Annotated in this window: 49 protein-coding genes, 1 tRNA gene and 1 pseudogene; 16 read left to right on the plus strand and 35 right to left on the minus strand. The window is 70.7% G+C overall.

The features are described from left to right. Together KWI83_RS33890 and KWI83_RS33895 are read right to left on the minus strand one after the other, a co-directional pair. Positions 1-1,491, minus strand: a 1,491-nt coding sequence (locus KWI83_RS33890) for a cell wall metabolism sensor histidine kinase WalK (RefSeq protein WP_218518224.1), incomplete at its 3' end; no start/stop codon positions are given. After that, a complete protein-coding gene (locus tag KWI83_RS33895) occupies positions 1,488-2,153 on the minus strand; it encodes a response regulator transcription factor (RefSeq protein WP_218518225.1) in 666 nt (221 codons plus the stop codon). The genes KWI83_RS33895 and KWI83_RS33890, both read right to left, overlap by 4 nt. 117 nt (positions 2,154-2,270) lie before the next feature. On the opposite strand from KWI83_RS33895, the gene KWI83_RS33900 reads away from it, so the two are divergent. Continuing rightward, on the plus strand, positions 2,271-2,990 hold the full coding sequence (locus KWI83_RS33900; protein ID WP_218518226.1) for a PepSY domain-containing protein: 720 nt from the start codon (positions 2,271-2,273) through the stop codon (positions 2,988-2,990). 78 nt (positions 2,991-3,068) lie between these two features. Here the strand turns inward: KWI83_RS33900 and meaB are convergent, their stop codons facing one another. Next, on the minus strand, positions 3,069-4,043 hold the full coding sequence (gene meaB, locus KWI83_RS33905) for a methylmalonyl Co-A mutase-associated GTPase MeaB (protein ID WP_218518227.1): 975 nt from the start codon (positions 4,041-4,043) through the stop codon (positions 3,069-3,071). A gap of 43 nt (positions 4,044-4,086) precedes the next feature. Further along, the gene (locus tag KWI83_RS33910; RefSeq protein WP_218518228.1) at positions 4,087-5,292 is read right to left on the minus strand and encodes an acetyl-CoA C-acetyltransferase; all 1,206 of its coding nucleotides are present in this window, start codon (positions 5,290-5,292) and stop codon (positions 4,087-4,089) included. 149 nt (positions 5,293-5,441) lie between these two features. Between KWI83_RS33910 and mce the strand changes: the two genes are divergently transcribed. The 7 genes from mce (at position 5,442) to KWI83_RS33945 (ending at position 15,325) form a co-directional block, all read left to right on the plus strand. Continuing rightward, positions 5,442-5,882 carry a methylmalonyl-CoA epimerase gene (mce, locus tag KWI83_RS33915; RefSeq protein WP_218518229.1) on the plus strand — a complete coding sequence of 147 codons (441 nt, stop codon included), beginning with the start codon at positions 5,442-5,444 and terminating at the stop codon, positions 5,880-5,882. Between the two features lie 210 nt (positions 5,883-6,092). After that, on the plus strand, positions 6,093-9,941 hold the full coding sequence (gene scy, locus KWI83_RS33920) for a polarized growth protein Scy (RefSeq protein WP_218518230.1): 3,849 nt from the start codon (positions 6,093-6,095) through the stop codon (positions 9,939-9,941). A gap of 195 nt (positions 9,942-10,136) precedes the next feature. Beyond that, complete coding sequence (locus KWI83_RS33925; protein WP_218518231.1) at positions 10,137-11,072, plus strand: cellulose-binding protein; 936 nt, start codon at positions 10,137-10,139, stop codon at positions 11,070-11,072. Between the two features lie 85 nt (positions 11,073-11,157). Further along, complete coding sequence (locus KWI83_RS33930) at positions 11,158-12,108, plus strand: ABC transporter ATP-binding protein (RefSeq protein ID WP_218518232.1); 951 nt, start codon at positions 11,158-11,160, stop codon at positions 12,106-12,108. A 1-nt stretch (position 12,109) separates the two neighbouring features. Next, the gene (locus KWI83_RS33935) at positions 12,110-12,880 is read left to right on the plus strand and encodes an ABC transporter permease (RefSeq protein ID WP_218518233.1); all 771 of its coding nucleotides are present in this window, start codon (positions 12,110-12,112) and stop codon (positions 12,878-12,880) included. A gap of 124 nt (positions 12,881-13,004) precedes the next feature. Beyond that, positions 13,005-14,477: an ABC transporter ATP-binding protein gene (locus tag KWI83_RS33940; protein WP_218518234.1), complete on the plus strand. Its 1,473-nt coding sequence runs from the start codon at positions 13,005-13,007 to the stop codon at positions 14,475-14,477. Continuing rightward, positions 14,474-15,325, plus strand: coding sequence for an ABC transporter permease (locus tag KWI83_RS33945; protein WP_218518235.1), 852 nt, complete (start codon positions 14,474-14,476; stop codon positions 15,323-15,325). Before KWI83_RS33940 ends, KWI83_RS33945 begins: the two co-directional genes overlap by 4 nt. A 17-nt stretch (positions 15,326-15,342) precedes the next feature. On the opposite strand, the gene KWI83_RS33950 is transcribed toward KWI83_RS33945, so the two are convergent. Further along, entirely contained in the window at positions 15,343-15,684 is a 342-nt protein-coding gene (locus KWI83_RS33950; RefSeq protein WP_218518236.1) for an ATP/GTP-binding protein, read from the minus strand. A 220-nt stretch (positions 15,685-15,904) separates the two neighbouring features. On the opposite strand from KWI83_RS33950, the gene KWI83_RS33955 reads away from it, so the two are divergent. Further along, positions 15,905-16,933, plus strand: a complete 1,029-nt coding sequence (locus tag KWI83_RS33955) for an LLM class flavin-dependent oxidoreductase (RefSeq protein WP_218518237.1) — start codon at positions 15,905-15,907, stop codon at positions 16,931-16,933. An 84-nt stretch (positions 16,934-17,017) separates the two neighbouring features. Here KWI83_RS33955 and KWI83_RS33960 read toward each other — a convergent pair whose 3' ends face one another. Beyond that, positions 17,018-17,410, minus strand: coding sequence for an SCO5389 family protein (locus tag KWI83_RS33960; RefSeq protein ID WP_141313205.1), 393 nt, complete (start codon positions 17,408-17,410; stop codon positions 17,018-17,020). 244 nt (positions 17,411-17,654) lie between these two features. On the opposite strand from KWI83_RS33960, the gene nucS reads away from it, so the two are divergent. Beyond that, the gene (gene nucS, locus KWI83_RS33965) at positions 17,655-18,326 is read left to right on the plus strand and encodes an endonuclease NucS (protein WP_218518238.1); all 672 of its coding nucleotides are present in this window, start codon (positions 17,655-17,657) and stop codon (positions 18,324-18,326) included. A 62-nt stretch (positions 18,327-18,388) separates the two neighbouring features. Here nucS and KWI83_RS33970 read toward each other — a convergent pair whose 3' ends face one another. From KWI83_RS33970 to KWI83_RS33980, 3 genes are all read right to left on the minus strand, one after another. Further along, positions 18,389-20,947: an ATP-binding protein gene (locus KWI83_RS33970; RefSeq protein ID WP_218518239.1), complete on the minus strand. Its 2,559-nt coding sequence runs from the start codon at positions 20,945-20,947 to the stop codon at positions 18,389-18,391. A 262-nt stretch (positions 20,948-21,209) separates the two neighbouring features. Then, the gene (locus tag KWI83_RS33975; protein WP_141313208.1) at positions 21,210-21,533 is read right to left on the minus strand and encodes an STAS domain-containing protein; all 324 of its coding nucleotides are present in this window, start codon (positions 21,531-21,533) and stop codon (positions 21,210-21,212) included. Between the two features lie 180 nt (positions 21,534-21,713). Then, on the minus strand, positions 21,714-22,562 hold the full coding sequence (locus KWI83_RS33980; protein ID WP_218518240.1) for a 3-hydroxyacyl-CoA dehydrogenase family protein: 849 nt from the start codon (positions 22,560-22,562) through the stop codon (positions 21,714-21,716). Positions 22,563-22,771: 209 nt separating this feature from the next. On the opposite strand from KWI83_RS33980, the gene KWI83_RS33985 reads away from it, so the two are divergent. Beyond that, the gene (locus KWI83_RS33985; RefSeq protein WP_218518241.1) at positions 22,772-23,344 is read left to right on the plus strand and encodes a cob(I)yrinic acid a,c-diamide adenosyltransferase; all 573 of its coding nucleotides are present in this window, start codon (positions 22,772-22,774) and stop codon (positions 23,342-23,344) included. Here KWI83_RS33985 and KWI83_RS33990 read toward each other — a convergent pair. Beyond that, entirely contained in the window at positions 23,261-23,887 is a 627-nt protein-coding gene (locus KWI83_RS33990) for a hypothetical protein (RefSeq protein WP_218518242.1), read from the minus strand. The genes KWI83_RS33985 and KWI83_RS33990 overlap by 84 nt on opposite strands. 151 nt (positions 23,888-24,038) lie before the next feature. On the opposite strand from KWI83_RS33990, the gene KWI83_RS33995 reads away from it, so the two are divergent. The 3 genes from KWI83_RS33995 to KWI83_RS34005 all read left to right on the plus strand — a co-directional run bounded on the left by KWI83_RS33995 (position 24,039) and on the right by KWI83_RS34005 (position 27,814). Continuing rightward, positions 24,039-25,226, plus strand: coding sequence for a sensor histidine kinase (locus KWI83_RS33995; protein WP_218518243.1), 1,188 nt, complete (start codon positions 24,039-24,041; stop codon positions 25,224-25,226). Beyond that, a complete protein-coding gene (locus KWI83_RS34000) occupies positions 25,223-25,903 on the plus strand; it encodes a response regulator transcription factor (protein ID WP_218518244.1) in 681 nt (226 codons plus the stop codon). Before KWI83_RS33995 ends, KWI83_RS34000 begins: the two co-directional genes overlap by 4 nt. 81 nt (positions 25,904-25,984) lie before the next feature. Beyond that, on the plus strand, positions 25,985-27,814 hold the full coding sequence (locus KWI83_RS34005; RefSeq protein ID WP_218518245.1) for a glycoside hydrolase family 18 chitinase: 1,830 nt from the start codon (positions 25,985-25,987) through the stop codon (positions 27,812-27,814). Between the two features lie 16 nt (positions 27,815-27,830). On the opposite strand, the gene KWI83_RS34010 is transcribed toward KWI83_RS34005, so the two are convergent. The 25 genes and pseudogenes from KWI83_RS34010 to KWI83_RS34130 form a co-directional block, all read right to left on the minus strand. After that, a complete protein-coding gene (locus KWI83_RS34010; protein WP_180687787.1) occupies positions 27,831-28,277 on the minus strand; it encodes a DUF2550 domain-containing protein in 447 nt (148 codons plus the stop codon). A 129-nt stretch (positions 28,278-28,406) separates the two neighbouring features. Beyond that, the gene (locus KWI83_RS34015; RefSeq protein ID WP_218518246.1) at positions 28,407-28,784 is read right to left on the minus strand and encodes a F0F1 ATP synthase subunit epsilon; all 378 of its coding nucleotides are present in this window, start codon (positions 28,782-28,784) and stop codon (positions 28,407-28,409) included. Positions 28,785-28,903: 119 nt separating this feature from the next. Further along, entirely contained in the window at positions 28,904-30,340 is a 1,437-nt protein-coding gene (gene atpD, locus KWI83_RS34020) for a F0F1 ATP synthase subunit beta (protein ID WP_218518247.1), read from the minus strand. Between the two features lie 2 nt (positions 30,341-30,342). Next, positions 30,343-31,257, minus strand: coding sequence for a F0F1 ATP synthase subunit gamma (locus KWI83_RS34025; RefSeq protein WP_218518248.1), 915 nt, complete (start codon positions 31,255-31,257; stop codon positions 30,343-30,345). A 21-nt stretch (positions 31,258-31,278) separates the two neighbouring features. Further along, positions 31,279-32,871 (minus strand): F0F1 ATP synthase subunit alpha, encoded by a 1,593-nt coding sequence (gene atpA, locus KWI83_RS34030; RefSeq protein WP_218518249.1) that lies wholly within the window; start codon positions 32,869-32,871, stop codon positions 31,279-31,281. 122 nt (positions 32,872-32,993) lie between these two features. After that, positions 32,994-33,809: a F0F1 ATP synthase subunit delta gene (locus KWI83_RS34035; RefSeq protein ID WP_218518250.1), complete on the minus strand. Its 816-nt coding sequence runs from the start codon at positions 33,807-33,809 to the stop codon at positions 32,994-32,996. Beyond that, positions 33,806-34,354: a F0F1 ATP synthase subunit B gene (locus KWI83_RS34040; protein ID WP_218518251.1), complete on the minus strand. Its 549-nt coding sequence runs from the start codon at positions 34,352-34,354 to the stop codon at positions 33,806-33,808. Before KWI83_RS34040 ends, KWI83_RS34035 begins: the two co-directional genes overlap by 4 nt. A gap of 38 nt (positions 34,355-34,392) precedes the next feature. After that, positions 34,393-34,629: an ATP synthase F0 subunit C gene (gene atpE, locus KWI83_RS34045; RefSeq protein ID WP_171118085.1), complete on the minus strand. Its 237-nt coding sequence runs from the start codon at positions 34,627-34,629 to the stop codon at positions 34,393-34,395. Positions 34,630-34,704: 75 nt separating this feature from the next. Next, entirely contained in the window at positions 34,705-35,475 is a 771-nt protein-coding gene (gene atpB, locus KWI83_RS34050; RefSeq protein WP_218518264.1) for a F0F1 ATP synthase subunit A, read from the minus strand. 273 nt (positions 35,476-35,748) lie between these two features. Further along, complete coding sequence (locus KWI83_RS34055) at positions 35,749-36,186, minus strand: hypothetical protein (RefSeq protein WP_218518252.1); 438 nt, start codon at positions 36,184-36,186, stop codon at positions 35,749-35,751. Positions 36,187-36,472: 286 nt separating this feature from the next. Beyond that, a complete protein-coding gene (locus KWI83_RS34060) occupies positions 36,473-37,780 on the minus strand; it encodes an MraY family glycosyltransferase (RefSeq protein ID WP_218518253.1) in 1,308 nt (435 codons plus the stop codon). Between the two features lie 129 nt (positions 37,781-37,909). Continuing rightward, positions 37,910-39,160 (minus strand): serine hydroxymethyltransferase, encoded by a 1,251-nt coding sequence (gene glyA / locus KWI83_RS34065; protein WP_218518254.1) that lies wholly within the window; start codon positions 39,158-39,160, stop codon positions 37,910-37,912. Positions 39,161-39,246: 86 nt separating this feature from the next. Further along, positions 39,247-39,927, minus strand: coding sequence for a protein-tyrosine-phosphatase (locus KWI83_RS34070; RefSeq protein WP_218518255.1), 681 nt, complete (start codon positions 39,925-39,927; stop codon positions 39,247-39,249). Continuing rightward, a complete protein-coding gene (locus KWI83_RS34075; protein WP_196459305.1) occupies positions 39,924-40,571 on the minus strand; it encodes an L-threonylcarbamoyladenylate synthase in 648 nt (215 codons plus the stop codon). The genes KWI83_RS34070 and KWI83_RS34075 overlap by 4 nt, the downstream gene beginning before the upstream one ends. A gap of 51 nt (positions 40,572-40,622) precedes the next feature. Next, on the minus strand, positions 40,623-41,462 hold the full coding sequence (gene prmC, locus KWI83_RS34080; RefSeq protein WP_218518265.1) for a peptide chain release factor N(5)-glutamine methyltransferase: 840 nt from the start codon (positions 41,460-41,462) through the stop codon (positions 40,623-40,625). A 71-nt stretch (positions 41,463-41,533) separates the two neighbouring features. Beyond that, positions 41,534-42,601, minus strand: coding sequence for a peptide chain release factor 1 (prfA, locus tag KWI83_RS34085; RefSeq protein WP_218518256.1), 1,068 nt, complete (start codon positions 42,599-42,601; stop codon positions 41,534-41,536). A 108-nt stretch (positions 42,602-42,709) separates the two neighbouring features. Continuing rightward, complete coding sequence (rpmE, locus tag KWI83_RS34090; RefSeq protein WP_030740744.1) at positions 42,710-42,931, minus strand: 50S ribosomal protein L31; 222 nt, start codon at positions 42,929-42,931, stop codon at positions 42,710-42,712. Between the two features lie 201 nt (positions 42,932-43,132). Further along, a complete protein-coding gene (locus KWI83_RS34095) occupies positions 43,133-44,269 on the minus strand; it encodes an LCP family protein (protein ID WP_218518257.1) in 1,137 nt (378 codons plus the stop codon). A 184-nt stretch (positions 44,270-44,453) separates the two neighbouring features. Then, positions 44,454-46,469 (minus strand): transcription termination factor Rho, encoded by a 2,016-nt coding sequence (gene rho / locus KWI83_RS34100; protein ID WP_218518258.1) that lies wholly within the window; start codon positions 46,467-46,469, stop codon positions 44,454-44,456. Positions 46,470-46,873: 404 nt separating this feature from the next. Further along, positions 46,874-47,818: a homoserine kinase gene (gene thrB / locus KWI83_RS34105; RefSeq protein WP_218518259.1), complete on the minus strand. Its 945-nt coding sequence runs from the start codon at positions 47,816-47,818 to the stop codon at positions 46,874-46,876. Positions 47,819-48,095: 277 nt separating this feature from the next. Beyond that, positions 48,096-49,154, minus strand: a complete 1,059-nt coding sequence (thrC, locus tag KWI83_RS34110; RefSeq protein ID WP_218518260.1) for a threonine synthase — start codon at positions 49,152-49,154, stop codon at positions 48,096-48,098. Between the two features lie 6 nt (positions 49,155-49,160). Continuing rightward, the gene (locus KWI83_RS34115) at positions 49,161-50,459 is read right to left on the minus strand and encodes a homoserine dehydrogenase (protein ID WP_218518266.1); all 1,299 of its coding nucleotides are present in this window, start codon (positions 50,457-50,459) and stop codon (positions 49,161-49,163) included. Positions 50,460-50,627: 168 nt separating this feature from the next. Beyond that, the gene (lysA, locus tag KWI83_RS34120) at positions 50,628-52,019 is read right to left on the minus strand and encodes a diaminopimelate decarboxylase (protein ID WP_218518261.1); all 1,392 of its coding nucleotides are present in this window, start codon (positions 52,017-52,019) and stop codon (positions 50,628-50,630) included. 16 nt (positions 52,020-52,035) lie between these two features. Then, on the minus strand, positions 52,036-53,148 hold the full coding sequence (gene nrtL, locus KWI83_RS34125) for an ArgS-related anticodon-binding protein NrtL (RefSeq protein ID WP_218518262.1): 1,113 nt from the start codon (positions 53,146-53,148) through the stop codon (positions 52,036-52,038). 216 nt (positions 53,149-53,364) lie between these two features. Further along, a pseudogene (locus KWI83_RS34130) lies at positions 53,365-53,944 on the minus strand (response regulator). Between the two features lie 65 nt (positions 53,945-54,009). On the opposite strand from KWI83_RS34130, the gene KWI83_RS34135 reads away from it, so the two are divergent. Together KWI83_RS34135 and KWI83_RS34140 are read left to right on the plus strand one after the other, a co-directional pair. Next, positions 54,010-54,081 (plus strand) — tRNA-Arg (locus KWI83_RS34135). A 435-nt stretch (positions 54,082-54,516) separates the two neighbouring features. Next, the gene (locus KWI83_RS34140) at positions 54,517-54,915 is read left to right on the plus strand and encodes a hypothetical protein (RefSeq protein WP_218518263.1); all 399 of its coding nucleotides are present in this window, start codon (positions 54,517-54,519) and stop codon (positions 54,913-54,915) included. Positions 54,916-55,147 lie beyond the last annotated feature (232 nt).

Below are 55,147 nucleotides of genomic sequence, written 5' to 3' on the forward strand. Positions count from 1 at the left end.
GGCGAGCGGCAGGCGGAGTTCGAACAGGGCTCCGCCTGCCGGCGCGTCATGGACCGTGAGGGTGCCGCCGTGGCGGGCGGCCACGTCGCGGGCGATGGCGAGGCCCAGCCCGGCGCCGCCCTCGTCCCGGCTGCGGGCCGCGTCCAGCCGTACGAACCGCTCGAAGATCCGCTCCCGGTCCGCCTCGGGTACGCCGTCCCCGTCGTCCGCGACCTGGACGACCGCCCGGTCGCCGTCCCGGCGTACGGCCACGGTGACCGCCGAGCGGGCGTGCCGCTGGGCGTTGTCGAGCAGATTGGCCAGCACCCGCCCCAGTTGGCCGCGTGATCCGGCCACTTCGAGGGAGTCCGCCCCGACCGACACACCCGTGCGGCCCGCGGCCTGCTCGCGCGCCAGCTCGGCCAGGTCGACCCGTGTGTCGGTGGGCCGCTCCCCCGCGTCCAGCCGAGCGAGCAGCAGCAGATCGGCGGCGAGCCTTTGCAGTCGTACGGTGTCCTCGACCGCGCCGTCCAGGTCCAGCAGCTCCGGGTGCGCGGCGGCCACCTCCAGCTGGGTGCGCAAGGACGCGATGGGGCTGCGCAGCTCGTGCGAGGCGTCGGCGACGAAACGCCGCTGGCGTTCCACCGAGGTCTCCAGGGCGGCCAGCGTCTCGTTGGTGGTGCGGGCCAGGCGGGCGACCTCGTCGTGGGTGTCCGGTTGGGGGACCCGTCGGGAGAGGTCCTCGGAGGCGGTGATCTCCGCCATCTCGCGCCGGATGCCCTCGACCGGGTGCAGCGCGCGCCCGGTGACCAGCCAGGTCACTCCGGCGACGACGCCGAGCAGCAGCGGGAAGCCGATCAGCATGACGGTCTGCGCGGTGCTCACGGCGTTCTGCTCGGCGGCCAGCGGGCCGCCCGCGTACACGGTGAACGTGCCCTGGCCCGGGACCTCCACCGCCACCGCGGCGAAGCGGTAGTCCGCCTCCTCGCCGTCGATCGTCGCGGAGCCGTCCGTGAGGGACGCGTTCTCGGCGATCTCGCCCGGCTGGAGGGCGGTGGCTCCGGAGGAGTCGTCGTCGGAGTCGTCGGAGTCGTCGGATCCGCCGGAGTCGTCGGAGTCGTCGGAGTGGTCGGAGTCGTCTGCGTCGTCGTCGCCCGAGACGGCGCCCGGCTCGCGGGCGGGCGGCGTCCGCTTCTCGGGCCGCACGGCGTCCGTGCCCGTGCCGCTGATCCGCTCCAGGCCCTCGCTGGCCGCGACCAGCCTGCCGTCCTCGTCGACGACCTGGACGGGTCGGTCGTCGTCGTCCAGGGACAGCTGGTCGTACCGCTTGCCACCGGCCAGGTCGGCCGCGACGGTGCGCGCCGAGCGTTCCGCCTCGGTACCGGCCTGCTCGGTCAGGTTGGAGTACAGGGAGATCAGTACGGCGGCCCCCGCGGCGACCAGCGCCACGGCGACGACGAGGGTGGCGCCGAGCGTGGCCCGCGCACGCACGGAACCGAACAGGCGTCTCATCTCGGCGCCTCCAGCCGGTACCCGGCGCCGCGCACGGTCCGGATCAGCGCCGCGCCCAGCTTGCGGCGCAGCGCGCTGACGTACACCTCGACGATGTTCGGATCGCCCTCGTACGCGAAGTCCCAGACGTGCTCCAGGATCTCCGCCTTGGACACCACCTCCCCCGCCCGCACCATGAGCTGCTCCAGTACGGCGAACTCCTTGGCGGTCAGGGCGATCTCGTCGCCGTCCCGGGTGACCCTGCGGGCGGCGGTGTCGACGCGGAGGGGGCCGACCGTGAGGATCGGCGAGGCGCCGTGCTGGCCGCGGCGGCGCAGCAGGGCCCTGACGCGGGCGACCAGGACGACGTACGAGAACGGCTTGGTCAGATAGTCGTCGGCGCCCGTGTCCAGGCCCTCCGCCTCGTCGTACTCGCCGTCCTTGGCGGTGAGCATCAGGATCGGTACGTCATTGCCGGCGGCGCGCAGGGTGGAGCAGACGCGGTAGCCGTTCATGCCGGGGAGCATGATGTCGAGGACGATCAGGTCGTACGGCGACTCGGTCGCCCGGTGCAGGCCCTCCAGGCCGTCGTGGACGACGTCCACGGCGTAGCCCTCCGCCGTCAGGCCCTTGGCCAGGGACAGCGCGAGGCGTTTCTCGTCCTCCACGATCAGCAGCCGCATGCCCCAAGGGTCGCAAACGGAACCTGAAGCGATCTTCAGGTGGCTTCAGCGTGGCTTCAGGCGGCGGACGGCAGCGTGGTGGACGTCGAAGCGACAAGCCGACTCGGGGAGGAACCCATGAAGCGCAACATCGTCATCGCCGCCGTGGTCGCGACCGCCGTGATCGGCGGTGGTACGACGCTGGCGTTCGCGGGGGCCGGCGGCGAAGCGTCGGGTACGTCGTCGGCGTCGGCGTCCGCCGACGCGGTGAACGCCGGTCAGCGGGACGACGACGGTGCCGATGACCGGGACGACGACGGCACTGGCGAGCGCGGCGTGAAGGTGACGGCCGCGGAGGCCATCGAGGCGGCGCTGAAGGCGCGGCCGGGGACCGCGGTGTCGGCGGACCTGGACGGTGACGACGACCGTGACGACGGCGACGACCGGCGGGGCTGGGAGGTCGAGGTGCTCGGCCAGGGCACGACCTCGTACACGGTGCACGTGGACCCGGCGTCGGGGAAGGTGCTCGGTACGGAGACCGACCGGGACGATGACGACGACCGGGACGACCGGGCGGCGCTGAAGGGCGCGGAGGTGACGGCGGCGGAGGCCGCGAACGCCGCGTCCGCAAAGGGGTTCGTGACCTCGGTCGACCTGGATGACGACGATCGGGTTCGGTCGTGGGACGTGGAGACCCGGGGCACGGACGGCAAGGGGGGTGACTGGAACGTCGACCTGAGGTCGGGGCAGGTCGCTGGGGACCGTGACAACGAGGCCCGGGACGACCGGGCCGGCAAGGACAGCCGGGACGACCGGCACGACCGGGACGACCAGGGTGACGACCGCGGCGACGACTGACCGTGTGCGGGGGCGGGGGCCTCCTGGGGGCTGCCGCCCCCAGGAGGCCCCCGCTTCGGCCCTGAACGGGCCTCGTCCTCAAACGCCGGACGGGCTGGTTGATTCCGTCACGCCCGATACGAGTTCATCGGCCGCCCGATAAGGGTCCAGCTCCCCGGCGACTATCCGCTCCGCCAGCGCGCTCAGGCGGCGGTCGCCGTGGAGGTCGGCGATGCGTTCGCGCAGGGTCGTCACCGCGATGGTCTCGACCTCGCGGGAGGCCCGGGCCAGGCGGCGTTCCGTCAGGACGCCCCGTTCCTCCATCCAGGCGCGGTGCTTCTCCAGCGCCTCCAGGACCTCGTCGATGCCCTCGCCGCGGGCCGCTACCGTCTTGACGATCGGTGGGCGCCAGTCGCCGGGGGCGCGGGATTCGCCGAGGCCGAGCATGTGGTTCAGTTCGCGGGCCGTGGCGTCGGCGCCGTCGCGGTCGGCCTTGTTGACGACGTAGACGTCGCCGATCTCCAGGATTCCGGCCTTGGCCGCCTGGATGCCGTCGCCCATGCCGGGGGCCAGCAGGACCACCGAGGTGTCGGCCTGCGAGGCGATCTCCACCTCCGACTGGCCGACGCCCACCGTCTCGACCAGGATCACGTCACAGCCGGCCGCGTCCAGGACGCGGATCGCCTGCGGGGCGGCCCAGGCGAGGCCGCCGAGGTGGCCCCGGGTGGCCATGGAGCGGATGTAGACGCCGGGGTCGGAGGCGTGCTCCGACATACGGACCCGGTCGCCCAGCAGGGCTCCGCCGGAGAAGGGGGACGACGGGTCGACCGCCAGGACGCCGACCCGTTTGCCCTGTTTGCGGTACGCCGTCACCAGCGCCGACGTCGACGTGGACTTGCCGACGCCCGGAGAGCCCGTCAACCCCACGACATACGCCCCGCCCGTCAACGGCGCGAGCGTCCGCATGACCTCCCTGAGCTGCGGGGACGCCCCCTCGACCAGGGAGATCAGCCGGGCCACGGCACGCGGGCGGCCCTCCCTCGCCTGGGCCACCAGCGTGGAGACGTCCTGCATCACAGCTCCGTTCAGATCACCGACGTAACAGACCGACGCCTGCTCAGGACTTCGGTACCCGAACGATCAGGGCGTCACCCTGGCCGCCGCCACCGCACAGCGCCGCCGCGCCGACCCCGCCGCCGCGCCGCTTCAGCTCCAGCGCCAGGTGGAGGACGAGACGGGCGCCGGACATCCCGATCGGGTGACCCAGGGCGATGGCCCCGCCGTTGACATTCACCTTTTCGGTGGACACCCCGAGGTCCTTCATTGACTGCACGGCCACAGCGGCGAACGCCTCGTTGATCTCGATCAGGTCGAGGTCCGAGACCTCCAGGCCCTCCTTCTTCAGGGCCTGCCGGACGGCGTTGGACGGCTGGGACTGCAGGGAGTTGTCGGGGCCCGCGACATTGCCGTGCGCGCCGATCTCGGCGATCCACTCCAGGCCGAGCTCCTCGGCCTTGGCCTTGCTCATCACCACGACGGCGGCCGCGCCGTCCGAGATCTGCGAGGACGAGCCCGCGGTGATCGTGCCGTCCTTGGCGAACGCCGGGCGCAGCTTGGCCAGCGACTCGACCGTGGTGTCACCGCGGATGCCCTCGTCCTTGCTGAAGACGACCGGCTCGCCCTTGCGCTGCGGGATCTCCACGGGGGTGATCTCGGCCTCGAAGACGCCGTTCTTCTGGGCGGCGGCGGCGCGCTGGTGGGACAGGGCGGCGATCTCGTCCTGCTCCGGGCGGGCGATGCCGAGGCGGGTGTTGTGCTTCTCCGTCGACTCCCCCATGGCGATGTTCTCGAAGGAGTCGGTCAGGCCGTCGTAGGCCATCGCGTCGAGCATCTGGACCGCGCCGTACTTGAAGCCCTCGCGGGACTTCGGCAGCAGGTGGGGGGCGTTCGTCATGGACTCCTGGCCGCCCGCCACGATCACGTCGAACTCACCCGCACGGATCAGCTGGTCGGCCAGCGCGATCGCGTCGAGGCCGGAGAGGCACACCTTGTTGATGGTGAGCGCCGGGACGCTCATCGGGATACCGGCCTTGACCGCGGCCTGGCGCGCCGGGATCTGGCCCGCCCCGGCCTGGAGCACCTGGCCCATGATCACGTACTGCACCTGGTCGCCGCCGATCCCCGCACGGTCGAGGGCGGCCTTGATCGCGAAGCCGCCGAGGTCGGCTCCGGAGAAGGACTTCAGCGAGCCGAGCAGCCGTCCCATCGGGGTACGGGCGCCCGCGACGATGACGGATGTCGAGCCGTTCGTTGCAGAAGACATGAGCTGCGATCCCCTTCCGGCCTGCACTGGCCGAGGAGTGAACGAGGGTTTACTTCGAATGTACTGACCGGTACTCCACCCCGTCATCGGGCTGTCGGTGTGATCGCGCGCACGTTGCGTAACCACCTCCCAGGCGCTGCACTGAATCCATGCTGACGCGAATCGACCACATCGGGATCGCTTGCCACGACCTCGACGCGACCGTCGAGTTCTACAAGGCCACCTACGGCTTCGAGGTGTTCCACACCGAGGTCAACGAGGAGCAGGGCGTGCGCGAGGCCATGCTCAAGATCAACGATACGTCCGACGGCGGGTCCTCGTACCTGCAGCTGCTCGAACCCATTCGCGAGGACTCCACCGTCGCGAAGTGGCTCGCCAAGAACGGGGAGGGCGTCCACCACATCGCCTTCGGCACGGCGGACGTCGACGGGGAGGCGGCCGCGATCAGGGACAAGGGCGTGCGCGTGCTGTACGAGGAGCCCCGGCGCGGCTCCATGGGGTCACGGATCACCTTCCTGCACCCCAAGGACTGTCATGGCGTACTGACAGAACTGGTCACTTCGGCGCCTGTTGAGTCACCTGAGCACTGATGCTCGTACATATGGGCCGGTAGGGTTGGGTGCGGTCGCCGCTCAGCCTAGGGCGATCGCATGCCGGGGTCCGGGTTTCGGGGGACGAGCGTCGGGGCAGCAGCCCAAGCTCCGTCGTTGATCTGACACCATTCCCCGGGGGCCCCGTTCGGCGGATGGACGGAGCTCGTTTGGAGAGACTTGCGACCAGGGGACGGATGGGACCGCGCAGTGCGGGGCTACGAGAGCCAGGAGCGAGAGCCGGCGGCTGACGTCGACCACCTCACTCGGTTCGAAGCCGAGATGAAGCGGCTGAGGACCGAGCGGGAAAAGGCCATCCAGCACGCCGAGGACCTCGGCTACCAGGTCGAGGTGCTGCGCGCCAAGCTGCACGAGGCGCGGCGCACGCTCATGACCCGGCCTGCCTATGACAGCGCCGACATCGGCTATCAGGCCGAGCAGTTGCTGCGCAACGCCCAGATGCAGGCGGACCAGATCCGGGCCGACGCCGAGCGCGAGCTGAGCCAGGCCCGGGCGCAGACCCAGCGGATCCTCCAGGAGCACGCCGAGCAGGCGGCCCGCCTGCAGGCCGAGCTGCACGCCGAGGCCGTGGCCCGCCGCCAGCAGCTCGACCAGGAGCTCGCCGAGCGCCGGCAGACCGTCGAGTCGCACGTCAACGAGAACGTGGCCTGGGCCGAACAGCTGCGCGCCCGCACCGAGCAGCAGGCCCGCCGTCTGCTGGAGGAGTCGCGGGCCGAGGCGGAGCAGGCCATGGCGGCCGCGCGCGCGGAGGCCGAGCGGCTGACCACCGAGGCCCGGCAGCGGCTGCAGAGCGAGGCCGAGGCCGCCCGCGCCGAGGCCGAGCAGTTGCTGCGCCGGGCCCGCACGGACGCCGAGCGGTTGCTGAACGCCGCCTCCACCCAGGCCCAGGAGGCCACCGAGCACGCCGAGCAGCTGCGTTCGTCCACCGTCTCCGAGTCCGACGCCGCCCGCCGCCAGGCCGCCGAGCTGAGCCGGGCGGCGGAAGCGCGGATGGCCGCGGCCGAGGAGGCCCTGCGCAAGGCGCAGTCCGAGGCGGAGAAGCTGGTCACCGAGGCCAAGGAGGCCGCGACCAAGACCCTCGCCGGCGCCGAGGCGGCCAACGAGACCCGCACGCGGACCGCCAAGGAGCAGGTCGCCCGCCTGGTCAGCGAGGCCACGAAGGAGGCCGAGGCCACCAAGGCGGAGGCCGAGCAGGTCGTCGCGGACGCCCGCGCCGAGGCCGAGAAGATCGTCGCGGAGGCCGCCGAGAAGGCCCGTACGATCACCGCCGAGGAGACCGCGAGTCAGCTGTCCAAGGCGGCCAGGACCGCCGAGGACGTGCTGAACAAGGCGTCGGAGGACGCCAAGAAGACCACCAAGGCGGCCACCGAGGAGGCCGAGCGGATCCGCCGTGAGGCGGAGGCCGAGGCGGACCGGCTGCGCGCCGAGGCGCACGACATCGCCGAGCAGCTCAAGGGCGCGGCCAAGGACGACACCAAGGAGTACCGCGCCAAGACCGTCGAACTCCAGGAGGAGGCACGACGGCTGCGCGGCGAGGCCGAGCAGCTGCGCGCGGACGCGGTCGCCGAGGGCGAGAAGATCCGCGCGGAGGCCCGCAAGCAGGCCGTGGCGCAGATCGAGGAGGCCGCCAAGACCGCCGAAGAGCTGCTCGCCAAGGCCAAGGCCAACGCCGACGAGCTGCGCCAGAGTGCGACCACCGACAGCGAGAAGGTCCGCACCGAGGCCATCGAGCGGGCGACCACGCTGCGCCGGCAGGCCGAGGACACGCTGGAGCGCACCCGCAAGGAGGCCGAGCGGCACCGCGCGGAGGTCCTGGAGCAGTCCGAGGGCATCCGCGCCGACGCCGAGCGGGCCGCGCGGGAACTGCGCGAGGAGACCGAGCGGGCCATGGAGGCCCGCCGGGCGGAGGCCGCCGAGGAGCTGACGCGGCTGCACACGGAGGCGGAGGCCCGGCTCGCCGCCGCCGAGCAGGCGCTGGCCGACGCCCGCGAGGAGGCCGCCCGCATCCGCCGCGAGGCCGCCGAGGAGACCGAGCGGCTGCGCGCGGAGTCCGCCGAGCGGATCCGTACGCTCCAGGCGCAGGCCGAGGCGGAGGCCGACCGGCTGCGCACCGAGGCCGCGTCCGACGCGTCCGCCTCCCGGGCGGAGGGCGAGGCCATCGCCGTACGCCTGCGGTCGGAGGCCGCGGCGGAGGCCGAGCGGCTGAAGTCGGAGGCGCAGGACACCGCCGACCGGGTACGGGCCGAGGCGCAGGCCGCCGCCGAGCGGCTGGCGCAGGAGGCGTCCGAGACGCTGGCCGCCGCGCAGGAGGAGGCCGCCCGGCGCCGCCGCGAGGCCGAGGAACTCCTCGGCGCGGCCCGCCACGAGGCCGACCAGGAGCGCGAGCGGGCCCGGGAGCAGAGCGAGGAGCTGCTGGCGTCCGCGCGCAAGCGCGTGGAGGACGCACAGGCCGAGGCCGTGCGTCTGGTGGAGGAGGCCGACCGGCGCGCCACCGAGATGGTGTCGGCGGCCGAGCAGCACGCCCAGCAGGTACGGGACTCGGTCGCCGGGCTGCACGAGCAGGCGCAGGACGAGATCGCCGGGCTGCGCAACGCCGCCGAGCACGCGGCGGACCGCACGCGGCGTGAGGCGCAGGAGGAGGCGGACCGGGTCCGCGCCGACGCCTACGCCGAGCGGGAGCGGGCCGCCGAGGACGCGGGCCGCGTCCGGCGGGAGGCCAGCGAGGAGTCCCAGGCCGCCAAGGCGCTGGCGGAGCGCACCATGGCGGAGGCGATCGCCGAGGCCGAGCGGCTGCGCGCCGACGCCGCCGAGCACGCCCAGCGGGTGCGCACCGAGGCGTCGGACGCCATCGCCGAGGCCGACCAGGCGGCGGCACGCACACGTGCGGACGCCCGGGAGGACGCCAACCGGATCCGCTCGGACGCGGCGAGGCAGGCGGACACCCTCATCACCGAGGCGCGCAGCGAGGCCGAGCGGCTGCAGTCGGAGACCACCGCCGAGGCCGAACGGGTGCGCACCGAGGCACTCGCCAAGGCCGAGAAGCTGGTCGGGGACGCGAGCGGCGAGGCGGAGCGGCTGCGGGCCGAGGCCGCCGAGACGGTCGGGTCGGCGCAGCAGCACGCCGAGCGGATCCGCACCGAGGCCGAGCGGGTCAAGGCTCAGGCCGCCCGGGAGGCGGACCGGGTCACCACGGCCGCGCGCGAGGAGGCCGAGCGGACGCTGGACGAGGCCCGCAAGGACGCCAACAAGCGGCGTTCCGAGGCGGCCGAGCAGGTCGACAAGCTCATCACGGAGACCACCGCCGAGGCCGACAAGCTGCTCAGCGAGGCGCAGCAGCAGGCGCTGAAGACGACCGCGGACGCCGAGGCGCAGGCCGACACCATGGTGGGCGCGGCCCGCAAGGAGGCCGACCGGCTGGTGTCCGAGGCGACGGTCGAGGGCAACGCGCTGGTGGAGAAGGCCCGTACGGACGCCGACGAGCTCCTCGTCGGCGCGCGCCGGGACGCGACCGCGATCCGGGAGCGGGCGGAGGAACTGCGGGCCCGGATCACCGCGGAGATCGAGGAGCTGCACGAGCGGGCCCGCCGTGAGGCCGCCGAGACCATGAAGTCGACCGGCGACCGCTGCGACGCGCTCATCAAGGCCGCCGAGGAGCAGCTGGCCAAGGCGCAGGCGAAGGCCAAGGAGCTGGTGTCGGAGGCGAACTCCGAGGCCGGCAAGGTGCGTATCGCCGCCGTGAAGAAGGCCGAGGGTCTGCTGAAGGAGGCCGAGCAGAAGAAGGCGGCGCTCATCAAGGAGGCCGAGGAGCTCAAGGCCGAGGCGGTCCGGGAGGCCAGGCGCACGGTCGAGGAGGGCAAGCGCGAACTGGAGGTCCTGGTGCGCCGCCGCGAGGACATCAACGCCGAGATCTCCCGCGTGCAGGACGTCCTGGAGGCGCTGGAGTCCTTTGAGGCCCCGTCAGCCGCCAAGGACAACACGGTCAAGGCCGGCGCGACGGTCGGCGCTCCTCGATCGGGTGGCAAATCGTCGGAGAGCTAGCGCGGGCGCCGGATTTCGGTGTGTTCTGGGGCCTTTGACCAAGTCTTTGGCGTGGTCGTTGGCAAGCAGTCCTGCGGTGAGCCACTCAAAAGGGGTGTCATTCTCCAGATCAAACACGCATCCGCTCGATGACACACCGCTTCGGCCCCTAGGATTCCACCTATCACCTCACCGGTCTCATTCGACAGGAACCCCATGAGCGACACTTCCCCCTACGGCTTCGAGCTTGTGCGGCGTGGGTACGACCGCGCTCAGGTGGACGAACGTATCTCCAAGCTCGTCTCCGACCGTGACAGCGCTCTCGCCCGCATCACCGCTCTGGAAAAGCGCATCGAGGAGCTCCACCTCGAAACGCAGAACGCCCAGGCCGCCGTCAGCGACGCCGAGCCGTCGTACGCGGGTCTCGGCGCGCGTGTCGAGAAGATCCTCCGCCTCGCCGAGGAAGAGGCCAAGGACCTGCGCGAGGAGGCCCGACGCGCGGCCGAGCAGCACCGCGAGCTCGCCGAGTCGGCGGCCCAGCAGGTGCGCAACGACGCCGAGGCGTTCGCGGCGGAGCGCAAGGCCAAGGCCGAGGACGAGGGCGTCCGGATCGTCGAGAAGGCCAAGAGCGACGCCTCCCAGCTGCGCTCCGAGGCGCAGAAGGACGCGCAGTCCAAGCGCGAGGAGGCGGACGCACTCTTCGAGGAGACCCGCGCCAAGGCCGCGCAGGCCGCCGCCGACTTCGAGACGAACCTCGCCAAGCGCCGCGAGCAGTCCGAGCGCGACCTGGCGTCCCGTCAGGCCAAGGCCGAGAAGCGCCTCGCCGAGATCGAGCACCGCGCCGAGCAGCTGCGCCTGGAGGCCGAGAAGCTGCGCACCGACGCCGAGCGCCGCGCCCGCCAGACGGTGGAGACGGCCCAGCGTCAGGCCGAGGACATCGTGGCCGACGCCAACGCCAAGGCCGACCGCATCCGTTCGGAGTCCGAGCGCGAGCTGGCCGCCCTGACCAACCGCCGCGACTCCATCAACGCCCAGCTGACGAACGTGCGCGAGATGCTCGCCACGCTCACCGGCGCCGCGGTGGCCGCGGCCGGTTCGCCGACCGAGGACGAGCCGATCTCCCGCGGGGTGCCCGCGCAGCAGTCCCGGTAACCACCCGGCGTACAGCTGCTGAACACCTGCGGAGCCCTCTGCCACTCAGGTGGCAGAGGGCTCTGTGCCGTTTTAGCGTTGCCGCATGATCGAGCTGGCGGGGCTGACCAAGCGGTACGGCGAGAAGGTGGCGGTGAACCACCTGACGTTCACCGTCAGACCGGGCGTCGTCACGGGGTTCCTCGGTCCCAACGGCGCCGGCAAGTCGACCACCATGCGCATGATCCTGGGCCTGGACCACCCCACCGCCGGGGACGTCCGGATCGACGGCAAGCACTACGACCAGCTCAAGGACCCGATGAAGTACATCGGCGCCCTGCTGGAGGCGAAGGCCTGGCACGGCGGGCGCAGCGCCTTCAACCACCTGCTGTGCCTCGCCCAGGCCAACGGCATCCCCAAGCAGCGCGTGCACGAGGTCCTCGACACCGTGGGGCTCACGGCGGTCGCGAAGAAGAAGGCCAAGGGGTTCTCCCTCGGCATGGGCCAGCGGCTCGGCATCGCTGGCGCGCTGCTGGGCGATCCGCGGATCCTGATGTTCGACGAGCCGGTCAACGGGCTCGATCCCGAGGGCATCCACTGGATCCGCAACCTGATGAAGACGCTGGCCGCGCAGGGCCGTACGGTCTTCGTCTCGTCCCATCTGATGAGCGAGATGGCGCTGACGGCCGATCACCTCGTCGTCATCGGCCAGGGACGGCTGCTCGCGGACATGTCGATGGCGGACTTCATCGCGCAGAACTCGCGCAGTTATGTCCGGATTCGCACCCCGCAGCGCGAGCGGCTGCTCGATGTGCTGCACGGGGCCGGGGTCACGGTGGTGGAGACCGGCAGCGGGGCGTTCGAAGTGGACGGGGGCAAGCCGGAGCGGATCGGGGAGCTGGCCGCGCAGCACCAGATCGTGCTGCACGAGCTGAGCACCCAGCAGGCCTCCCTTGAGGAGGCGTTCATGAGGCTGACGGCGGAGTCGGTGGAGTACCACGCGCACACCGACCCGGCGGCCCAGCGGCAGTGGGGCAACGACTGGAGGAAGGGCTGACATGGCGGCGACCCAGGTCATCCGGTCCGAGTGGACGAAGATCCGCTCCGTCGCGTCCACGGTGTGGACGCTGTCCCTCGCCGTGGTCGTCACCATCGCGCTCGGCATGCTGATCTCGGCGCTGTCGAAGAACGAGTTCGAGAACATGGACGAGGCCCGCCGGCTCTCCTTCGACCCGACGTTCATCAGCTTCGCGGGCATGAGCCTCGGTCAGCTGGCGATGATCGTGTTCGGGGTGCTGGTCGTCTCGAACGAGTACAGCACCGGCATGATCCGCACCTCGCTGGCCGCCGTACCGCAGCGGGGCACCTTCCTGTTCAGCAAGATCGCCGTCGCCACGCTGCTCGCCCTGGCCGTCGGCATGGCCACCAGCTTCGCCGCCTTCTTCCTCGGGCAGGCCATGCTCGGCGACCTGAAGGCGGACCTCGGCGACCCGGGGGTGCTGCGGGCCGTGATCGGCGGCGGGCTCTACATGACCCTCATCGCGATGTTCTCGATGGGCGTCGCCGCGATGCTGCGCTCGCCGATGCTGTCACTGGGCATCCTGATGCCGTTCTTCTTCCTGATCTCCAACATCCTCGGCAACGTCTCCGCGACGAAGGAGGTCGGCCAGTACCTGCCCGACCAGGCCGGGAGCAAGATCATGCAGGTGGTGACCGCGGTCGACGACGACACCCCCTACGGCCCCTGGGGCGGGCTGGGGATCATGGTCCTGTGGGTGGTCGCGGCGCTCGTCGGCGGTTACGTCACGCTCAGGAAACGGGACGCCTAGGACAGGCCCCGGCCGTCGGCGTTTTTACCCGCTCTTGGAGGGAACCGTCAGCGCATCGGTATCCTCCTAACCCTTACGGGGGGCGTGTGCCCCGCTGTCCTGAACCTTTCGATGGGTGCGGAGCATGATCGAGGCAGTCGGCCTGACCAAGCGCTACGGCGACAAGACCGCTGTGTACAACCTTTCCTTCCAGGTGCGACCCGGGGCCGTCACCGGCTTCCTGGGGCCGAACGGCTCGGGCAAGTCGACGACGATGCGGATGATCCTCGGGCTGGACAATCCGACGGCGGGGCGGGTGACCATCGGCGGCTACCCCTACCGCAAGCTGCCGAACGCGCCCCGCCAGGTCGGCGCCCTGCTCGACGCCAAGGCGGTGCACGGCGGCCGGACCGCCCGCAACCACCTGCTGTCCCTGGCCCAGCTGTCCGGCATCCCGGCCCGGCGCGTCGACGAGGTGCTCGGCGTGGTGGGCCTGCAGGACGTGGCCAAGCGGCGCTCCAAGGGCTTCTCCCTCGGCATGGGCCAGCGGCTCGGCATCGCCGCCGCGCTGCTCGGCGACCCGCAGGTGCTGCTGTTCGACGAACCGGTCAACGGCCTCGACCCCGAGGGCATCCTCTGGGTGCGCAACCTGATGAAGTCGCTCGCGGCGGAGGGCCGTACCGTCTTCGTCTCCTCGCACCTGATGAGCGAGATGGCGCTGACCGCCGACCACCTCATCGTGATCGGGCGCGGGCAGCTGCTCGCCGACATGAGCGTGCAGGACTTCATCGCGGCCAACTCCGCGGGCTTCGCGCGCGTACGCACGCCCGACACCGAGCCGCAGCTGCGCGAGAAGCTGTCGACGGCGCTGGCCGAGGCGGGGGCGCACGTGCTGCCCGAGCAGGACGGTGCGCTGCGGGTGACCGGGCTGCCGCTGCCGCGCATCAGCGACATCGCGCACGAGACGGACGTACGGCTGTGGGAGCTGTCGCCGCACCAGGCCTCGCTGGAGGAGGCCTACATGCGGATGACGCAGGCCGCCGTCGACTACCGCTCGACCGTCGACCAGAAGGCCGGGCTGCAGCAGCCGCTGCCGCCGGGCGCGCAGCCGCCGCTGCCGGTGCCGGGACAGGGCCAGCCGGGCTGGTACGCCCCGCCGCCGCCCCAGCAGGGCGGGCAGCCGTTCGCGATGCCGCAGGGGCAGCCCGGGGCGGCGCCTCCGGGGCCGTACGGCGCTCCCTCCGCGCCCGGCGCGCCCGGGGCGGGCCGGGCGAACCCGTACGCCCAGCCGACCTCGCAGACAGCCGCCCAGGCCGCGCCGCAGACACCCGCCCCCCACGCCGCGCCTCAGCCCGCGCCCGCCGCCCCACAGACGCAGCACCAGGCCACCGCCCCGCAGACGCAGCACCAGGCCACCGCCCCGCAGGCGCAGCCCCATGCCACCGCCCAGGCCGCGCCTCAGCCCGCGCCCAGCGCCCCGCAGACGCAACCCCAGGCCGCCGCCCCGCAGGCACCGCCCCCGGCCGCCGCGCCCGCCGCGCAGCCGCCCGCATCCTCCCCCGCCGCATCCTCCCCCGCCGCCCCCTCCGACGAGACCAAGCCCGAGGACGCCCGATGAGCACGCCCCAGCCCCCCATGCAGCAGGCCGCGCCCGGCGCGCCGTACGCCGGTTACACCTCGCCGATCCCCGTCGTCCGCACGCATCTCGGGCACGCGCTCGCCTCGGAGTGGACGAAGATCAAGTCGGTGCGCTCCACGATGTGGACGCTGGGTGTGTTCGTCCTGCTCGTCGTCGGCATCGGACTGCTCACCGGCGCGCTGGTCGCGAACTCCTCCGCGGAGGCGGACCTCGGCGACGAGAACCCGCTGTCCCTCGGCTTCTTCGGGCTGCTGCTCGGCACCATCTGCATCATCACGCTGGGCGTGCTGACCACGGCGTCCGAGTACGGCACCGGGATGATCCGGACCACGATGACCGCCTGCCCCACGCGCGGGCGGGTGCTCGCGGCGAAGGCGATCGTGTTCTTCTCGGTCGCGTTCGTGGTCACACTGGTCGCCGCCGGCTTCGTCGCCTTCGCCCAGGTCGGCATGCTCAGCGACGCCCGGGAGCCGTCGGGCGAGGAGTGGCTGAAGGGGACGGTCGGCGTCTCGCTCTACATCGCGCTGCTCGGGCTGCTCTCGCTCGTCGTCGGCTCGATCGTCCGGCACTCCGCGGGCGCCATCACCATCATGATCGCCGCGGTGCTGGCCCCGCTGGTCATCGCGATGTTCATGTTCGCGTCCTCGCTGGAGGACCTCCGCCAGGCCCTGTTCGAGTACTCGATCCCGAACCAGCTGAGCATCTTCTACGCCAACTCGCTGTCCGAGTCCGGCCCGTCCGGCTGGGACCCGCTGTGGATCATGCTCGGCGTCACCGCCGCCGCGTTCGCCGGGGCCTACGCCCTGCTGGAGAAGCGGGACGTGTAACACGCAAGTCCGAATTCCTAGAACTTCGACGCGTTACGGGACCGCTGCACCCGCGTGGTGCGGCGGTCCCGCGCGTTCCAGCACGCCGTGTGCCAGTGCCGGCGGTCGTCGACTCCCGCGTGCTCCGGCCAGGCCACCACGTGCGGTACGGCGGACGGGATCAGCTGGTCGCAGCCGGGGCAGCGGTACGTCTTGCCCTCGGAACTGGCCCCGGCCACATGGCGCACGCTCCAGTTCTCGCCCCGCCAGTCCTCCGTGGACTGCCAGCCCCCGTAGCGGCCCGGGCGGTCGTCCTCGGCGCTCCGGCCGGACGAGCCGACGCCCTTGGGGCCCTTCGGGCGGTTGCGACGCGGGGACACGGGACACCTCACGGAGCTATACAGGAACCGGGTCGTATCCAGCCTACGCGGCCCGGAGAGGGGTACGCGGAAAGCGGCGAACCTCACAAGTCCCCCTCCCGGACCGTTCATTCTGCCGACAATCCGCAAATCCCTTCGCCAGACCGTGTCCTCGGCACGTGTCAGACGGTTGTGCCGAGTGGGGGAGCTCCGTGTCGGAGCCAAGGAAGCAGGAAGAGCAATGCGCGTTGGAACGTTCGTGTTGGCGGCCCAGTTCCCGGGTCAGGGCCAGGGGGAGGCGCTGTACCGCGCGGTCCGCTCGGCGGAGGTCACCGAGGAGGCGGGGCTCGACTCGGTATGGCTGGCCGAGCACCACTTCGTGCCGTACGGCACCTGCCCTTCGGCGATCACACTGGCCGCCTTAGTCCTCGGCCGCACCCGCCGTATCCGGGTCGGTACGGCGGTCAGCGTGCTGCCCACCACCCACCCGGTCACGCTCGGCGAGCAGGCCGCGCTGCTGCACGTGACGAGCGGCGGCCGCCTCACGCTGGGCGTCGGGCGCGGCGGCCCGTGGGTGGACCTGGAGGTGTTCGGCACCGGGCTGGAGGCGTACGAGAAGCAGTACCCGGAATCACTCGATCTGCTCATGCGCTGGCTGCGCGAACCGGCGGTGGAGGGCCCCGGCGGCCGCTTCGCCTTCCGTGAAGTCCCCGTCGTACCAAGGCCGTCGGAGTGCCTGACGGAGACCGAGGGGCCGGAGGTGCTCGTCGCGTGCACGTCCCCGGCGAGTGTGCGGATGGCCGCCGAGCGCGGGCTGCCGATGCTGCTCGGCATGCATGTCGGGGACGAGGAAAAGGCCGAGATGATCAGCCTGTGGCGGCAGCACGCGCGCGCGGTGGGGCGTCCCGCCGAGGAGGTCCTCGGCGCCGCCCATGTGTCGGCCGGCGTCTGCCAGATCGCGGACCGGCGCGCCGACGCGGCGGAGACGCTGCTGAAGGCGATGCCGGGATGGCTGAAACAGGGGCTCGACGCCCATGTCACGGTGGACGGCCGGGAGCGCCGGATGCGCGATCCGCTGGCGTACACCGAACTGCTCTGCGGGCTGCACCCGGTGGGCACCCCGCGGCTGTGCGCCGACCGGCTGGCGGCGACCAGCGAACGCACGGGAGTCTCCCGCTTCGCCCTGCTCGTCGAGGGCTCCGGAGATCTGGCGGCGACGGAGGAGAACGTACGGCGGCTGGGCGCCGAGGTACTGCCCCAGCTGACGTGAACGGCCCCGCCGCGCGGGAGGCTTGCCGCTCCGGTACAGATCGCACCTCCCGTGTACGGAGCGGCAAGCAAGCGGTTCACCGTCTCAGCAGTCCCGCAGCTCCGGGGACTGGTTCAGCAGCTGGCCCCGGATCGAGGTGAAGCGGGCCAGCCTCTCGTCCGCGGAAGCGTCCAGCGGGAACACCGCAACGCGGTGGCAGTTCTGGAAGGCCAGCCGCACACCGAAGTGCCGCTGCAGCGCACCGCGGATGGCGTCACTCGCCAGCGCACGCAGCAGCTGACCGCGTGCCTGCTCGTCCGGCGGGGGCGTCTGGTTGTCGGCGAACTCTCCGCCGTCCACCTTCAGCTGGGCCACCAGGGAGCTGATCATCTCCCATGCGTAGGGCAGGGAGGTCCGGACGCAGTCGACGAAGTCAGCTTCGTCGACCTCGCCTCGCTCGGCCTGTTCGAGTAGGGCCGGTGAGACGTCGAGCGACATGGGTTCTCCTCTCGCACCCCCAACCAGCAGGGGTTGCCGGACAGATGTGGGAGCACGCGACAGCGAACACGCTGTGTACACACACCGCGACCTCCCGTTTTCTACGGTAGGCAACCGCCGGTGACCGCACCAGGAGAATGCCCACACAGACAGATCTCAGTAGGCACACAATCGGCCACGAACGAACACGGGTCTTCCAGGGCGAATCGCGTGCACACCAGCCCGTCGAGTAGCGTTGCCGACCATGCGTCTCGTCATTGCCCGATGCTCCGTCGACTACGCGGGCCGGCTCACCGCCCACCTCCCCACCGCGCCCCGTCTGATCCTGGTGAAGGCGGACGGCAGCGTCTCCATCCACGCGGACGACCGGGCCTACAAGCCCCTGAACTGGATGTCGCCGCCCTGCACGCTGAAGGAGGGCACCGGCGACGAGGCCGGCGTCTGGACCGTCGTCAACAAGGCGGGCGAGAAGCTGATCATCACGATGGAAGAGGTCCTGCACGATTCCACGCACGAACTCGGCGTCGATCCCGGCCTGATCAAGGACGGCGTGGAAGCACACCTCCAGGAACTGCTCGCCGACCGCATCGAGACCCTCGGCGAGGGCTACACACTGATCCGCCGTGAGTACATGACGGCCATCGGGCCGGTCGACATCCTGTGCCGGGACGCCGAGGGCCGGACGGTCGCGGTCGAGATCAAGCGACGCGGCGAGATCGACGGTGTGGAGCAGCTCACGCGCTATCTGGAGCTGCTGAACCGCGATCCCCGTCTGGCGCCGGTCCGGGGCATCTTCGCCGCCCAGGAGATCAAGCCGCAGGCGCGCGTTCTGGCGACGGATCGGGGGATCGGGTGCCAGGTGCTGGATTACGACGCCCTGCGGGGTATTGAGGACGACAAGTTGCGGTTGTTCTGAGGCGTACGGCTGTGAGGGCCGGGTCCGTTGGCCGGGCCCGGCCCTCTTGTGTCGGCGCGGCCTCAGATCACCTGTTCCGAGCTGCTGGGGGTGCCTGCGGCGCTGGATTCCGGGGCGACGGCCGTGCTGCTGGTTTCGATGGGGGCGCTGGCGGTGTTGGAGGTGGAGGGTGACTCCGTCGGCGGTTCTGACGTCTCCGTCGGCGGCTGCGAGGTCTCGGTAGGCGGTTCGGAGGTCTCCGTCGGCGGCTCGGACGTCTCGGTCGGGGGCTGGGACCACGACGGCGACTTCGTGGCCGAAGGCGACGGCGACTCCACGGACCCGCCCCCACCCGGGTTGTGCGTCCCGCTCGGCTCGTCCGACGGCTCCCCCGCCCCCGAACCCCCCGCCCCCGGGTCCACCGGCGTCGGATCGTCCGTCGTCCCGGGCGTGCCGTCGGGGCCCGGATCCGTCGGCCGGCTGGTCGCCCCGCCCGTGTCGCCGTCGTCGTCCTGGTCGGCCGTGTCCGCGCCGAGGCTGTCGTCGCCGGTGCCCTGGCTGGCGGACGGGTTGACGCCGACCTGGTCGGACGGGCTGTCGGCGTCGTTGCTGGAGGTGGCGCCGAGCGTCACGACCGTACCGAGCACCGCCACGAGCAGCGCGCCCGCGCCGGACGCGACGAGGTTGCGCCGGGCGAGGCCGCGCAGGCCGCCGCCCCCGGCGCGTCCGGACACCGCTCCAGGCGTGGAGCGGTGGGTGACGAGGGCCGGGGTGGGATCGGGCCGTTGCAGCGGCGGGAACTCCGCCAGGGCCGCCGGGACTCCGCCGGGCGGCGTCGCCGACTCCTCGTGGCGGGCGTCGGGCACCTCCTCGCCCGCGGTGGCGCCGAGCGCGAGCGTCGTCGCGACGCCGGGTGCCGTGCCCTCCCGGTCGGTCACCAGGGCGAGGGCGCGGCGACCGGCCACGGTGCCGCGCTTGTCGGCGAGGGCGCCGCGCAGCCCGATGGAGGCCTCCAGTTCGGCGCGGGCCCGGTCGAGCCGTCCCTCGCAGAGCGCGAGGACGCCCAGCTCGTGGTGGAAGTAGGCCTGTTCGGCGACGTCCCCGGCGAGCCGGGCCGCCTCGGCGCCGGAGCGCAGCGCCCGTTCCCAGGCGCTCCAGTGCAGTCCGGCGGCGAACGCGGGCGCCGCGGTGCGGGCCAGCTGGACGGTTGCGCTCTCCTCGCCCTCGCCGGGCGGTGTCGTGGCCGGGACGAGGACGCCCAACGCGGTGAGGAGAGCGTCCGCCTCGGCGCACACGCGCTCGGGGGTGACCGAGGGGTGTCCGGCCCACCAGGTGTAGTGCCGGGCGGCGGTCAGGGCGTGGCCCTCGGGGTCGTCGGCGTATCCGGCGGCCTCCAGCTGGGTCTGCACCCCGGCGGCGAGCCGGTAGCGGGAGCCGACCGGTGAGATCAGCGCGGCGCTCAGCAACTCGCCCAGCGCGGCGTCCGCGTGAGTGTCGCCGACCAGGGCGGGCAGATGCGCCTGGTGGGGCACCTCGCCGCCGAGCGCCACGGCGATCCGCAGGGTGGCGCGGGCGGAGGCGCTGAGCCGGGAGGCGAGCAGCGCGGCGGGCGCGGCTCCCTCGGCGAGCGAGGGCAGGGGGACGTCGGCGCCGACGGGCGGGCCCGGCACGGCGTCGAAGGGCTCGTCGGCCGGGACGTCCTGGAAGACGCCGAACTCGTCGAGCGCCTCGGCGCCGGCGCGCAGCCGGTCACGCTGCCGCAGCAGGGCGCCGGCCTGCACGAACCGCAGTGGCAGGCCCTCGGACTCGAACCAGAGGTCGCCGGCCCAGTTGGCCTCGTCCTCGGTGAGCGGCCGGCCCACGGCGTGCTCCAGCAGCTCCAGGCCGCCGGCGCGGTCGAGGCCGTCGAGGAAGACCTCCTCGATCGCCGACTCGGCGGACGGCGCGGGCACGTCGGGGGTGGCGGAGATGAGGAAGGCGCACTCGGGGGTGGCGTCCAGCAGCTCGTCGAGCGCGGCGCCGCCGAACTCGATGTCGTCCAGGACGACGACCGCGCCGATCTCCCGGACGTATTCGAGCAGTTCGTCCCGTTCCGGGCGGTGCAGAGGCGCGCTGTGGACGGCGTGGAAGAGGTCGTGGAGGAGATCGGTCGTGGTGCGGTGGAAGCCGCTCAGGCGGACGACACCGTCGGGGGCGAGGTCCGCGCAGTCCTCGGCGACGAGGTCGAGGAGGGCGGTGCGGCCGGAGCCGCCGGGGCCGGTGAGGCGCACGGAGCGGCCGCGGGCGAGCAGCCGTACGAGGCGTTCGCGTTCGTCCTGGCGGCCGAGGAGCGGCAGGGCGGGGCGGCTCGGGCCGGGCGGGACCGGTGGGGTGGCGGCGCGTGCCACCTCGGCGCGCTGGGCGGGGGTCAGCCTGTCGGGTCTGCCGGGGCGTTCGCCGGGCGGGCAGAGTTCTATCTCGCTGCCGTCGACGGGGTTGACGGTGAGCAGGAGGTCGCCGGAGACCAGTTGCACCGTGCGGGCGAGTGCCGGCGCGTGCTGGCCGAAGTCGGATGTGAGGGAGTCCCTGGGCGGGCGCTGGCGCGGCGGGGTGCCGTCACCGTCGTGGCCGTGCTCCTCGGCTCCCCGGTTGTTCGGGTCCATAGGTTCAAGCCCCCCAAAAGCGTCGGGTGCGTCGAGTGCCCTCCCGGCCTTGCCGCACACCGCGCTGTCGCTTCTGGTCCGGGCCCGCACGAGGGTTGATCAGACGCGGGCGACCGAACCCTAAACCTTCGCTCAGTATCTACGACAGCCCGGGGGGCCACCGGGTCCGAGACGTCACGGTCTCGTGAGGATTGCGTGCGTCGGGCGTTTCGCCGTGAGCCGCCCGGTCTCCCCCGCCCCCGTGACGGCCCCGGTCGAGGGGTCATACCCGGGGCAGGGACTCCACGCCGATGCCGCCCTCGATCGCCAGGATCCGGTGCAGCCGGGTGGCCACCAGCAGGCGCTGCATCTGCGGCGGTACGCCGCGCAGCACCAGGCGCCGGCCGCAGCGGCCGGCCCGCCGGTGGGCCCCCATGATGACCCCGAGTCCGGTGGCGTCCCACGAGTCCAGTTCGGACAGGTCGAGGACGAGGTCGCCGTCTCCGTCGTCGACGGCCGAGTGCAGGACCGTACGGGCGTCCGCCGCGCTGCGGACGTCGAGGCGGCCCCCGACGACCACCTCGGCGTGGTCGCCCCTGATGTGCATATGCGCTCCCCGTGAGTGCGGTGACGTACTCCAAGACGGTGGCTGTGCACCGTCTGACTGCTTCCGTGGCGGTGCGGTTGCTGGTTGTAAGCGAACCGATACCGAATTCACCCCGAGGTGTGATGTCTCAGGGGCGTTTGGTGCTTCAGCGCTTGCTGATTCTCTTCAGCGCTTGCTGATTCAGTGCTTGTAGAAGCCCTGCCCGCTCTTGCGTCCGATGTCACCGGCGTCAACCATCCGGCGCATCAGCTCCGGCGGAGCGAACTTCTCGTCCTGGGTCTCGGTGTAGATGTTGCTGGTGGCGTGCAGCAGGATGTCGACGCCGGTGAGGTCGGCCGTGGCCAGCGGGCCCATGGCGTGACCGAAGCCCAGCTTGCAGGCGATGTCGATGTCCTCGGCGGAGGCGACGCCCGACTCGTACAGCCTGGCCGCCTCGACGACGAGCGCCGAGATGAGCCGGGTGGTGACGAAGCCGGCCACGTCGCGGTTGACGACGATGCAGGTCTTGCCGACCGACTCGGCGAACTCCCGCGCGGTGGCGAGCGTCTGGTCACTCGTCTTGTAGCCCCGTACGAGTTCGCACAGCTGCATCATCGGCACCGGCGAGAAGAAGTGCGTGCCGACGACCCGCTCGGGGCGCTCCGTCACGGCCGCGATCTTGGTGATCGGGATGGCGGAGGTGTTGGAGGCGAGCACGGTGTCCGGGCGCACGATCTTGTCGAGGGTGCGGAAGATCTCGTGCTTGACGTCCAGCTTCTCGAAGACGGCCTCGACGACGATGTCCGCGTCGGCGGCGGCGTCCAGGTCGGTGGTCGCGGTGATCCGGGCGAGAGCGGCCTCGGCGTCGTGCGCCTCCAGCTTGCCCTTGCTGACGAACTTGTCGTACGAGGCCCTGATGCCGTCGGTGCCACGCCCCAGCGCCTCGTCGGTGACGTCGCGCAGGACGACGTCCCAGCCCGCCTGGGCGGAGACCTGGGCGATGCCGGAACCCATGAGACCGGCCCCGATGACGGCGAGCTTCCGTGCCACTGTGCGACTCCCCTGGTACGCGCTGTCGTTCTTCTCTCGGGCGGACACTAGCGCTCGTGAGGGCCGGTGTGACCGGTAAGTAACGCGCGTCACGTCTCACATGACGGACATCACACCGGCACGGCTCATCGGGCGCCCCGTACGGCGTAGTTGGGCACCTGGCCGATGACGCCGGGCCCGGCGTGGCCGGACGTGACTACGCTGGCCTCATGGTCAATCTGACGCGCATCTACACCCGCACCGGCGACCAGGGCACCACCGCCCTCGGTGACATGAGCCGGGTCGCCAAGACGGATCTGCGGATCTCGGCCTACGCGGACGCCAACGAGGCCAACGCGGTGATCGGTACGGCGATCGCGCTGGGCAACCTGGACGAGGAGGTCGTCAAGGTCCTCACCCGCGTGCAGAACGACCTGTTCGACGTGGGTGCGGACCTGTCGACGCCGGTGGTGGAGAAGCCTCAGTTCCCGCCGCTGCGGGTCGAGCAGTTCTACATCGACCGTCTGGAGGCGGACTGCGACCGCTTCAACGAACGGCTGGAGAAGCTCCGCTCCTTCATCCTGCCGGGCGGCACCCCGGGCGCCGCCCTGCTCCACCAGGCCTGCACGGTCGTACGCCGGGCGGAACGCTCGACGTGGGCCGCCCTGGAGGTGCACGGGGAGACCATGAACCCTCTGACGGCCACCTACCTCAACCGGCTATCGGACCTGCTCTTCATCCTTGCGCGGACGGCCAACAAGGATGTCGGTGACGTGCTCTGGGTCCCGGGCGGGGAGCGCTGACTTCTCCTCGCGGGGCGCCTTCTTCGGCCAGATCGCGTACGACAGCGCGATCAGGCCGTGGATGCCGGCCGCACGCCAGGCGATGAAGATCCAGCTCTCCAGGGAGCCGGTGCGGCTCGGGTCGTCCACGTACCACATGGCGGTCAGCAGCAGCACGCTCGCCACCGCGGCGGCGACGACCGTACCGAGCCAGACCCTGCCCTCGTGCCGGGCACGGGCCATCCCGTGGCGCGGCGGCCGCACGGGCGGCGCGGCACCGCCGAAGCGGTGGGCGGCGTGCCCGTCGAGCCACTTCACCGTGCGGTGACCGTGACCGACGGTGTAGCCGATGTAGACGGCCGCCAGGCCGTGCTTCCAGCTCGGGTCGGCGCCGTTCTTGAGGTCGATCGCGGTGGCGACCAGCAGGACGACCTCCAGCAACGGTTCGAGCAACAGCAGCCCCAGCCCCGTACGGCGCATCCGCAGCACGTAGCGGAAGAACAGCCCCGCGGCCAGCAGCACCCAGAAGCCGACCTCGCAGACGATGATCAGCGTGACGATCACGGCACACTCCTCTCGGTCACCCTCAAGGCTCCCGTCCGGATCCGCCGGAATCGTCGTCGCCGGTGACGAACCGCCACTGCATCCTTCGATGTACGCGCGGACCGTTCGCCAGGATCAGGCGCCGGGCGCGTCCGCCGTGTTGGATGGTGCCATGGCCGTACGACTGCCCCGCCCGCACCGTTTCGACGTGTACGTCGGGCTGGTGGGCCTGCTCGGCGGGCTGCTGCTGTGGGGCATCGGCCTCGGCGTCCGTCCGGCCGGCGAGCCGATCGTGCTGTGGTCCGGGCGCTGGGCCCTGCTGGTGCCGCTGGCCGTGATGGCGGGCTGTGAGGTGCTGCGCCGGGCCGCCCCGCGCACCGCCCTGCTGACCGCCACGGCCGCGCTGACCCTGGACACCGTCACGCAGGGCAGCCTGGTGACCGTCCTGATGTACACCGACGTGATGTACGCGGCCGTTCTGTACGGCACGCCCGCCTCGGCCCGCCGCATTCCCCGGATCACCGGCCTGCTCTCGGTGGCCGGGGCGATCGTGCCGTTCGCGATGTGGCGGGTGCCGGAGGCCCTGCTGATCGGTGTGGCCATCGGCATCGTCGCGTTCGCGCCCGCGAGCACCGGCCTGATCGTGCGCAACCACCGTGAGGCCGCCGAGGCCGCCCGGCTGCGCGCCGAGCAGACCGCGCTGCTCGCCGAGATGGACCGCGTCCAGGCCGTCACCGCCGAACGCGCCCGGATGGCGCGCGAGTTGCACGACATGGTCGCCAACCATCTCTCCGCGATCGCCATCCACTCCACGGCCGCGCTCTCCCTCGACGACCCGGACACCACCAGGCAGGCCCTCGGTGTCATCCGCGACAACAGCGTCGAGGGGCTCGCGGAGATGCGCCGCCTGATCGGCATCCTGCGGGACGACAGCGGCGACACCGAACCGGCCCCGTCCCCCACCCTCGACGGCCTGGGCGCCCTCGTCGACACCGCACGCGCCAACGGCCTCGGCGTCACCCTCGCCGCCGAGCACGGCGAGGGGCTGCCCGCGCCGGTGGAGCTCGCGGCGTACCGGATCGTGCAGGAGTCCCTCACCAACGCCCTCAAGCACGCCGGCCCCGGCCGGGTCACGGTCGCGCTGCGGCAGCGGGACGGCTCGCTGGACATCACCGTGACCAGCCCGTACGGCGACCGGGACGGGCCCCGGGCGCCCGGCTCCGGCGCCGGGCTGGTGGGGATGCGGGAGCGGGCCGCCCTGCTGGACGGCCGCTTCGAGGCGGGGCCGGAGGACTCACCCGGGGGCAAGATCTGGGCCGTACGGGTCACCCTGCCCATCACCGAAGGAGGGACCGAATGATCCGCGTGCTCGTCGCCGAGGACCAGTCCGCCGTGCGCTCCGGGCTCGTGCTCATCCTGCGCAGCGTGCCCGACATCGACGTGGTCGGCGAGGCGTCCGACGGCGAGCGGGCGGTGGAGCTGGCCCGTGAACTGCGGCCGGACCTGGTGCTGATGGACATTCAGATGCCGCGGCTGGACGGGGTGTCGGCGACCCGGCAGCTGGTGGCGGAGGGGCTGGCCGATGTCCTGGTGCTGACCACCTTCGACCTCGACGAATATGTGTTCGGCGCGCTGCGCGCCGGCGCCTGCGGGTTCCTGCTGAAGAACACGGATGCGATGGATCTGCTGGAGGCGGTGCGGACGGTGGCGCGCGGGGAGGGCCTGATCTCACCGGCGGTCACGCGCCGGCTGATCGCCGAGTTCGCCGCCAAGCCGGTACGGGAGCCGAAGGCCGACCCCGCGGTGCTGGACACCCTCACCCGGCGCGAGCGCGAGGTGCTGTCCTGTCTCGGCGAGGGGCTGTCCAACGCCGATGTCGCGGCCCGCCTCGACATGGCGGAGGCGACGGTGAAGACGCACGTCAGCCGGTTGCTGGGGAAGCTGGGGCTGCACAGCCGGGTCCAAGCGGCCGTACTGGCTCAGGAGTTGGGGATCCGACACACACATGGGGACAGTGGTCCAGACCTATTGACCTAAGGTCCAGACCTTTCTATTCTCGCGGCACTGTGGGCCTGATGGCTCAGTCATGCCCCCGACAACCCCATAAGGAGGCGCAGCATGCGCTTCAGACACCGAGCCGCGGCAGGGTTCGCGACCCTGCTGCTCCCGCTGGCCGGTCTGGTCGGTCTCGCCAGTCCCGCCCAGGCCGCCACCGAAGCCACCGCCACCTACGCCAAGACCCAGGACTGGGGCACCGGCTTCGAGGGCAAGTGGACCGTCAAGAACACCGGCACCACCACCATCAGCTCCTGGACCGTGGAGTGGGACTTCCCCTCCGGGACGTCCGTCACCTCCGCCTGGGACGCCGACGTCACCTCCTCCGGCACCCACTGGACCGCCAAGAACAAGTCCTGGAACGGCACCCTCGCCCCCGGCGCCTCCGTCTCCTTCGGCTTCAACGGCACCGGCTCCGGCGCCCCCGCCAACTGCAAGCTGAACGGCGGCAGCTGTGACGGCGGCGGCTCGGTGCCCGGCGACAACCCGCCGAGCGCCCCCGGCACCCCCTCCGCCTCCGACATCACGAACACCTCGGTGAAGCTCACCTGGAGCGCCGCCACCGACGACAACGGCATCAAGAACTACGACGTCCTGCGCGACGGCACCAAGGTCGCCACCGTCACCGGCACGACCTACACGGACACCAATCTGACCGCCGGTACCGACTACTCGTACACCGTCCAGGCCCGGGACACCGCCGACCAGACCGGCCCGGTCTCCGGCGCCCGCGCGGTCCGCACCACCGGCGGCGGCACCGACCCCGGCCCGCAGCCCGGCGAGAAGATCAACCTCGGCTACTTCACCGAGTGGGGCGTCTACGGCCGCAACTACCACGTCAAGAACCTGGTGACCTCGGGCTCCGCCGCGAAGATCACGCACATCAACTACGCGTTCGGCAACGTCAAGAACGGCCAGTGCGTCCTCGACGACGCCTACGCCGCCACCGACAAGGCCTACACCGCCGACCAGTCCGTCAGCGGCGTCGCCGACACCTGGGACCAGCCGCTGCGCGGCAACTTCAACCAGCTGCGCCAGCTGAAGGCCACGTACCCGCACATCAAGGTGCTGTGGTCGTTCGGCGGCTGGACCTACTCCGGCGGCTTCGGCCAGGCCGCGCAGAACCCGGCCGCGTTCGCCAAGTCCTGCAAGGCCGTCGTGGAGGACCCGCGCTGGGCCGACGTCTTCGACGGCATCGACATCGACTGGGAGTACCCGAACGCCTGCGGCCTGACCTGCGACACCTCGGGCCCGGCGGCGTTCCGGAACCTGATGCAGGCGCTGCGCGCCGAGTTCGGCTCGAACTACCTGGTCACCGCGGCCATCACCGCCGACGGCTCCTCCGGCGGCAAGCTCGACGCGGCCGACTACGGCGGCGCCGCCCAGTACCTCGACTGGTACAACGTGATGACGTACGACTACTTCGGCGCCTGGGACAGGACCGGCCCCACCGCCCCGCACTCGCCGCTGACGTCGTACTCCGGCATCCCGAAGGAGGGCTTCACCTCCGCCGCCGCCATCGCCAAGCTCAAGGCGAAGGGCGTCCCGGCGAGCAAGCTGCTGCTCGGCATCGGCTTCTACGGCCGCGGCTGGACCGGCGTCACCCAGTCCGCCCCCGGCGGCACGGCGACCGGCGCGGCGCCGGGCACGTACGAGGCGGGCATCGAGGACTACAAGGTGCTGAAGACCTCCTGCCCGGCCACCGGCACCATCGCCGGGACCGCGTACGCGCACTGCGGCAGCAACTGGTGGTCGTACGACACCCCGTCGACGATCGCCGGGAAGATGACCTGGGCCAAGAACCAGGGTCTGGGCGGCGCGTTCTTCTGGGAGTTCAGCGGTGACACCGGCAACGGTGAACTGGTGAGCGCCATCAGCAACGGGCTGAAGTAGCCCTGTCGAACAAGCCTTAAGCGACGTTGACGCGCTGACCGGGCGGGGCTGCCTCGAGCCACGCGAGGAAACCAGTCAGCGCGTCTTCGCTCATGGCGAGCTCCAGGCGCGTGCCCCGGTGCAGACAGGCGAGGATCACCGAGTCGGAGAGCAGCGCCAGCTCCTCCTCGCCCTCCGGGAGCCGGCGGCCGGCCACCTCGATCGCGGAGCGCTCCAGGATGCGGCGCGGGCGGGGGGCGTAGGAGAAGACGCGGAACCACTCCACGCGGTCGCCGTTGTAGCGGGCCACACCGTAGGCCCAGCCCTTGCCGCCGGTGTCGGGTTTCTCCGGCACGTCCCAGCGCAGGGAGCAGTCGAAGGTGCCGCCGGAGCGCTGGATCAGCCTGCGGCGCAGGCCGAAGACGAACAGACCCAGCACCACCAGGGCGACGACGATTCCGCACACAGTCAGAGCGAGGACCATCGACACCGACCTCCTCGTCTCCTAGGTAACGGAACGTACAAAACACCCATATCTGCCTCAGCCGCGGTCAGCTCCGGATTGCTCCGGTGCCGACCGCGGCTGAGTGACGTCATCGCACGCCGGGGTGGGTCAACGCGCCGCCGACGCGGCACGAAGCCGGACGTCCGCACGACGCTGGGCCTCGGCGTCGTCCTCCGCCTTCGCGCGCTCCAGCTCCTGCTCGACGCGCTTGACGTCGATCTCGTCGGCCAGCTCGGCGACCTCGGCCAGCAGCGACAGCTTGTTGTCGGCGAATGAGACGAAACCGCCGTGCACCGCGGCGACGACCGTTCCACCGTCACTCGTACGGATGGTCACCGGGCCCGACTCCAGCACACCGAGCAGCGGCTGGTGACCGGGCATGACGCCGATGTCGCCGGACGTGGTGCGCGCGACGACCAGGGTGGCCTCACCGGACCAGACCTGGCGGTCCGCGGCGACCAGCTCGACGTGCAGCTCAGCAGCCAAGGGTGGCTCCTCGGGTCACCACCCGGCGGTTCTGCCGGGTGTTGGTTACAAGTCTAATAGGCGTGGCAGAGGGGGCGGGACGACCCCGCCCCCTCACGACACGAGCACGAGGGCCCGGGTCAGGAGACGCCCAGCTCCTTCGCGTTCTTCTTCAGGTCCTCGATACCGCCGCACATGAAGAACGCCTGCTCGGGGAAGTGGTCGTACTCACCGTCGCAGATCGCGTTGAACGCGGCGATCGACTCGTCCAGCGGCACGTCCGAACCGTCCACGCCGGTGAACTGCTTGGCGACGTGGGTGTTCTGCGACAGGAAGCGCTCCACGCGACGGGCACGGTGGACGACGAGCTTGTCCTCCTCGCCGAGCTCGTCGATACCGAGGATCGCGATGATGTCCTGGAGGTCCTTGTACTTCTGCAGGATGTTCTTCACGCGCATGGCCGCGTTGTAGTGGTCCTGCGAGATGTAGCGCGGGTCCAGGATCCGGGACGTGGAGTCCAGCGGGTCCACGGCCGGGTAGATGCCCTTCTCGGAGATCGGACGGGACAGCACCGTCGTCGCGTCGAGGTGGGCGAAGGTGGTGGCTGGGGCCGGGTCGGTCAGGTCGTCCGCGGGGACGTAGATCGCCTGCATGGAGGTGATCGAGTGACCGCGGGTCGAGGTGATGCGCTCCTGGAGGAGACCCATCTCGTCGGCCAGGTTCGGCTGGTAGCCCACCGCGGAGGGCATACGGCCGAGCAGGGTCGACACCTCGGAACCGGCCTGCGTGAAGCGGAAGATGTTGTCGATGAAGAACAGCACGTCCTGCTTCTGCACATCGCGGAAGTACTCCGCCATGGTCAGACCGGCGAGGGCCACGCGCAGACGGGTGCCCGGAGGCTCGTCCATCTGACCGAAGACCAGTGCGGTCTTGTCGATGACGCCCGACTCCGACATCTCCTCGATGAGGTCGTTGCCCTCACGGGTGCGCTCACCGACACCGGCGAACACGGAGACACCGTCGTGGTTGTTGGCGACGCGGTAGATCATCTCCTGGATGAGCACCGTCTTGCCGACGCCGGCACCACCGAACAGACCGATCTTTCCACCCTTGACGTACGGGGTGAGAAGGTCGATGACCTTGACGCCGGTCTCGAACATCTCGGTCTTCGACTCGAGCTCGTCGAAGTTCGGCGCCTTGCGGTGGATGGACCAGCGCTCACCGTCGTAGGACTCGTCGACGTTCAGCACCTCACCGAGGGTGTTGAACACCTTGCCCTTGGTGAAGTCGCCGACCGGGACGGTGATGCCCGTGCCGGTGTCGGTGACCGCGGCCTGGCGGACCAGACCGTCGGTGGGCTGCATCGAGATCGCGCGGACCAGGCCGTCACCCAGGTGCTGGGCGACCTCCAGGGTCAGCGTCTTCTTCTCGCCCGCGTTGGCCGGGTCGGAGACCTCGACGTGAAGGGCGTTGTAGATGTCCGGCATCGCGTCGACGGGGAACTCCACGTCGACGACCGGGCCGATGACCCGCGCGACGCGGCCCGTCGCCGTGGCCGTCTCAACAGTGGTGGTCATGATCAGTCACTCCCCGCGGTCGCGTCGGCCAGGGCACTCGCGCCACCGACGATCTCGCTGATTTCCTGGGTGATTTCGGCCTGGCGGGCCTGGTTGGCAAGCCGGGTGAGCGTCTCGATCAGCTCACCGGCGTTGTCCGTCGCCGACTTCATCGCGCGCCGCGTGGCGGCGTGCTTGGAGGCGGCCGACTGGAGCAGCGCGTTGTAGATCCGGCTCTCGACGTACCGCGGCAGCAGGGCGTCCAGGACGTCCTCGGCCGACGGCTCGAAGTCGTACAGCGGGAGGATCTCGCCCTTGGGCTTGGCCTCCGCGGCGACCTCGTCGAGGCTGAGCGGCAGCAGGCGCGCGCCCAGCGCCGTCTGCGTCATCATCGACACGAACTCGGTGTAGACGATGTGGAGCTCGTCCACGCCGCCGTCCGCCGTGTCCTTCTCGATGGCCTCGATCAGCGGAGCCGCGACCTTCTTGGCGTCCGCGTACGAGGGCTCGTCGGTGAAGCCGGTCCACGACTCCGCGATCCTGCGCTCACGGAAGTTGTAGTGGGCGACACCGCGCCGGCCGACGATGTAGGTGTCGACCTGCTTGCCCTCGCGCTCCAGCTGCTCGGTGAGCTGCTCCGCCGCCTTGATGGCGTTGGAGTTGAACGCACCGGCCAGACCCCGGTCGCTGGTCAGCAGCAGCACCGCGGACCGGGTGACCGTCTCGGCCTGGGTGGTCAGCGGGTGCTTGGTGTTCGACCCGGTGCCGACCGCCGTGACCGCGCGGGTCAGTTCCTGCGCGTACGGCGTGGAGGCCGCCACCTTGCGCTGCGCCTTGACGACGCGCGAGGCGGCGATCATCTCCATCGCCTTGGTGATCTTCTTGGTCGCGGTGACGGATCGGATGCGACGCTTGTAGACCCGGAGCTGGGCTCCCATGAGTCAGGTCCCTTCCTTACGTCACTTGGCGGCAGCGGCCAGGGTGTCCTCGCCGAGGAGCTTGCCGTCGGAGGTCTCGAACTGCTTCTTGAACTCCGCGATGGCGTCCGCGATGGCGGTGAGGGTGTCGTCCGACATCTTGCCGCCCTCCTTGATGGAGGTCATGAGGCCCTGCTCCTTGCGGTGCAGGTACTCCAGGAGCTCCTTCTCGAAGCGGCGGATGTCGGCGACCGGCACCTCGTCCATCTTGCCGGTGGTGCCGGCCCAGATGGAGACGACCTGGTCCTCGGTGGACATCGGCTGGTACTGAGCCTGCTTCAGCAGCTCGACCATGCGCTGACCACGCTCCAGCTGCGCCTTCGACGCGGCGTCCAGGTCGGAACCGAAGGCGGCGAACGCCTCCAGCTCACGGAACTGCGCGAGGTCCACGCGGAGACGACCGGAGACCTGCTTCATCGCCTTGTGCTGCGCGGAACCACCGACTCGGGAGACGGAGATACCGACGTTCAGCGCGGGGCGCTGACCGGCGTTGAACAGGTCCGACTCCAGGAAGCACTGGCCGTCGGTGATGGAGATGACGTTGGTCGGGATGAACGCCGAGACGTCGTTGGCCTTGGTCTCGACGATCGGCAGACCGGTCATCGAACCGGCGCCCATGTCGTCGGAGAGCTTGGCGCAGCGCTCCAGCAGCCGGGAGTGCAGGTAGAAGACGTCACCCGGGTAGGCCTCGCGGCCCGGCGGGCGGCGCAGCAGCAGGGACACGGCGCGGTAGGCGTCGGCCTGCTTCGAAAGGTCGTCGAAGATGATCAGGACGTGCTTGCCCTCGTACATCCACTGCTGGCCGATGGCCGAGCCGGTGTACGGCGCCAGGTACTTGAAGCCGGCCGGGTCGGACGCCGGGGCGGCGACGATGGTCGTGTACTCCAGCGCGCCGTTCTCCTCCAGCGCGCGGCGGACCGACGCGATGGTGGAGCCCTTCTGGCCGATGGCGACGTAGATGCAGCGGACCTGCTTGTTCGGGTCGCCGGTGCGCCAGTTGTCGCGCTGGTTGATGATCGTGTCGACGGCCAGGGCGGTCTTGCCGGTCTGGCGGTCACCGATGATCAGCTGACGCTGACCGCGGCCGATCGGGGTCATCGCGTCGACGGCCTTGTAGCCGGTCTCCATCGGCTCGTGCACCGACTTGCGCTGCATGACCGTGGGAGCCTGCAGCTCAAGGGCGCGGCGACCCGAGGTCTCGATCTCGCCGAGGCCGTCGATCGGGTTGCCGAGGGGGTCGACCACGCGGCCGAGGTAGCCCTCGCCGACCGCGACGGAGAGGACCTCACCGGTGCGGGTGACCGGCTGACCCTCCTCGATGCCGCTGAACTCACCGAGGACGATGGCACCGATCTCGCGCTCCTCGAGGTTGAGGGCGAGGCCGAGGGTGCCGTCCTCGAACTTCAGCAGTTCGTTGGCCATGGCCGAGGGAAGACCCTCGACCTTCGCGATGCCGTCGCCGGCAAGGGTGACCGTACCGACCTCCTCGCGCGAGGCCGCGTCCGGCTTGTACGACTGGACGAAGGTCTCCAGTGCGTCCCGGATCTCCTCCGGCCGGATCGTGAGCTCCGCCATCTGGGTTCCCTGCTCTCCTTGTTGGGCCCGAAGTTTCACTTTGGGGGTCTGGGGGCGACCCCCAGGAATCCTCTGCACGGCCCAACATGGGCCGTAAGTACGTACTGCGTATTCAGTTGCGGCTAGCTCGCCAGTCGGCGCTCGGCGTCCGCGATGCGGTCCGCGAGAGAGCCGTTGATGACCTCGTCACCGACCTGCACCCGGATCCCGCCGACGACCTCGGGGTCCACGTCGAGATTGAGGTGCATCTGACGGCCGTAGAGCTTCGCCAGGACGGCGCCGAGGCGCTGCTTCTGCACGTCGCTCAGCGGCACCGCCGAGGTGACGACCGCGACCATGCGGTCCCGCCGGTCGGCGGCGAGCTTGGACAGGGACTCCAGTCCCGCTTCCAGGCTACGTCCCCGCGGCGCGGTCACAAGGCGCGTCACCAGACGCTCGGTGGCCGGGGCCGCCCGTCCGCCGAGCAGGCTGCGCAGCAGCTCGCTCTTGGCCGAGGCGGTGGCCTTGCGGTCGGTCAGCGCGGCGCGCAGCTCGGTGCTGGACGCGACGATCCGGCCGAACCGGAACAGCTCGTCCTCGACGTTGTCGAGCGTGCCGTTCTGCTGCGCGGCGGTGAGGTCGGCGGTGCTGGCCAGCACCTCCAGGGCGTCCACCAGGTCGCGCGACTGCGACCAGCGGGAGCGCACCATGCCGGCCACCAGGTCCGCGGTCTCGCCGCCGACCTGGGCGCCGAGCAGGCGCTGGACCAGCTCGGCCTTGGCCTCACCGGCCTGCGCCGGGTCGGTGAGGACCCGACGCAAGCTGACCTCGCGGTCGAGCAGCGCGGTCACCGCGGCCAGCTCGTCGGCGAGCCGCGCCGCGTCCACGGACGTGCTGTCCGTCAGCGCGTCGAGACGCTCACGTGCGGCTGCCAGGGCCTCGCGGCTCGCTCCGTTCATCGAGTCGCCTCGGCCTTCTCCTCGAGCTCGTCGAGGAAGCGGTCGATCACACGGCTCTGGCGGGCGTGGTCCTCCAGGGACTCCCCGACCAGCTTGCCGGCCAGCTCGGTGGCGAGCTTGCCGAGGTCCTGCCGCAGCGCGGACGAGGCGGCCTTGCGGTCGGCCTCGATCTGGGCGTGACCGGCGGCGACGATCTCCTCACGCTGCCGCTGGCCCTCCGCGCGCATCTCGGCGATGAGCGCGGCACCCTGCTCCTGCGCCTCCTGGCGCAGCCGCGCGGCCTCGTGCCGGGCCTCGGCGAGCTGGGCCTTGTACTGCTCAAGGACGCTCTGGGCCTCGACCTTCATGGTCTCGGCCTCTTCAATACCGCCTTCGATCGCCGCGCGGCGCTCCTCCAGAACCTTGTTGATGTTCGGAAGCAGCTTCTTCCAGAAGAAGAAGAACACGATGGCGAAGGCGATGGTGCCGACGAGCAGCTCGGGGCCCGGCGGGACGAGCGGGCTCTGCTCCTCCTCGGCCGCCAGCTGCACCAGGTTGGCGATCACATCAGTGCCTTTCGTCGAAACGTGCCAGTAAGGAGTGATTACCTACCGAACACGAACGGCATAACGATGCCGATGAGGGCGAGCGCCTCACAGAAGGCGAAGCCCAGGATCTGGTTGGCGCGGATCAGGCCGGCGGCCTCGGGCTGGCGGGCCAGGGCCTGGGTGCCGTTGCCGAAGATGATGCCGACGCCGATGCCGGGGCCGATGGCGGCGAGGCCGTAGCCGATGGAGCCGAGCGAACCGGTGACAGCGGCGAGGGTCTCAGTGGCAGCCATGCTGATTCTTCCTTCTCTTTCATGGACCGGCGGGGGTTGGCCACCGGACGTATCTGGGCTTGCGGGGCGGGGTGCTCAGTGGTGCTCGGCGAGAGCGCCCTGAATGTACGAGCAGGCGAGGAGCACGAAGACGTATGCCTGGACGGCCTGCACGAAAAGCTCGAAGAGGATCATGGCGATGGTCATGAGGAAGGACACACCGGCCGCCGGGATCATCCAGCTGTTCAGCAGGTACCAGGAGGCGACGGTGAACATGACCAGCATCAGGTGGCCGGCGAACATGTTGGCGAACAGTCGCACCGCGTGCGTGAACGGCCGGACCAGGACGTTCGAGAAGAACTCGATGATCACGACGAGCGGCAGCACCGCGCCGAGCGACTTGTCGTAGCCGGTGAGGTTCTTGAAACCGCCCACGAAGCCGTGCTTCTTGAAGGTCAGCGACATCCACACGATGTAGACGATCGCGGCGAGCACGATCGGGTACGCGATGATCGACGACACCGGGAACTGGGCCAGCGGGATCACGGACCAGACGTTCATGATCCAGATGAAGAAGAACAGCGAGACCATGAGCGGGACGTACTTCTCACCCTCCCGCTTGCCGAGGGTCTCGTAGACGATGCCGCGGCGCACGAAGTCGTAACCGGCTTCGCCGATCATCTGGAGCTTGCCCGGCACCACCTTCGCCTTGCCGAAGGCCGCCCAGAAGAAACCGATGACGATCACGGTGGTGATGAGCGCGAGCAGCATCACCTTGTTGAACTCGAACCCTCCGACCGTGGCGATCGGCTGGAAGAGGAACGAGTGCAGGCCCGGAGCCGGGAAGCCACACCCGTTGTCGGACATGATCCGACAACTCCAGTCAAAGGCGAGCTGGGTCTGGTCAGCACTCACCACGGGCTCCTTCGGCGTGACGCATGGGTACGGCAACCTCGTTGTGTCGGCGCGGCACGCGGCCGCGGGTCGGCACCGGACTGGTGTTACGGATGTGGGGGCGGCTGGGGGACATCAAGCCTCGCGATTGAGCAGGCGTCAGCTCAGATGCCCGCGCCCGCGATGCCGCAGTTGGCACCGGACGATAGCAGGAGTTCTCACTGGCCTTTATCCCGCCCCTACCCCTCACGACGAAGGCCCTGTCTTCTCGGGCTTCTCGCTCTTCGCGGGCTCCGGATCGACGTAGAAGATCTTGGCCTTCATGTGCGCACGAGCCTGCGCGGCCATCCAGACGACGGTCGCGACGACGAGGCCGATGGCGAACGTCTTCGGATGGAAGAGAGAGGTGTCCTTGAAGAGGGCGACGAAGATCAGGAGCAGCAGGAGCTGGGCGACGTAGAGCATCAGCCCCATGGCCTGGAACAGCTGCGGGAGCGTTTTTGCCGTCCACTGCAGAACGAACAGGCCGATCCCCATGAAGAGGATGGCCAGCACCGTGCCGACGGCCGCACCCAGCGCACCCTTGCCGCCGGCGACCGCGCCGCTGACGGCGACCGTCACCACACCGACAGCTGCCGCGGGCACAGCTGTCTGCAGAAGGTTCCGGGCGTCATTGGACGGCATGGCGGCAACTCCGCTTTCACAGGGGGCAGGGTGTCGTCATGGACGAGCGTAGTCCCGGGCCGAGAGAGAACCTCATTGCCGCTGGACCGTCGCACCACGGCCCTTCGGCTCTGTCCGGGGGGTTCTCGTGAACGGTATCACAAACTATTTGATGAGGTCTTTACCTGACGGTGTGCGCACTGTCACACATGAGAGTGACGATGCGCGTCTGTGCAGAAACCGAGCCGAGTTGTCTGGTATTGGGGCGTTCGTTCCCCCACGGCTTGGCAATGCTTTAGTCAGATTCTTACCTTGTGAAGCGCGAGCGGGCGCCGACGGCGGTCGCCCCGTTGGCTCCGGAGACCCCGACGGCGACCGGGGTGCGCTCGTCCTCCTCGGCCGGAGCCTCGGCCGGGACCTCCTCGGACGCGGGCGGCAGGACGACCTTGCGCCGGCGGTAGCGCGGCGGCACGAAGTGCTCGGCCCACAGCGGGGCGCGCGGCGTGAAGCGGGGCAGCAACAGCAGGACCAGGCCGATGGCGCTGAGCAGCGCCACGCTCAGCACGATCCACATGGACGCCGAGTTCACCGAGTAGCCCAGCGCGCCGAAGGCGATCAGCGCCGACCAGAAGTACATGATCAGCACGGCCCGGCTGTGCGAGTGGCCGATCTCCAGCAGCCGGTGGTGCAGATGCCCACGGTCGGCGGCGAACGGCGACTGGCCGCGCCAGGTGCGGCGCACGATCGCGAGGATCAGGTCCGCCGCCGGGATCGCGATGATGGTGAGCGGCATCAGCAGCGGGATGTAGACCGGCACCATCTGGTGCACCGCGTTGCGCTCGGAGCCGGAGAACAGCTTCATCACGTCCGGGTCGACCTGCCCGGTCACCGAGATCGCGCCCGCCGCCAGCACCAGGCCGATCAGCATGGAGCCGGAGTCACCCATGAAGATGCGCGCCGGGTGCATGTTGTGCGGCAGGAAGCCCACGCACATGCCCATCAGCACCGCCGCGAAGAGGGTGGCCGGGGCCGCGGCCTCGATGCCGTACGAGTACCAGATCCGGTAGGCGTACATGAAGAACGCGGCCGACGCGATGCACACCATCCCCGCCGCCAGCCCGTCCAGCCCGTCGACGAAGTTGACGGCGTTGATGGTGATGACGACCAGGGCGACGGTGAGCAGCGTGCCCTGCCACTGGGTCAGCGCGACCGTGCCGACGCCCGGCACCGGCAGCCACAGGATCGTCAGACCCTGCATCACCATCACACCGGCGGCGATCATCTGGCCGCCGAGCTTGATCAGGGCGTCGATCTCGAACTTGTCGTCCAGAACGCCGATCAGCCAGATCAGCGCGGCCCCGGACAGCAGCGCCCGGGGCTCGTTGGACTTCTCGAAGACCTCGCTGAGGTTGGTGAGATGGTCGGCGACCAGCAGGCCCGCGCACAGGCCGAAGAACATCGCGATCCCGCCGAGCCGTGGAGTGGGTTCCCGGTGCACATCACGCGCCCGGATCTCCGGCATCGCTCCGGCCACGATCGCGAACTTCCGCACCGGCCCTGTCAGCAGGTACGTCACCGCGGCCGTGATGCAGAGCGTCAGCAGGTATTCACGCACGGGCTTCCCCACAGGTCTCGCTGGCCATCTCAGCCCCACACCCTAGCGAGGGACGCATATGGTTGGGGACTTCCGGGTAGCGACGATGGTTGCACGTGTGGCTGTGTACGGATTCCCGGTTACCCCCACTCACGGCTGATACGGCGGCGGATACGGCGGGAATCCACCGGCCAGGTCCCGTACTTCCTCCCGCACCTGCCTGCTGTCGGCCTGGTCCCGCAGCACCTCCGCGAGCAGCTTGGCGATCCTGGCCATCTCGCCCTCCCCCATCCCCTGGGTGGTGACGGCCGCGGTGCCCAGGCGCAGGCCGCGGGCGTCGCCGTGCGGCAGGGCGCAGCAGTCGAGGATCATCCCGGCGGCGGCGAGCCGGCCGCGGGCGGTGCGGCCGTCGACGCCGAGCGGGCCCGGGTCGGCGGTGATGAGGTGGGTGTCCGTGCCGCCGGTGGTGACGGCGAGCCCCTCGGCGGCCAGCGCGGTGGCCAGGAAGCGGGCGTTGGCGACCACTTGATGGGCGTACGCCTCGAAGGCCGGTGTCGCCGCCTCGCCGAAGGCGACGGCCTTGGCGGCGATGGTGTGCATCTGGGCGCCGCCCTGGGTGAAGGGGAAGACGGCCCGGTCGACGCGTTCGGCGAGTTCGGCGCCGCACAGGAGCATGCCGCCGCGCGGTCCGCGCAGCACCTTGTGGGTGGTGGCGCACACGACATCGGCGTACGGCACCGGATTCGGCGCCGCTTTCCCGGCGACGAGTCCGATGGGGTGGGCCGCGTCGGCGATGAGGTAGGCGCCCACCTCGTCGGCGACCTCGCGGAAGGCGGCGTAGTCGATGTGCCGTGGGTAGGCGATCGAGCCGCACACGATCGCCTTGGGGCGGTGGGTGTGGGCCAGGGTGCGGACCTGGTCGTAGGCGATGAGGCCGGTCTCCTCGTCGACGCCGTAGCTCACGAAGTCGAACCAGCGGCCGGAGAAGTTGGCGGGCGAGCCGTGGGTGAGGTGGCCGCCGTACGGCAGGCCGAGGGCGAGGACCGTGTCGCCGGGGCGCAGCAGGGCGGCGTAGGCGGCGAGGACGGCCGAACTGCCCGAGTGGGACTGGACGTTGGCGTGCTCGGCGCCGAACAGCGTCCTGGCGCGCTGTACGGCGAGCCGCTCGGCGACGTCGACGATCTCGCAGCCGCCGTGGTAGCGGGACCCCGGGTAGCCCTCCGCGTACTTGTTGGCGAGCGGCGAGCCGAGAGCGGCCAGCACGGCCGGCGAGGTGAAGTTCTCGGCGGCGATCAGCTGGAGCGTGGTCGACTGCCGGTCCAGCTCCCCGAGCAGGATCTCGGCGAGCGCGGGATCCTGCCGCCGCAGGAGTTCGGCCTCTTGGGCATGGGTGACCGGCATCGTGGACTCCGGGCGTTGCGTGGAGACGTAGGTCCAATGTAGGCCGGGGTGGTCGCGGGCGCCCGCTGTCGTACGGCGGCCGGGACTCACGTCCGCGCCGCGACCCCCGTCAGCGCCGTCACGACGGGGTCGAGCGCCTGATGTATCTCGTCGCCGACCGACCGGAAGAACGTCAGCGGCGCCCCGTACGGGTCGTACACCTCGTCGGCCTCGGCGGTGGGCGCCAGCAGCCAGCCCCGCAGCGCGGCGGCGGCCCGCACCAGCGCCCGGGCCCGGGCCACCACGCCGTCCTCCAGCGGAGGCAGGGTCGCCGGGTCGATGGCCTTCACCAGCCGGGTGAACTCCTTCAGCGTGAAGGTGCGCAGCCCCGCCGAGTGCCCCATCGAGATCACCTGGGCGCGGTGGTCACGGGTGGCGGTGAGCACCAGGTCGGCACGGATCACATGCTCGTCCAGCAGCTCCCGGCCCACGAAGCCGGAGGCGTCCGCGCCGTAGTCGGCCAGCACCGTCTCGGCGTTGGCCTCCATCGGCGCGCCCTCGTGGCCCCAGGTCCCGGCGCTCTCCACGATCAGCCCGCCGCCCAGGACCCCGAGCCGCTGCGACACGAAATGCCGGGTCAGCCGCTCCGTGATGGGCGAGCGGCACACGTTTCCGGTGCTGACGTGGAGGATGCGGAAGCTGTCGCGCGGCAGCCCCACGAAGGTCGTCGTGATCTCCGCCGCGCTTTCCCGGTTGCCTATGCCACGCCCCGCGTCAGGGGCTGTCAATTGGCCACCTCAAGGTCGGGTACGACCTTGCGCAGCTCGTCCGGCGAGAGGGCGCCCTCACGCAGCAGGACGGGCACCGGGCCGGTGACGTCGACGATGGAGGACGGCACGTTGCCGGGGGTCGGGCCGCCGTCGAGGTAGACGGAGACGGAGTCGCCGAGCATCTGCTGGGCGGCGTCGCAGTCCTCCGGCGCCGGGTGCCCGGTGAGGTTCGCCGACGACACGGCCATGGGGCCGACCTCGGTGAGCAGCTCGATGGCGACCGGGTGCAGTGGCATGCGCACGGCAACCGTGCCGCGGGTGTCGCCCAGGTCCCACTGCAGGGACGGCTGGTGCTTGGCGACCAGCGTCAGCGCGCCCGGCCAGAACGCGTCGACCAGCTCCCAGGCCAGCTCGGAGAAGTCGGTGACGAGGCCGTGCAGGGTGTTCGGGGAGCCGATGAGGACGGGCGTGGGCATGTTGCGGCCCCGCCCCTTGGCCTGAAGCAGGTCGGAGACGGCCTCCGCGGAGAACGCGTCGGCGCCGATGCCGTAGACGGTGTCGGTGGGGAGGACCACCAGCTCGCCGCGGCGGACGGCGGACGCGGCCTCGCGCAGACCGGTCACGCGGTCGGTGGCGTCGTTGGTGTCGTATCGCCGTGCCATTTCAGCGGTCCTCCTCGTACACGTACTGCTGGTGCGAAGTGTGGTGGGTGCTCACGGCAACGCCTTACGGGCGGTGGCGAAGCGCGGGCGGTTGTTGAGGTCGGGGTGGTCGGCCGCGTCTGCCCAGCCCCGCTCCTCGGTGAAGATCCACGGCACCTGGCCGCCCTGGGTGTCGGCGTGCTCGATGACGACGACGCCCCCGGGGCGCAGCAGCCGGTGCGCGGTGCGTTCCAGGCCCCGGATGAGGTCGAGGCCGTCCTCGCCGGAGAACAGCGCCATCTCGGGGTCGTAGTCCCGGGCCTCGGGAGCGACGTACTCCCACTCGGTGAGCGGGATGTACGGCGGGTTGGAGATCACCAGGTCGACCTGCCCGTCGAGGTCGGGGAACGCGGTCAGGGCGTCCCCCTGGCGCAGCTCCACCCGTGACCCCTCGACGTTCTTACGGGTCCACCGCAGCGCTTCCTCGGACAGCTCCACGGCGTGCACGCGGGAGCGCGGCACCTCCTGGGCGAGGGCGAGCGCGATGGCGCCGGAGCCGGTGCACAGGTCGACGATCAGCGGCTCGACCACGTCCATGGCGCGCACGGCGTCTATGGCCCAGCCGACCACGGACTCCGTCTCCGGGCGCGGCACGAACACGCCCGGCCCGACCTGGAGTTCCAGGTACCGGAAGAAGGCCCGGCCGGTGATGTGCTGGAGCGGCTCGCGCTGCTCACGGCGCGCGACGACCTCCCAGTAGCGGGCGTCGAAGTCGGAGTCCTTCACGGAGTGCAACTCGCCCCGCTTCACGCCGTGCACGAACGCGGCGAGCTCCTCCGCGTCGGTGCGCGGCGAGGGCACGCCGGCGTCGGCCAGCCGCTGGGTGGCCTGGGCCACCTCCGCGAGCAGCAGACTGCGGGGGCTCGGGGGCCGCCCCCCAAAAGATGGCTGCACGCTCGTCCTCCGTCGTACTCGTAAGTGCCTTACGCGGCTGCGAGCTTGGCGGCCGAGTCCGCGTCGACGCAGGCCTGGATCACCGCGTCGAGGTCGCCGTCCAGGACCTGGTCCAGGTTGTACGCCTTGAAGCCGACGCGGTGGTCCGAGATGCGGTTCTCCGGGAAGTTGTACGTACGGATCTTCTCGGAGCGGTCGACGGTACGGACCTGGCTGCGGCGGGCGTCGGCGGCCTCCTTCTCCGCCTCCTCCTGCGCCATGGCGAGCAGCCTGGAGCGCAGGATACGCAGTGCCTGCTCCTTGTTCTGCAGCTGGCTCTTCTCGTTCTGGCAGGAGGCGACGACCCCGGTCGGGATGTGCGTGATGCGCACGGCGGAGTCGGTGGTGTTCACGGACTGGCCGCCGGGCCCGGAGGACCGGTAGACGTCGATGCGCAGGTCGTTCGGGTTGATCTCGACGTCGACCTCCTCGGCCTCGGGGGTGACGAGGACACCGGCCGCGGAGGTGTGGATCCGGCCCTGGGACTCGGTGGCGGGTACGCGCTGCACCCGGTGCACGCCGCCCTCGTACTTCAGGCGGGCCCAGACGCCCTGCCCGGGCTCGATCTGCCCGCGCGCCTTCACCGCGACCTGGACGTCCTTGTAGCCGCCCAGCTCGGACTCGGTGGCGTCGATGATCTCGGTCTTCCAGCCGACCCGCTCGGCGTAGCGCAGATACATGCGCAGCAGGTCACCGGCGAACAGCGCCGACTCGTCGCCGCCCGCGCCCGCCTTGATCTCCAGGATCACGTCCTTGTCGTCGCTGGGGTCGCGCGGGACCAGCAGCAGACGGAGCTTCTCCGTCAGCTCCTCGCGCTGCTGCTCCAGTTCCTTGACCTCGGCGGCGAACTCCGGGTCGTCGGCGCCCAGTTCGCGGGCCGTCTCGATGTCGTCGCCGGACTGCTTCCAGGAGCGGTACGTGGCGACGATCGGGGTCAGCTCGGCGTAGCGCTTGTTCAGCTTGCGCGCGTTCGCCTGGTCGGCGTGGACCGACGGGTCGGCGAGCTTCTTCTCCAGGTCGGCGTGCTCGGCGACGAGCTCCTCGACGGCCTCGAACATCTTCTGGCTCCTGTTGCTGGTACGGGGGTGAAGTGGGCGGGCGACCAAAAACGCCGGTCCCGGCACGCCACGTGAGGGCGCGGCCGTGGACCGGCGAAATGGGGCTCGCTACTTCTTGGAGCCGGCAGCCTTGCCGAAGCGGGCCTCGAAGCGGGCCACACGGCCACCGGTGTCGAGGATCTTCTGCTTGCCCGTGTAGAACGGGTGGCACTCGGAGCAGACCTCGGCCCGGATGGTGCCGGACTCGATCGTGCTGCGGGTGGTGAACGACGCGCCGCAGGTGCAGCTGACCTGCGTCTCGACGTACGCGGGGTGGATGTCGCGCTTCAAGGTGTCTCCTAGGTTTCGGGAGGGCGCCGGGTCGCCTGCCGCGGGGTGCGGAAGGCGTGAACCGGAGCCGACGTACCAGTCTGCCAGGACTGGGGCCATCCCCCAAAACCGGGGGTTGCTGTTGTTTGTTCCCTGCGGGCCGTCGTGGGTTTCCCGCGCCCACGCGGCGGAGCCGCACACCGATGCAGCCCCGCGCCCCTTTCAGGGCCTGATCACGCCCTTGGCTTCGCCTGTTGCCGTGCCTTCTGTGGCCGACTTGGGGATCGGCCTGTCGTTCTTCAAGGCATCCCACACCTGCTGGGCCTTCGCCTGGTCCAGGAGGACTCGGTTGGGGTCGGCGGGGTCGTACTGGACCGGCGTCGTGATCATGGTCATCTTTGACGCGCTGATGCCCTTGAGGCCGCTCGCGAAGGACATCAGGGCGTCGACCGAGTCGAGGGAGGAGTCGGTCGTGACCGCGTTGGTGGCGGTGTCCGCGAGGTCGTAGAGCTTCTTCGGGTCGGTGAAGAGGCCGATGTCCCTGACCTGCTCGACCAGTGCCTTGACGAAGGCCTGCTGGAGCTGGATGCGGCCGAGGTCGGAGCCGTCGCCCACGCCGTGCCGGGTGCGGACCAGGCCGAGGGCCTGCTCGCCGGTGAGCTGGTGGGTGCCGGCCTTGAGGTCGAGGTGGCTGTCGGGGTCGTTGATGTCCTCGGTGGTGGTGACCTCGACGCCGCCCAGCTCGTCGATGAGCTTCTGGAAGCCGCTGAAGTCGACCTCCAGGTAGTGGTCCATCCGGATGCCGGTGAGCGACTCCACGGTCTTCACGGCGCACGCGGCGCCACCGGTGGTGTACGCGGAGTTGAACATCACGCCGGAGGCCGCGTCGTGCGTGGTGCCGTCGGGGTCCGTGCACTCGGGGCGGTCGATCAGGGTGTCACGCGGGATGGACACCACGCCGGCCTTCTTCCGGCCCTCGTAGACGTGCACGATCATCGCCGTGTCCGAACGGGCGCTGCCGTCGTCGGCGCCGCCGCCGAGCTCCTGGTTGCTGCCGGAGCGGCTGTCCGAGCCGAGGACCAGGATGTTCTCCGAGCCGTTGTCGACCTTGACGGGGCGGTCGGCGCCCAGGGTGTGGTCGATGTCGACGCTCTTGAGGTTGCCGTTGAGCTTGAAGTACACGTACCCGACGCCGGTGCCGCCCAGGACGACGATGCCCGCCGCGGTCCAGGCCGTGATCAGCAGCCCTCTGCGGCCCTTGGCCGGGGGCTTGCGGCGGCGGCCCTTGGCCCGGCGGCGCGGGCCCTTCGTGCCGGGCTCACCCGGTATGCCGGGCTCCGGCGTGCTGTCGGCGGGCATGTGCTCCTCAGCTCTCGTCGGATCAGTGACCCCCTGCGATCAGGAATGGGCAGGCACCACACCATCGTCGCTCTGTCCGGTCAGACGGGGAAACTCGGGGCAGGGTTGCACAGAAGACCGTGAAGGGCCGCATCCGTCACCGAGGTGACGGATGCGGCCCTTCAGGAGGCCGGTGCGAGCGGGCTCAGTCGCCGTTGCCCGGGGTCGGCGTCGTCTTCTGGATCTGCATCAGGAACTCGACGTTCGACTTCGTCTGCTTCATCTTGTCGAGCAGCAGCTCGATCGCCTGCTGCTGGTCGAGCGCGTGCAGGACCCGGCGCAGCTTCCAGACGATGTTCAGCTCCTCGGCGCCGAGCAGGATCTCCTCCTTGCGCGTACCGGACGCGTCGACGTCGACGGCCGGGAAGATGCGCTTGTCGGCGAGCTTCCGGTCGAGCTTGAGCTCCATGTTGCCGGTGCCCTTGAACTCCTCGAAGATCACCTCGTCCATGCGGGACCCGGTGTCCACCAGGGCGGTGGCGAGGATGGTCAGCGAGCCGCCGTCCTCGATGTTGCGGGCCGCACCGAAGAAGCGCTTCGGCGGGTAGAGGGCCGTGGAGTCGACACCACCGGACAGGATGCGGCCGGAGGCGGGCGCCGCGAGGTTGTAGGCGCGGCCCAGACGCGTGATCGAGTCCAGCAGCACGACCACGTCGTGCCCCAGCTCCACCAGGCGCTTGGCGCGCTCGATGGCCAGCTCGGCGACCGTGGTGTGGTCCTCGGCCGGGCGGTCGAAGGTCGAGGAGATGACCTCCCCCTTGACCGACCGCTGCATGTCGGTGACCTCTTCCGGACGCTCGTCGACGAGGACGACCATCAGGTGGCACTCGGGGTTGTTGTGCGTGATCGCGTTGGCGATCGCCTGCATGATCATGGTCTTGCCGGTCTTCGGCGGGGCCACGATCAGACCACGCTGGCCCTTACCGATCGGCGAGACCAGGTCGATGATGCGGGTGGTGAGGACGCCGGGGTCCGTCTCCAGGCGGAGGCGGTCCTGCGGGTAGAGCGGCGTCAGCTTGTTGAACTCCGGGCGGCCGCGGCCGTGTTCGGGCGCCATGCCGTTGACGGAGTCCAGCCGGACGAGGGCGTTGAACTTCTCGCGCCGCTCGCCCTCCTTGGGCTGACGGACCGCGCCGGTGATGTGGTCGCCCTTGCGCAGGCCGTTCTTGCGGACCTGGGCGAGGGAGACGTACACGTCGTTCGGCCCGGGCAGGTAGCCCGAGGTGCGGATGAAGGCGTAGTTGTCGAGGATGTCCAGGATGCCCGCGACCGGGATCAGGACGTCGTCCTCGGCGATCTGCGGCTCGGCTCCCATCTCGTCACGGCCGCGGCGGCCCCGGCGGTCCCGGTAGCGGCCGCGACGGCCGCGCCGGCCGCCCTCGAAGTCGTCGTCGTTCTGGCCCTGGCCGCCGCCCTGCTGCTGACGCTGCTGGCCCTGGCCCTGGTTCTGCTGCTGGTCGTCGCCCTTGCCCCGGCGGTCGCGGTCCCGGCCGCGCTCGCGGCGGTCGCGACGGCGGCCCTCGCCGCCCTCACCGGCGTCGCCCTTGGCCTCGCCCTGCGGCTGCTGCGCGGGCGTCTCGGCCTTCGGCTCGCTCTTGGCCTCGGCAGCGACGGTCTCGGGGCTGCCCGCCTCGGCGGTGGCCCGGCGACGGCGCCGCTCCGCGGGGGCGTCCTCTCCCCCACGCTCGGCTTCTCCGCCACGCTCGGCTGCGCTGGCGCGGGAGGTACCGCCATCGCGGGAGGGGCCCCCCGCCGGCTGGCCGGGGATCTCGATCTGCTGCTGGGCCACGGCCTTCTCGGCGGGCGCCTCGGCCTTCTTCTCGGCCTTCTCGGCGGGGGCCTCCTCGCCGGTGCGCGCCTTGGAGGTGGCGCGGCGCTTCGGCTTGGTCTCGGTGGCGGCCTCGGCGGTCTTCGCCGGGGCTCCCCCTCCCGCCTGCGCCTCCTTGATGACCTCGATCAGCTGGCTCTTGCGCATGCGCGCGGTGCCCCTGATGCCGAGGCCGGATGCGACCTGCTGCAGCTCGGCCAGCACCATGCCCTCAAGGCCGGTACCGCGGCGCCGCCGGGAGCCGGCACCGGTGGCAGGCGCGGAGGCGTCCGTGGCGGGCGCGGCAGCGGTCTCCTCGACACGTGCGCCCATCAGATCGGTGGTGTCGCTCACGAAGGGTCCTTCCCTGGAGCGGACGTCGGCCTGTCTGGCTCGGCGACCGGTTGTGCTGTCCGGCTTCGGTCCTTGCTGACTGAACCGTGCCGGGGCGGTGGTCCGCCAAAGCGGCGGAGGAATATCTGGTGATGGCGCTTCCTTGAGCCGTGGCACCCAGTGTCACGTGGCGTGGTCGCACCGGTTCCGGAGCGTGCCCGTCGGACCGCTCAGTGTCGACGTACGACGTACTGCCCGCGTACGAGGTACGAAACACAGTGCGGCTTGGGGGGCTCCCGGAAGAATGTCTGTCCCGGACTGGGACACGAGGCACCTCGCCATGGTGGGGTCGGGTGCAGACTTGAGGTTAACACTACCGGATCCAACAAACATTCCCCCTCTCGATATCCGGCAATCGCGTGCTTTTAATCAGCGCCCGTCCCTTCGGCGCCGCTGGTCGCGAGCGGCAGCACGCTCGCTCCCGGCACGTCCAGGGCCAGCCGGTTCGCCGCCCAGCCCGGGCCGGCCAGCTGTTCCACCTTGTCGGCCGTGCCCTCGTCCGCCAGGGCCAGCACGGTGGGTCCGGCGCCGGAGATGACCGCGGGGATGCCGTCGGCCCGCAGCCGCTCCACCAGGGCCGCGCTCTCGGGCATGGCGGGCGCGCGGTACTCCTGGTGCAGCCGGTCCTCGGTGGCGGGCAGCAGCAGCTCGGGGCGCCTGGTCAGGGCCTCGACGAGCAGTGCGGCGCGGCCCGCGTTGGCGGCGGCGTCGACGTGCGGCACGGTGCGCGGGAGCAGTCCGCGCGCGGTCTCCGTCAGGACCGGCTTCCCGGGCACGAAAACCACCGGAACGATGGAATCGGCGGGGTCCATCCTGATCGCCCGAGCGGCGCCGGCCTCCATCCAGGAGAGCGTGAAACCGCCGAGCAGACAGGCCGCGACGTTGTCCGGGTGCCCCTCGATCTCGGTGGCCAGCTCCAGCAGGGCCCTGTCGTCCAGCCGGGCCTCGCCGCCTATGGTCACGGCCCGGGCGGCGACGATTCCGGCGCAGATGGCGGCCGAGGAGGAGCCCAGGCCACGGCCGTGCGGAATGCGGTTCGCACAGACGATTTCCAGGCCGCGGGGCTGTCCGCCCAGGGAATCGAAGGCGGTGCGGAGAGAGCGGACGAGCAAGTGGCTTTCGTCACGCGGCAGCGTCTCGCTGCCCTCACCCGCGATGTCGATGTGCAGCCCGGAGTCGGCCACCCGGACGACCACGTCGTCGTAGAGGCCCAGCGCGAGGCCGAGGGCGTCGAAGCCCGGGCCGAGGTTGGCGCTGGTGGCGGGGACGCGCACCCGTACGGCGGCGGCGCGGAACGCTGGACCGGCCATCGCTCGATGACTCTCCTTGAGCTGCGTGACTGTCGAAGACATTCGATGACGTACGACGAACCCTTCGGGCCGTTGTCCGATCACTCCGGGGATGCACTCCGGAGACCACGACGACGGCGCGGCGCCCTGCCTATGCGAGGCATATGCGGGAGGCGGGTTCAGTACAGCCTATCGAAGGAAGGTTCTGTGGCGACATAGGGCGCACAGGAGGCGCACGATGCGTGTCGCAAGCCCCCTGTGCCCCCCTTCCAGGGGATACCCCGGGTCAAGCGGTACGTCAGACCAGTCCGAGGCGCTCGGCGGCGGTGGCCGCGTCCACCGGCACGGTGACCGGCTGCGGTGCGCCGGCGACGGCCCAGTCGGGGTCCTTGAGGCCGTTTCCGGTGACCGTGCACACGATGCGCTGCCCCGGGTCGACCTTGCCGAGTTCGGCGGCCTTCAGCAGACCGGCCACCGAGGCGGCGGAGGCGGGCTCCACGAAGACGCCCTCCTGCGCGGCCAACAGACGGTAGGCCCGCAGGATTTCACGGTCCGTCACCTCGTCGATGAGACCGCCGGACTCGTCCCGCGCGGTGAGCGCGTGCTGCCAGGAGGCGGGGTTGCCGATCCGGATCGCGGTGGCGATGGTCGAGGGGTCCTTGACGACCTCGCCGCGCACGATGGGCGCGGCGCCGGAGGCCTGGAAGCCCCACATGCGGGGCGTCCTGGCGGCCACGCCGTCGGCGGCGTACTCCTTGTACCCCTTCCAGTACGCCGTGATGTTGCCCGCGTTGCCCACCGGCAGGACATGGATGTCGGGGGCGTCGCCGAGCATGTCGACGATCTCGAACGCGGCGGTCTTCTGACCCTCGATACGTACCGGATTGACCGAATTGACCAGCGCGACGGGGTAGTTGTCGCTGAGCGCGCGGGCGAGCGTGAGGCAGTCGTCGAAGTTGCCGTCGACCTGGAGGATCTTCGCGCCGTGCACCAGGGCCTGGCCCATCTTGCCGAGCGCGATCTTGCCCTGCGGCACGAGCACGGCGGAGACCATCCCGGCGCGCACGCCGTACGCGGCGGCGGAGGCGGACGTGTTGCCCGTGGAGGCGCAGATGACGGCCTTCGCGCCCTCCTCCTTGGCCCTGGAGATGGCCATGGTCATGCCGCGGTCCTTGAAGGACCCGGTCGGGTTGGCGCCCTCCACCTTGAGGTGGACCTCGCAGCCCGTGCGCTCGGAGAGCACCTGCGCGGGCACGAGGGGCGTGCCGCCCTCGCGGAGCGTCACGACCGGCGTGGTGTCGGAGACGGGCAGCCGGTCCCGGTACTCCTCGATGATTCCGCGCCACTGGTGGGTCATTGCTGGTTACTCTCCTTCAACCCGCATGATGCTGGCGACACCCCGCACGGTGTCGAGCTTGCGCAGCGCCTCGACGGTCCCGGTGAGGGAGGCGTCGGACGCGCGGTGGGTGACGACGACGAGGGAGGCCTCGCCGACGCCGTCCTGTCGTCCTTGCTGCCGCACCGTATCGATGGACACCCCGTGCTCGGCGAACACGGTGGCCACCTGGGCGAGAACGCCCGGTTTGTCGGCGACGTCGAGGCTGATGTGGTAGCGCGTGACGACCTCGCCCATGGGCGAGACGGGCAGCGCGGCGTACGCGGACTCGCCGGGGCCGGTGGCGTTGCTGAGCCGGTTGCGGCAGACGGCGACCAGGTCGCCGAGGACGGCGGAGGCGGTCGGGGAGCCACCGGCGCCGGGGCCGTAGAACATCAGCTGTCCGGCCGCGTCCGACTCCACGAACACGGCGTTGTAGGCGCCGCGCACGGAGGCGAGCGGGTGGGTCAGCGGAATCATCGCCGGGTGCACGCGCGCGGTGACGGAGGCTCCGTCCGTCGAACGCTCACAGATGGCGAGCAGCTTGATGGTGCAGCCCATCTCCTTGGCGGAGGCGAAGTCGGCCGTCGTCACCTCGGTCATGCCCTCGCGGTAGACGTCGTCCAGGCGCACGCGCGTGTGGAAGGCGATTCCGGCGAGGATCGCGGCCTTGGCGGCGGCGTCGAAGCCCTCGACGTCGGCGGTCGGGTCGGCCTCGGCGTACCCCAGGGCGGTGGCCTCGTCGAGGGCCTCCTGGTACCCGGCCCCCGTGGAGTCCATCTTGTCGAGGATGAAGTTGGTGGTGCCGTTGACGATCCCGAGCACCCGGTTGACCTTGTCGCCGGCCAGGGACTCGCGCAGCGGGCGGATCAGCGGGATGGCACCGGCGACGGCGGCCTCGTAGTAGAGGTCGCGGCCGTGCTCCTCGGCGGCGGCGTGCAGGGCGGCACCGTCCTGGGCGAGGAGGGCCTTGTTGGCGGAGACGACGGACGCCCCGTGCTCGAAGGCGGTGGTGATGAGCGTACGAGCGGGCTCGATGCCGCCGATGACCTCCACCGCGACGTCGATGTCGCCGCGTTTGACGAGGGCGGTGGCGTCGGTGGTGACGAGTTCCTGCGGGATCCCCTCGCGCACCTTGTCGGGCCGGCGCACGGCGACGCCCGCGAGCTCCACCGGGGCGCCGATGCGGGCGGCGAGGTCGTCGGCGTGCGTCGTCATGATGCGCGCCACCTCTGAGCCGACCACTCCACAGCCCAGCAGCGCCACCTTCAGCGGACGCGTACGCATCATCCGACCTCGTTTCTCTTACCTTCTACGGTTGGACCAGTCTCACTCACCGGACGGGCGTTTCTGTCCCTCGTCCGGATCGTGAGACGTTTATTTCATTTCTGCGGGGGCGGAAGAAGGAGATCTTCCGCTTCCGCGGCTGGGCGCGCGTGCCGCCCGCGGGTGCTGTCACCCGACGTCGAGACGCAGGAGGTCCTCCTCCGTCTCCCGGCGCACGATCACGCGTGCCTCGCCGTCCCGCACGGCGACGACCGGCGGGCGGGTGACGTGGTTGTAGTTGCTGGCCATGGACCGGCAGTAGGCACCCGTGGCGGGTACGGCGATCAGGTCGCCCGGTGCCAGGTCGGCGGGCAGGAACGCGTCCTTCACCACGATGTCGCCGCTCTCGCAGTGCTTGCCGACGACACGGGCCAGCATCGGCTCGGCGTCGGAGCTGCGGGAGACCAGCGCGACGCTGTACTCGGCGTCGTACAGCGCGGTACGGATATTGTCCGACATCCCGCCGTCGACCGAGACGTACGTCCGCAGCCCGTCGAGGGGCTTGATGGTGCCGACCTCGTAGAGCGTGAAGGCGGTGGGCCCGACGACGGCCCGCCCCGGCTCGACGGAGATGCGCGGGGTGCGCAGCTTGGCGGCCTCGCACTCACGGGTGACGATCTCGGTCAGCGCCTTGGCGATCTCGTGCGGCTCACGCGGGTCGTCGTCACTCGTGTACGCGATCCCGAGCCCGCCCCCCAGATCGATCTCGGGCAGCTCGACCCCGTGCTCGTCCCGGATGTCCTTGAGCAGCCCGACGACCCGGTGTGCGGCGACCTCGAAGCCGGACATGTCGAAGATCTGCGACCCGATGTGGCTGTGAATCCCGATGAGCTCGATCCCGTCGAGCTGCAGGGCCCGTCGTACGGCCTCGGCGGCCTGCCCCCCGGCGAGCGGGATGCCGAACTTCTGGTCCTCGTGGGCGGTGGCGATGAACTCGTGCGTGTGCGCCTCGACGCCCACGGTGACACGGATCTGCACCCGCTGCCGCCTGCCGAGTTCCTGCGCGACATGGGCGACGCGGACGATCTCCTGGAAGGAGTCGAGCACGATCCGCCCCACACCGGCCTCCATGGCCCGCCGGATCTCGTCCTTGGACTTGTTGTTGCCGTGGAAGGCGATGCGGTCGGCGGGCATCCCGGCGGAGAGCGCGGTGGCCAGCTCACCCCCGGAACACACGTCCAGGTTCAGCCCCTCCTCGTGCAGCCACCGCACGACGGCCCGCGACAGGAAGGCCTTCCCCGCGTAGAAGACGTCGGCGTCCTGCCCGAAGGCGGTACGCCAGGCGCGGGCGCGGGCGCGGAAGTCGGTCTCGTCGAGGATGTAGGCGGGGGTGCCGAACTCCTCGGCGAGGCGCGTCACGGGGAGGCCGCCGACCGTGACGACACCGTGGGCGTCACGGGTGACGGTCTGCGCCCACACCTTGCCGTCGAGGGCGTTGAGGTCGGCGGGCGGGGCGCTGTAGTGCCCCTCGGGGAGGACATCGGCGTGACGGGGCCCGGCGGGGTGTGCGGAACGGCTCATTTCTCTTTGGGCTCTCTCAGAGGTGTTCGGGTGCGTCGATGCCGAGCAGGGACAGGCCGCCGGCCAGCACCGTCCCGGCGGCTTCGGCGAGCGCGAGCCGGGCGCGGTGGGCGGCCGAGGGTTTCTCCGCGCCACACGGCAGCACGGTGGGCAACAGGGGCAGCACGGCATCGGCGACGCGGACGAGGTGCCGGGCGAGTCGGTCGGGGGCGTGGTGGGTGGCGGCGGCGGTGAGGATGCGGGGGTGGTCGGCGAGGGTGGGGATCAGGTGGGGGTGGCAGGGCGGCTCGCTCGTGTGCGGTACGTCGATGGCGCCGGGGTCGGCGGTGTGCGGTACGTCGATGCCGCCGGGGTCGGCGGTGAAGCCGAGGTCGGCGGCGTTGCGGGTGAGGGCACGGGTGCGGGCGTGGGCGTAACGGACGCGGAAGAGGGGGTTGCTCTCGCGCTGGACCAGGTGGTCGGGGGTGATGCGGGGGCGGTCGTGCGGCGCGGGGTGGAGGAGGGCCCAGCGGGCGGCGTCTCGGGAGAGGGGGAGGGGGGTGGTGGGGGTGGCGGTGGGCCGGATGGTGACGCTGTTGCCGCCGGTGTTCATGGTGTTGACGGTGTTGCCGTAGGCATCGACGTGGACTCCGAGCACGGCCTCCCACTCCGGCTCGGGCCGGGCGTCGCAGCTGGTGCGGACGAGGGCGCCCTGGGAGCGCAGGAGGCGGGCGGCGGCGTTCAGGACGACGAGGGCGCGCACCTCGTGGGGGGCGTGCAGGTGCACGACCTGCCCGGCGAGGGCGTCGCTGTGCCCGTAGCGGGGCCCGTCACGGCGGATGCGGCGGACGACCTCGACGGAGGCGGCGCTTTCCAGGGCGATGTTCAGGAAGCCGGGCCCGGTGATCTCGACGCCGAGGACACCCGCCGCCCTCACGAGATACGGCCGCAGCACCTCGGCGACCCGCAAGGGCGGCCGACCGGCGGGGCGGGCGAGCTGGAGGGCGATGTTGGTGGCGTAGTCACCCCAACCGCCGGGCCCGGGCGGCGTGACCACGGCTCGCGCAGGCACAGTCACGCTCAGCTCCCCCTCGTCGACAGCGCGACGCACGGCGTGCAGCACGGTGCGGGAGAGCTCGGCGGGGGTCACGGGACAAGCGTATGGGAGGAGGGGGGTGGGTATGCGAGCCGGTTTGGGCGCTGGTCCGGGATATGGACGACGCAGAGGTAGGTCACGACCGGCACTGGCTATGGGCAGCTACCGGCAGAAGCTATAGGCCCTACCGGCACCGCCTGTAGGCCACCGGCTGCAGCCAGCCACCCCGGCCGACGCCGCCGACCGACCGCCCGTCCGTCCGTCCGCCGCTCAACCACCCGCACGCCCCGCCCGCTCGGCTTCGGCGGCCCCGAACAACTCACCCAGCCCGGCGTCACCGTCCTCGGGTCGCCTCTCCGCCGCCCGCTCGACCAACTGCCGCACCAGCTGCACCAGTTCCGCGGGCTCGAACGGCTTGGCGAGGAAGGCGTCGACGCCGACGTCGAGGCCGCTCTCGACCTCGTACTGCGTACAGGCGCTGACGATGGCGAGGGGCAGATGCCGGGTCCGGGGATCCGCCCGCAGCCGGGCGGCGGTCCGCAGTCCGTCCAACCGCGGCATCACGACGTCGAGCGTGACGACGTCGGGCCGCACCTGATGAACGACATCCAGACACTCGGCACCATCGGCCGCGGTCACGACCTCGAAGCCCTCCAGTTCGAGGTTGACCCTGATCAACTGCCGGATGACCTTGTTGTCGTCCACAACAAGCACCCGGCCCGACGCGCCTGGCACAACTTCGAGAGTAGGTCCGGACCGGCCACCGCGTCCGGGTTTTCCCCACTTCCACCCCCTGCGGGCGACCCGCACCCTCCCTGACCTCCAGGCGGCCCCCAGCAAACCCGTTCATGAACACCCCGAGGGAGCTGGTAGTGTTCTACCCGTCGCCGCGAGAAACACCACCGCGACCGACGCGCCCCCGTAGCTCAGGGGATAGAGCAACGGCCTCCGGAGCCGTGTGCGCAGGTTCGAATCCTGCCGGGGGCACTCGCCGAGGATCAGTAGGAATCACCCGCTGACCAGGGCGGATGCCGATAGAAGAGAGCGGGAACCAGTCTCACTGGCTCCCGCTCTTTCTCGTTGCCTGGCACTGGTCGCGTGTGAGCAGCGTGTGGACCTCAGCCGAAGGGTCGAGAGCTTCTGCTAATCAGCCTCGAAACGACGAAGGCCAGTGCTTGGATGGCGCGCATGCCTGCCGCTGCAGATGCCTTCTACACCTCAGGGACGTTTTGGACTGCTGCTGCCGTAGTCGTGGCAGTCGCTACCGGAGCTGGCGCCGTTTGGGCCACACTTCGCGCAGCGCATCCCAAGCGCAGCATGCACATCTCTATGTCTGCAACTCGACTCCTGAGAGCGCATCCCCTTCTCGGATCGACGCTGGAGATCAGACGCGATGGAACGGTGCTGCGGGAGCCACGGCTTGTGAGCATCTACGTACGCAACCCCAGCCGTCGAGATATCACCAGCTCTGCCTTCGATCAGGGACTTCCTCTGCGGGTAGATCTAGGCACTCCGATATTGGACCTCCTCGACGCCGAGTCGACACCGACGACCGCCCAGGCGCCGCCAGCAACAATCACTGGGGCGGAGCTGCACATCGGGCCTGGGCGAATCGGCCGCCAGAGCCAGCTGACATACTCGGTATTGGTTGACGGTGAAGTTTTCTTCCGCTTTCGACACTCCTTGATCGATGTAGAAGTTACCGAAGCGGACGCCATCGACACCATGCGACGAGCGTTGCGAGCAAGTGCTTCCCTGTCAGCTTTGATCCTCTTTGGCGGATTTGTCGGCGGCATCCTATGGAATCTGTTCGCCTACTGACCATCCCAGATTTGGCTAAGGGCTTGCAGGGAATCAAGGTGTTGCCTCCCGTCCTGAGGCTCGTTGGTTTGGTATGCGCATCCCGGATGAGACTCGTGACCAACTCGCCGTGAAGTTCGCGGTGTTGCTCCCGCATCTGGATGAGCGGCAGCGACGGCTGTTGATGGCCGTGGAAGCCCGGGTGCTGGGGCACGGCGGTGTCCGGGCCGTCGCACAGGCCGCTGCGGTCAGC

Origin of the sequence: Streptomyces sp. TRM70350 (assembly GCF_019219825.1) — a bacterium.
Classification (GTDB): Bacteria; Actinomycetota; Actinomycetes; order Streptomycetales; family Streptomycetaceae; genus Streptomyces.

Coding starts and splice junctions, on each gene's coding strand:
- KWI83_RS34010 (WP_180687787.1), bottom strand. CDS start 28,277: ATGGTCCTCGCTCTGACTGTGTGCGGAATCGTCGTCGCCCTGGTGGTG.
- KWI83_RS33985 (WP_218518241.1), top strand. CDS start 22,772: ATGGTCAATCTGACGCGCATCTACACCCGCACCGGCGACCAGGGCACC.
- KWI83_RS34115 (WP_218518266.1), bottom strand. CDS start 50,459: ATGCGTACGCGTCCGCTGAAGGTGGCGCTGCTGGGCTGTGGAGTGGTC.
- KWI83_RS34025 (WP_218518248.1), bottom strand. CDS start 31,257: ATGGGAGCCCAGCTCCGGGTCTACAAGCGTCGCATCCGATCCGTCACC.
- KWI83_RS33955 (WP_218518237.1), top strand. CDS start 15,905: ATGCGCGTTGGAACGTTCGTGTTGGCGGCCCAGTTCCCGGGTCAGGGC.
- atpB (WP_218518264.1), bottom strand. CDS start 35,475: ATGTCCGACAACGGGTGTGGCTTCCCGGCTCCGGGCCTGCACTCGTTC.
- KWI83_RS33930 (WP_218518232.1), top strand. CDS start 11,158: ATGATCGAGCTGGCGGGGCTGACCAAGCGGTACGGCGAGAAGGTGGCG.
- KWI83_RS34005 (WP_218518245.1), top strand. CDS start 25,985: ATGCGCTTCAGACACCGAGCCGCGGCAGGGTTCGCGACCCTGCTGCTC.
- thrB (WP_218518259.1), bottom strand. CDS start 47,818: ATGGCCGGTCCAGCGTTCCGCGCCGCCGCCGTACGGGTGCGCGTCCCC.
- KWI83_RS34035 (WP_218518250.1), bottom strand. CDS start 33,809: ATGAACGGAGCGAGCCGCGAGGCCCTGGCAGCCGCACGTGAGCGTCTC.
- KWI83_RS33995 (WP_218518243.1), top strand. CDS start 24,039: ATGGCCGTACGACTGCCCCGCCCGCACCGTTTCGACGTGTACGTCGGG.
- nucS (WP_218518238.1), top strand. CDS start 17,655: ATGCGTCTCGTCATTGCCCGATGCTCCGTCGACTACGCGGGCCGGCTC.
- atpA (WP_218518249.1), bottom strand. CDS start 32,871: ATGGCGGAGCTCACGATCCGGCCGGAGGAGATCCGGGACGCACTGGAG.
- KWI83_RS33975 (WP_141313208.1), bottom strand. CDS start 21,533: ATGCACATCAGGGGCGACCACGCCGAGGTGGTCGTCGGGGGCCGCCTC.
- atpE (WP_171118085.1), bottom strand. CDS start 34,629: ATGGCTGCCACTGAGACCCTCGCCGCTGTCACCGGTTCGCTCGGCTCC.
- KWI83_RS34000 (WP_218518244.1), top strand. CDS start 25,223: ATGATCCGCGTGCTCGTCGCCGAGGACCAGTCCGCCGTGCGCTCCGGG.
- KWI83_RS34095 (WP_218518257.1), bottom strand. CDS start 44,269: ATGCCCGCCGACAGCACGCCGGAGCCCGGCATACCGGGTGAGCCCGGC.
- KWI83_RS34075 (WP_196459305.1), bottom strand. CDS start 40,571: ATGGCACGGCGATACGACACCAACGACGCCACCGACCGCGTGACCGGT.
- lysA (WP_218518261.1), bottom strand. CDS start 52,019: ATGAGCCGTTCCGCACACCCCGCCGGGCCCCGTCACGCCGATGTCCTC.
- KWI83_RS34055 (WP_218518252.1), bottom strand. CDS start 36,186: ATGCCGTCCAATGACGCCCGGAACCTTCTGCAGACAGCTGTGCCCGCG.
- prfA (WP_218518256.1), bottom strand. CDS start 42,601: ATGTTCGAGGCCGTCGAGGAGCTCGTCGCCGAGCACGCCGACCTGGAG.
- atpD (WP_218518247.1), bottom strand. CDS start 30,340: ATGACCACCACTGTTGAGACGGCCACGGCGACGGGCCGCGTCGCGCGG.
- KWI83_RS33895 (WP_218518225.1), bottom strand. CDS start 2,153: ATGCGGCTGCTGATCGTGGAGGACGAGAAACGCCTCGCGCTGTCCCTG.
- KWI83_RS33935 (WP_218518233.1), top strand. CDS start 12,110: ATGGCGGCGACCCAGGTCATCCGGTCCGAGTGGACGAAGATCCGCTCC.
- KWI83_RS33945 (WP_218518235.1), top strand. CDS start 14,474: ATGAGCACGCCCCAGCCCCCCATGCAGCAGGCCGCGCCCGGCGCGCCG.
- KWI83_RS33910 (WP_218518228.1), bottom strand. CDS start 5,292: ATGTCTTCTGCAACGAACGGCTCGACATCCGTCATCGTCGCGGGCGCC.
- thrC (WP_218518260.1), bottom strand. CDS start 49,154: ATGACCCACCAGTGGCGCGGAATCATCGAGGAGTACCGGGACCGGCTG.
- mce (WP_218518229.1), top strand. CDS start 5,442: ATGCTGACGCGAATCGACCACATCGGGATCGCTTGCCACGACCTCGAC.
- KWI83_RS33960 (WP_141313205.1), bottom strand. CDS start 17,410: ATGTCGCTCGACGTCTCACCGGCCCTACTCGAACAGGCCGAGCGAGGC.
- KWI83_RS33900 (WP_218518226.1), top strand. CDS start 2,271: ATGAAGCGCAACATCGTCATCGCCGCCGTGGTCGCGACCGCCGTGATC.
- glyA (WP_218518254.1), bottom strand. CDS start 39,160: ATGCCGGTCACCCATGCCCAAGAGGCCGAACTCCTGCGGCGGCAGGAT.
- KWI83_RS33970 (WP_218518239.1), bottom strand. CDS start 20,947: ATGGACCCGAACAACCGGGGAGCCGAGGAGCACGGCCACGACGGTGAC.
- meaB (WP_218518227.1), bottom strand. CDS start 4,043: ATGCAGGACGTCTCCACGCTGGTGGCCCAGGCGAGGGAGGGCCGCCCG.
- KWI83_RS33940 (WP_218518234.1), top strand. CDS start 13,005: ATGATCGAGGCAGTCGGCCTGACCAAGCGCTACGGCGACAAGACCGCT.
- KWI83_RS33925 (WP_218518231.1), top strand. CDS start 10,137: ATGAGCGACACTTCCCCCTACGGCTTCGAGCTTGTGCGGCGTGGGTAC.